The organism is Wenzhouxiangella psychrophila (assembly GCF_042310375.1).
Lineage (GTDB): Bacteria > Pseudomonadota > Gammaproteobacteria > Xanthomonadales > Wenzhouxiangellaceae > Wenzhouxiangella.
In genome coordinates this window covers 110,148-167,818 of record NZ_JBHJMQ010000006.1, presented here as the reverse complement: position 1 = coordinate 167,818, position 57,671 = coordinate 110,148, and the positions used below count along the sequence as shown (strand labels likewise).

The 57,671-nt window shown below is 62.9% G+C and carries 47 protein-coding genes and 2 pseudogenes (2 of these 49 cut by a window edge); 27 read left to right on the top strand and 22 right to left on the bottom strand.

Going from position 1 to position 57,671, the window contains the following annotated elements:
- The 4 genes from ACDC66_RS09815 to ACDC66_RS09800 form a co-directional block, all read right to left on the bottom strand.
- A protein-coding gene (locus ACDC66_RS09815; protein ID WP_376696530.1) for an SUMF1/EgtB/PvdO family nonheme iron enzyme crosses the window boundary here: on the bottom strand, positions 1–2,843 show its 5' portion. The gene continues 307 nt to the left of window position 1, outside the view; 2,843 of the gene's 3,150 nt are visible here — the first part of the coding sequence; it begins with the start codon at positions 2,841–2,843; its stop codon lies off the left edge, out of view.
- A gap of 317 nt (positions 2,844–3,160) precedes the next feature.
- Complete coding sequence (locus tag ACDC66_RS09810; RefSeq protein ID WP_376696529.1) at positions 3,161–6,298, bottom strand: SUMF1/EgtB/PvdO family nonheme iron enzyme; 3,138 nt, start codon at positions 6,296–6,298, stop codon at positions 3,161–3,163.
- Positions 6,299–6,433: 135 nt separating this feature from the next.
- Positions 6,434–6,991, bottom strand: coding sequence for a transglycosylase SLT domain-containing protein (locus ACDC66_RS09805; protein WP_376696528.1), 558 nt, complete (start codon positions 6,989–6,991; stop codon positions 6,434–6,436).
- A gap of 24 nt (positions 6,992–7,015) precedes the next feature.
- Positions 7,016–7,645 carry a helix-turn-helix transcriptional regulator gene (locus ACDC66_RS09800; RefSeq protein ID WP_376696527.1) on the bottom strand — a complete coding sequence of 210 codons (630 nt, stop codon included), beginning with the start codon at positions 7,643–7,645 and terminating at the stop codon, positions 7,016–7,018.
- 234 nt (positions 7,646–7,879) lie between these two features.
- On the opposite strand from ACDC66_RS09800, the pseudogene ACDC66_RS09795 reads away from it, so the two are divergent.
- Positions 7,880–8,577 (top strand): annotated as a pseudogene (locus ACDC66_RS09795) (vitamin B12 dependent-methionine synthase activation domain-containing protein).
- Positions 8,578–8,663: 86 nt separating this feature from the next.
- Here ACDC66_RS09795 and ACDC66_RS09790 read toward each other — a convergent pair.
- Complete coding sequence (locus ACDC66_RS09790; protein WP_376696526.1) at positions 8,664–9,248, bottom strand: DUF2058 domain-containing protein; 585 nt, start codon at positions 9,246–9,248, stop codon at positions 8,664–8,666.
- 20 nt (positions 9,249–9,268) lie between these two features.
- Positions 9,269–9,979 (bottom strand): FKBP-type peptidyl-prolyl cis-trans isomerase, encoded by a 711-nt coding sequence (locus tag ACDC66_RS09785; RefSeq protein ID WP_376696525.1) that lies wholly within the window; start codon positions 9,977–9,979, stop codon positions 9,269–9,271.
- 227 nt (positions 9,980–10,206) lie between these two features.
- Here ACDC66_RS09785 and ACDC66_RS09780 point away from each other — a divergent pair, with 227 nt between their 5' ends.
- The 7 genes from ACDC66_RS09780 (at position 10,207) to ACDC66_RS09750 (ending at position 15,883) form a co-directional block, all read left to right on the top strand.
- Positions 10,207–10,434 (top strand): hypothetical protein, encoded by a 228-nt coding sequence (locus ACDC66_RS09780; RefSeq protein WP_376696524.1) that lies wholly within the window; start codon positions 10,207–10,209, stop codon positions 10,432–10,434.
- Positions 10,431–10,805, top strand: a complete 375-nt coding sequence (locus ACDC66_RS09775; RefSeq protein WP_376696523.1) for a GntR family transcriptional regulator — start codon at positions 10,431–10,433, stop codon at positions 10,803–10,805. The genes ACDC66_RS09780 and ACDC66_RS09775 overlap by 4 nt, the downstream gene beginning before the upstream one ends.
- Positions 10,802–11,686, top strand: a complete 885-nt coding sequence (locus tag ACDC66_RS09770; RefSeq protein ID WP_376696522.1) for an ABC transporter ATP-binding protein — start codon at positions 10,802–10,804, stop codon at positions 11,684–11,686. The genes ACDC66_RS09775 and ACDC66_RS09770 overlap by 4 nt, the downstream gene beginning before the upstream one ends.
- Entirely contained in the window at positions 11,683–12,651 is a 969-nt protein-coding gene (locus ACDC66_RS09765; RefSeq protein WP_376696521.1) for a hypothetical protein, read from the top strand. Before ACDC66_RS09770 ends, ACDC66_RS09765 begins: the two co-directional genes overlap by 4 nt.
- Complete coding sequence (locus tag ACDC66_RS09760) at positions 12,648–12,986, top strand: hypothetical protein (protein WP_376696520.1); 339 nt, start codon at positions 12,648–12,650, stop codon at positions 12,984–12,986. The genes ACDC66_RS09765 and ACDC66_RS09760 overlap by 4 nt, the downstream gene beginning before the upstream one ends.
- Positions 12,987–13,247: 261 nt before the next feature.
- Positions 13,248–15,437 (top strand): TonB-dependent receptor family protein, encoded by a 2,190-nt coding sequence (locus ACDC66_RS09755; protein WP_376696519.1) that lies wholly within the window; start codon positions 13,248–13,250, stop codon positions 15,435–15,437.
- A 125-nt stretch (positions 15,438–15,562) separates the two neighbouring features.
- Positions 15,563–15,883 carry a DUF4156 domain-containing protein gene (locus ACDC66_RS09750; protein WP_376696518.1) on the top strand — a complete coding sequence of 107 codons (321 nt, stop codon included), beginning with the start codon at positions 15,563–15,565 and terminating at the stop codon, positions 15,881–15,883.
- A gap of 2 nt (positions 15,884–15,885) precedes the next feature.
- Here ACDC66_RS09750 and ACDC66_RS09745 read toward each other — a convergent pair.
- Both ACDC66_RS09745 and uvrB read right to left on the bottom strand, forming a co-directional pair.
- Positions 15,886–16,404: pseudogene (locus ACDC66_RS09745) on the bottom strand (type 1 glutamine amidotransferase domain-containing protein).
- A gap of 85 nt (positions 16,405–16,489) precedes the next feature.
- Positions 16,490–18,508, bottom strand: coding sequence for an excinuclease ABC subunit UvrB (uvrB, locus tag ACDC66_RS09740; RefSeq protein ID WP_376696517.1), 2,019 nt, complete (start codon positions 18,506–18,508; stop codon positions 16,490–16,492).
- A 101-nt stretch (positions 18,509–18,609) separates the two neighbouring features.
- On the opposite strand from uvrB, the gene ACDC66_RS09735 reads away from it, so the two are divergent.
- From ACDC66_RS09735 to ACDC66_RS09705, 7 genes are all read left to right on the top strand, one after another.
- Entirely contained in the window at positions 18,610–19,788 is a 1,179-nt protein-coding gene (locus ACDC66_RS09735) for a pyridoxal phosphate-dependent aminotransferase (protein WP_376696516.1), read from the top strand.
- Entirely contained in the window at positions 19,785–20,477 is a 693-nt protein-coding gene (locus tag ACDC66_RS09730) for a YceH family protein (protein WP_376696515.1), read from the top strand. The genes ACDC66_RS09735 and ACDC66_RS09730 overlap by 4 nt, the downstream gene beginning before the upstream one ends.
- A 165-nt stretch (positions 20,478–20,642) precedes the next feature.
- The gene (locus ACDC66_RS09725) at positions 20,643–21,173 is read left to right on the top strand and encodes a GspH/FimT family pseudopilin (RefSeq protein WP_376696514.1); all 531 of its coding nucleotides are present in this window, start codon (positions 20,643–20,645) and stop codon (positions 21,171–21,173) included.
- Between the two features lie 186 nt (positions 21,174–21,359).
- Positions 21,360–21,998 carry a TetR/AcrR family transcriptional regulator gene (locus ACDC66_RS09720; protein WP_376696513.1) on the top strand — a complete coding sequence of 213 codons (639 nt, stop codon included), beginning with the start codon at positions 21,360–21,362 and terminating at the stop codon, positions 21,996–21,998.
- Entirely contained in the window at positions 21,995–24,433 is a 2,439-nt protein-coding gene (locus ACDC66_RS09715; protein ID WP_376696512.1) for an acyl-CoA dehydrogenase, read from the top strand. Before ACDC66_RS09720 ends, ACDC66_RS09715 begins: the two co-directional genes overlap by 4 nt.
- Positions 24,434–24,556: 123 nt before the next feature.
- Positions 24,557–26,926, top strand: coding sequence for a 3-hydroxyacyl-CoA dehydrogenase/enoyl-CoA hydratase family protein (locus tag ACDC66_RS09710; RefSeq protein WP_376696511.1), 2,370 nt, complete (start codon positions 24,557–24,559; stop codon positions 26,924–26,926).
- Between the two features lie 126 nt (positions 26,927–27,052).
- Positions 27,053–28,231, top strand: a complete 1,179-nt coding sequence (locus ACDC66_RS09705) for an acetyl-CoA C-acyltransferase (protein ID WP_376696510.1) — start codon at positions 27,053–27,055, stop codon at positions 28,229–28,231.
- A 204-nt stretch (positions 28,232–28,435) separates the two neighbouring features.
- On the opposite strand, the gene ACDC66_RS09700 is transcribed toward ACDC66_RS09705, so the two are convergent.
- Positions 28,436–29,737 carry an NAD(P)/FAD-dependent oxidoreductase gene (locus ACDC66_RS09700; RefSeq protein WP_376696509.1) on the bottom strand — a complete coding sequence of 434 codons (1,302 nt, stop codon included), beginning with the start codon at positions 29,735–29,737 and terminating at the stop codon, positions 28,436–28,438.
- Positions 29,738–29,791: 54 nt separating this feature from the next.
- Here ACDC66_RS09700 and phhA point away from each other — a divergent pair, with 54 nt between their 5' ends.
- From phhA to ACDC66_RS09660, 8 genes are all read left to right on the top strand, one after another.
- On the top strand, positions 29,792–30,592 hold the full coding sequence (gene phhA / locus ACDC66_RS09695; protein ID WP_376696508.1) for a phenylalanine 4-monooxygenase: 801 nt from the start codon (positions 29,792–29,794) through the stop codon (positions 30,590–30,592).
- A 2-nt stretch (positions 30,593–30,594) separates the two neighbouring features.
- Positions 30,595–30,933: a 4a-hydroxytetrahydrobiopterin dehydratase gene (locus ACDC66_RS09690; protein WP_376696507.1), complete on the top strand. Its 339-nt coding sequence runs from the start codon at positions 30,595–30,597 to the stop codon at positions 30,931–30,933.
- On the top strand, positions 30,926–31,876 hold the full coding sequence (locus ACDC66_RS09685) for an AAA family ATPase (RefSeq protein ID WP_376696506.1): 951 nt from the start codon (positions 30,926–30,928) through the stop codon (positions 31,874–31,876). The genes ACDC66_RS09690 and ACDC66_RS09685 overlap by 8 nt, the downstream gene beginning before the upstream one ends.
- The gene (locus ACDC66_RS09680; RefSeq protein WP_376696505.1) at positions 31,876–32,841 is read left to right on the top strand and encodes a DUF58 domain-containing protein; all 966 of its coding nucleotides are present in this window, start codon (positions 31,876–31,878) and stop codon (positions 32,839–32,841) included. The genes ACDC66_RS09685 and ACDC66_RS09680 overlap by 1 nt, the downstream gene beginning before the upstream one ends.
- Positions 32,838–34,817, top strand: coding sequence for a transglutaminase TgpA family protein (locus ACDC66_RS09675; protein WP_376696504.1), 1,980 nt, complete (start codon positions 32,838–32,840; stop codon positions 34,815–34,817). Before ACDC66_RS09680 ends, ACDC66_RS09675 begins: the two co-directional genes overlap by 4 nt.
- Positions 34,818–34,858: 41 nt before the next feature.
- Positions 34,859–35,407, top strand: coding sequence for a Slp family lipoprotein (locus ACDC66_RS09670; RefSeq protein ID WP_376696503.1), 549 nt, complete (start codon positions 34,859–34,861; stop codon positions 35,405–35,407).
- A gap of 37 nt (positions 35,408–35,444) precedes the next feature.
- Positions 35,445–36,080, top strand: a complete 636-nt coding sequence (lexA, locus tag ACDC66_RS09665; RefSeq protein WP_376696502.1) for a transcriptional repressor LexA — start codon at positions 35,445–35,447, stop codon at positions 36,078–36,080.
- Positions 36,081–36,157: 77 nt separating this feature from the next.
- Positions 36,158–38,173, top strand: a complete 2,016-nt coding sequence (locus ACDC66_RS09660; protein WP_376696501.1) for an alpha/beta hydrolase family protein — start codon at positions 36,158–36,160, stop codon at positions 38,171–38,173.
- Positions 38,174–39,124: 951 nt separating this feature from the next.
- On the opposite strand, the gene ACDC66_RS09655 is transcribed toward ACDC66_RS09660, so the two are convergent.
- From ACDC66_RS09655 to icd, 3 genes are all read right to left on the bottom strand, one after another.
- Positions 39,125–42,106: a TonB-dependent receptor domain-containing protein gene (locus ACDC66_RS09655; RefSeq protein ID WP_376696500.1), complete on the bottom strand. Its 2,982-nt coding sequence runs from the start codon at positions 42,104–42,106 to the stop codon at positions 39,125–39,127.
- Positions 42,107–42,208: 102 nt separating this feature from the next.
- Positions 42,209–43,000 carry a nitrilase-related carbon-nitrogen hydrolase gene (locus ACDC66_RS09650; protein ID WP_376696499.1) on the bottom strand — a complete coding sequence of 264 codons (792 nt, stop codon included), beginning with the start codon at positions 42,998–43,000 and terminating at the stop codon, positions 42,209–42,211.
- 6 nt (positions 43,001–43,006) lie between these two features.
- The gene (gene icd, locus ACDC66_RS09645; protein ID WP_376696498.1) at positions 43,007–44,260 is read right to left on the bottom strand and encodes an isocitrate dehydrogenase (NADP(+)); all 1,254 of its coding nucleotides are present in this window, start codon (positions 44,258–44,260) and stop codon (positions 43,007–43,009) included.
- 64 nt (positions 44,261–44,324) lie between these two features.
- Here icd and ACDC66_RS09640 point away from each other — a divergent pair, with 64 nt between their 5' ends.
- Entirely contained in the window at positions 44,325–45,044 is a 720-nt protein-coding gene (locus tag ACDC66_RS09640; RefSeq protein ID WP_376696497.1) for a hypothetical protein, read from the top strand.
- A 140-nt stretch (positions 45,045–45,184) separates the two neighbouring features.
- Here the strand turns inward: ACDC66_RS09640 and ACDC66_RS09635 are convergent, their stop codons facing one another.
- Positions 45,185–47,449: a transketolase C-terminal domain-containing protein gene (locus tag ACDC66_RS09635; protein ID WP_376696496.1), complete on the bottom strand. Its 2,265-nt coding sequence runs from the start codon at positions 47,447–47,449 to the stop codon at positions 45,185–45,187.
- Positions 47,450–47,651: 202 nt separating this feature from the next.
- Entirely contained in the window at positions 47,652–48,815 is a 1,164-nt protein-coding gene (locus ACDC66_RS09630) for an acyl-CoA dehydrogenase family protein (RefSeq protein WP_376696495.1), read from the bottom strand.
- 239 nt (positions 48,816–49,054) lie between these two features.
- Here ACDC66_RS09630 and ACDC66_RS09625 point away from each other — a divergent pair, with 239 nt between their 5' ends.
- The 3 genes from ACDC66_RS09625 (at position 49,055) to ACDC66_RS09615 (ending at position 50,264) form a co-directional block, all read left to right on the top strand.
- Positions 49,055–49,450: a hypothetical protein gene (locus ACDC66_RS09625; protein ID WP_376696494.1), complete on the top strand. Its 396-nt coding sequence runs from the start codon at positions 49,055–49,057 to the stop codon at positions 49,448–49,450.
- 140 nt (positions 49,451–49,590) lie between these two features.
- Entirely contained in the window at positions 49,591–49,929 is a 339-nt protein-coding gene (locus ACDC66_RS09620) for a c-type cytochrome (protein ID WP_376696493.1), read from the top strand.
- Entirely contained in the window at positions 49,926–50,264 is a 339-nt protein-coding gene (locus tag ACDC66_RS09615) for a c-type cytochrome (protein ID WP_376696492.1), read from the top strand. Before ACDC66_RS09620 ends, ACDC66_RS09615 begins: the two co-directional genes overlap by 4 nt.
- A 917-nt stretch (positions 50,265–51,181) precedes the next feature.
- On the opposite strand, the gene ACDC66_RS09610 is transcribed toward ACDC66_RS09615, so the two are convergent.
- The 8 genes from ACDC66_RS09610 to rpsA all read right to left on the bottom strand — a co-directional run.
- Positions 51,182–51,757: a NifU family protein gene (locus ACDC66_RS09610; RefSeq protein WP_376696491.1), complete on the bottom strand. Its 576-nt coding sequence runs from the start codon at positions 51,755–51,757 to the stop codon at positions 51,182–51,184.
- A 44-nt stretch (positions 51,758–51,801) separates the two neighbouring features.
- The gene (locus ACDC66_RS09605; protein WP_376696490.1) at positions 51,802–52,833 is read right to left on the bottom strand and encodes an alpha/beta hydrolase; all 1,032 of its coding nucleotides are present in this window, start codon (positions 52,831–52,833) and stop codon (positions 51,802–51,804) included.
- 60 nt (positions 52,834–52,893) lie between these two features.
- The gene (locus tag ACDC66_RS09600; protein WP_376696489.1) at positions 52,894–54,780 is read right to left on the bottom strand and encodes a polysaccharide biosynthesis protein; all 1,887 of its coding nucleotides are present in this window, start codon (positions 54,778–54,780) and stop codon (positions 52,894–52,896) included.
- A 16-nt stretch (positions 54,781–54,796) separates the two neighbouring features.
- Positions 54,797–55,804: an MraY family glycosyltransferase gene (locus tag ACDC66_RS09595; RefSeq protein WP_376696488.1), complete on the bottom strand. Its 1,008-nt coding sequence runs from the start codon at positions 55,802–55,804 to the stop codon at positions 54,797–54,799.
- A complete protein-coding gene (gene lapB / locus ACDC66_RS09590) occupies positions 55,804–56,973 on the bottom strand; it encodes a lipopolysaccharide assembly protein LapB (RefSeq protein WP_376696487.1) in 1,170 nt (389 codons plus the stop codon). The genes ACDC66_RS09595 and lapB overlap by 1 nt, the downstream gene beginning before the upstream one ends.
- A complete protein-coding gene (locus ACDC66_RS09585) occupies positions 56,966–57,241 on the bottom strand; it encodes a lipopolysaccharide assembly protein LapA domain-containing protein (protein WP_376696486.1) in 276 nt (91 codons plus the stop codon). Before ACDC66_RS09585 ends, lapB begins: the two co-directional genes overlap by 8 nt.
- A gap of 7 nt (positions 57,242–57,248) precedes the next feature.
- Complete coding sequence (locus ACDC66_RS09580; RefSeq protein WP_376696485.1) at positions 57,249–57,542, bottom strand: integration host factor subunit beta; 294 nt, start codon at positions 57,540–57,542, stop codon at positions 57,249–57,251.
- 70 nt (positions 57,543–57,612) lie between these two features.
- Positions 57,613–57,671: the end of a 30S ribosomal protein S1 gene (gene rpsA, locus ACDC66_RS09575; protein WP_376696484.1), read on the bottom strand. 1,663 nt of this gene lie beyond the right edge of the window; only the last 59 of its 1,722 coding nucleotides appear in the window; its start codon lies beyond the right edge, outside the window; the stop codon is at positions 57,613–57,615.

The window sequence follows — 57,671 nt, the reverse complement described above, 5'->3', positions numbered from 1 at the left end:
GTTTTCAATCTCATTATGGTAGTCGTATAGCTACCGTCGGTCGACGCTTCAGTTGTCCGACTCGAAAAGCGATCGGCTACCGACTGATCAGCAACATTGCCATGGCTGCATGCGCCGTCGGTACTGCTGCCCCATGGAAAAGCCATCGTGCTGCGAGCCCGCCGTACATATTCCTGCTCGGTTTCGCTGGGCAGGCGATAGTCCTCGCCGGTTTGCTCGCTCATCCACCGTACATACGATTGGGCGTCGTTCCAACTGACACATACTACTGGGTGCTCATCGCCCTGGCGAAAGCCCATATCGCGCCAGCTTGTCCCCGCAATCCAGTCAAATTCCGTGCCGCCTTTGTAAGCTACACAGCCATCATTGCCGCCAGCGTTCTTCTCGGCATCGGTGCGGTAACCCGTCGCCTCGACAAACCGGCGGAATTCGCCTACGGTCACTTCGGTGGTCGCCAGCGCGAAGGCCGGGATCGATACGTTGTGCTGCGGGCCTTCATTGTCCTGCCGATCGGCTTCGCCCGAGGGACTGCCCATGCGGAAACTTCCCGCCGGAATCACCACCATCTCCGGGCAATCCGGGCACTCCTGGAAGGCCTCGCCGGGCTGCGGAGCCGGCCAGCGGTCGGTGGCTTCTATGGCAGCCAGAAGAGATTCACTCGGCTCACCGGACTCGGTTCTATCCGTGGCCCGTTCGAAGGCGCGGATCTGGACTGTGGTGCCCTGGCCGGCGACGCCATCGACCGTAACCTCGCGACCGAGACGCTTCAGTTCAGTCTGAATATTTGCGACCAGTTCGCGCCGACGCGCCTCGGCCTGGACCCGCGCAATGGCTCCTTCAACCTCGTCGATGAATTCGCCTTTCGGGAATGCTTCCGCGTACTGCCGATAGGCTGATTCCGTATCCACCTCCCGGGCCGCGGCCCAAGCCTCGCGGTCGCGGGTCGCGGCGATACGCTCATCGACCTGGTCGATGTAACGGCCGCTGGGGAAATCCTGCTGATATTGGCGGTAGGCCGACGCACTGTCTTGTTCGCCGGCTTGCGCCCAGGCTTCGTCGTCGCGGCGGTTGTATTCCTCCGTCAGACTCTCCAGCACTACTTCGTCGGCCGTGCCCGTGACTACCAGGCCCTGGGCCTGTTCGAAATCACGGATGGATTCGGTGGTGCGGGTATCGACTTCGCCGTGCTCGGGCACACGGTAGCCCAGGCGGTTGAGATAGTCCTGTACCCGGGCGACGGTGTTCTGGCCGCTCTCTTCCAGTTGCGCGATGCGCTCGTTGGCCGCTTGCTGATGTAATCCATCTGGCCACTGGCCCAGGAAGCTTTCGTAGGCGTCGATGGTGTCGGCCCCTCGAGCTTCACCCCAGGCCGCGTCCTCTTGCTGCTCGGTCAGTTGCCGCTGGCGTTCGGCTTCGGCCTCAGCCAGTTGACCCTGGCGCCAGTCGTAAACGCCGTAGCCGAGGCCGCCAAGGACGACCAGTGCGACAAGAGCCGCGGCGATGGATTTGAGTGGCAGGCGAAAGCGACTTTTCACGTTGGCGAAGGTGTCGCCTGGGGATGACGACGATGATCCGGGCTTGTCTTGTTGATTCAGCTCGGCCACCGCCTCATCCATCAATGCCTTAATCTTGTTGCGGTCCCAGCCTACGGCTTCGGCAGCCTCGGCAAAGCCTGCCTGAACGGTTTCGCTCAACGGTCCCTGACGGGCCTTGACACGGCTGCGGATGGCCAGCGCCAGGCGGCGTTTGGCCGACAATTCCTTGTCGTTCTTGACAATGTCCTCGATCAACCGCTCCAGGTCGGTCTCATCAAGCTCGGCAATGGCGGCCAGTGCCATCAAGGATTCCCGGGCCTCGTGGTCGAGTACGCCAGACTCCCCGACACGTTCGGCGATCTTGGCCCGGAGTGGCTTCAGTTCATCGCGAATGCCGGCTTCGCCTTCGCCCACCCAGGTGCCGGTATCGCTCTCACCGGGCTGTTCACCAACACCGCGCTTGGCAGCTTCGAAGCGTTGCAATAACTCGCCGGCATGCGCGGGGCGTTTTTCGCGATCCTCCTCAAGTGCCGCGAGGATGACGTCGTTCATCGCCTTGCCGATGGCGGGCACGGCCACATTGGGGTCGGCGAAGCGGCCCACCGGCAACCGACCGGTCAACATGCGGTAGGCCAGTCGTCCTATGGAATAGACGTCCGCTCGGGCATCGACATGCTTGGCCGACTCGCGCTGCTCCGGGGCCATGTAGTTGCGGCTGCCCAGGCCCAGATGCGAGACCGTCGAGTGCTGGCCATCGGGCGCTTTGGCGATGCCGAAGTCGACGATGCGAACGTCGTCGTCCTCGGTCAGCATGATATTCGAGGGCTTGATGTCGCGATGGATCAGCCCGCGGTCATGCGCAGCGGCCAGCCCGTGTAGCACCTGCTCCAGAATCTCCAGCGATAGGTCCATCGGCAGGGCGCGCGGTCGCTGTTGTTCAGGCAGTTCTTCCAGCGCCTTGACATCGAATACATCCCGACCCAGCTCATCGGACAGCGAACGGGGAAGATAGGGCATGACGTAGTACGGTGCGCCATCGTCCAGCTCGCCATATTCCAGTACTTCGACAATGTGGCGCACATTGTGAAGCGAAGCGAGAATCTTGGCCTCCGACAGGAATCGAGCTCGAAGAATCTCCAGCCCTTCCTCGTCCGACGAAGTCGCAAACGCGATCAGATTCTCGTCTTTGGGCTTGAACACCTTGATCGCAACCTGGCGTCCGATCGCAGGATCCTCACCGAGGAACACCTCCCCGAAACCGCCTCCGCCGAGGCGTTTGAGTATCTTGTAGCGACCGATCTGGTTCATATCATCAACATAAATCAACTTTATTCACAACCGCGTGCACTCTCGGCAATTTCATGCTTGCACCGGCTCCGGCCGAAAAGCATCGCGATTGCATTGGTGTAATTGATAGACGCGTGTTTGCCGGGCGCTGGTCGTGACGCCGGAGGCGCGTGCGGATACGACAGACTGACCAGGTTCGGCGCGTCGCGGCACGGTTGGCTTCATTGCTGTTTGTCATGACCTGCCCTCGCAATCACTGAAAACCGAAAAAACGTCGATGGGGGCTGCGCCCCCATACCCCCTTTGAAACCCAAAAACAAAGGGTAAAAGCATAAAGTTCAAAGCGCTACGGACCTGGCCGGCCGGAAGCCCGTGACGTCGTACCGGAAGACGCGGGTGACCCAGTTGCGTTTGGCCGAACGCAGGCCCAGGCCGCCGTTGCCCCAGGAACCACCGCGCAAAACCGCACGGCCGCAGTCGCCTGACATCCAGGCCGCGCCATCGCTCGGCGCGCCCCGATAACTTTCGTTCCAGCAATCCTGAGCCCACTCCAAAGCATTGCCCGTCATGTCGAACAGACCAAAACCGTTCTTGCGATAGCTCCCAACGGGGGCGGTCAACACCTGATTGTCGGTGCAAGACACCGCAATGGACGAGAAAGCAGACAACGTGCTGCTGGTGGCCGTCTGGTCCAGCACATTCCCATGGCTGCACGCCCCTCCGGCATTGCTGCCCCAGGGAAAGGCGGTCGTGCTGCTAGCGCGCAGGGCGTATTCCTGTTCGGCCTCGCTGGGCAGGCGATAGTCCTCGCCAGTCTGCTCGCTCAACCAGCGCACATATGCCTGCGCGTCGTTCCAGCTGATGCAAGTGACCGGATGATCGTTGCCCTGGCTGAATCCGGGATCGCGCCAGCTCGTCCCCGCTTTGTAGCCAGCCGTGTCGCCCTTGTAAGCAAAACAGCCATCATCGCCGCCAGCGCTCTTCTCGGCATCGGTTCGGTAGTCCGTCACCTCAACAAATCGGCGGAACTCGCCTACGGTCACTTCGGTGGTCGCCAGTGCGAAAGCCGGGATCGATACGTTGTGCTGCGGGCCTTCATCGTTGTCCCGATCCGCTTCGCCCGAGGGACTGCCCATGCGAAAACTTCCCGCCGGAATCACCACCATTTCCGGGCAATCCGTGCAGTCCTGGAAGGTCTCACCGGCCTCCAGTCCCGGCCAGCGGTCGGTAACTTCCAGCGCCGCCAGCAGGGATTGACTGGGCTCGCCGGACTCGGTTCGATCCGTGGCGCGCTCGAAGGCGCGGATCTGGTCTGTGGTGCCCTGGCCGGCGACACCATCGACGGTGACATCACGCCCTAGCCGCTTCAGCTCGGTCTGGATGCCAGTGATCAGCTCGCGCCGGTGCTCGGCTGCCTCGACTTCTTCGCGCTGGCGATGGGCCTCAACCTGGACCCGTGCAATTTCGCCTTCAACCTCGTCGATGAATTCGCCTTGCGGGAAGGCTTCGGCGTACTGTCGATAAGCCTGTTCGGTATCCGCGCCCCGCGCCGTGGCCCAGGCTTCGCGGTCGCGCGCGGCGGCAATGCGGTCATCGACCTGATCGATGTAACGGCCGCTGGGGAAATCCTGCTGGTATTGCTCGTAGGCCGATGCACTGTCTTGTTCGCCGGCTTGCGTCCAGGCTGCGTCGTCGCGGCGGTTGTATTCTTCGGTCAGACTCTTCAGCACCACCTCGTCGGCCGTACCCGTCACGACAAGGCCCTGGGCCTGTTCAAAGTCGCGGATGGATTCGGTGGTGCGGGTATCGACTTCGCCGTCATTGGGCACGCGGTAGCCCAAGCGGTTGAGGTAATCCTGCACTCGCGCCACGGTGTTCTGGCCCTTTGTTTCCAGTTGCGCGATGCGTTCGCTCGCTGCCTGTTGGTGAAGACCGTCAGGCCACTGGTTGAGGAACTCCTCGTAAGCTTCGAAAGTGTCGGCGCTGCGGGCCTCTTCCCAAGCCGCGTCCTCTTGCTGCTCGGTCAGTTGCCGCTGGCGTTCGGCTTCGGCCTTGGCCAGTTGACCCTGGCGCCAATCGTAAACGCCGTAGCCGCTGCCAGCCAGAACGACCAAGGCGACGAGAACCGCAGCAATGGGTTTGAGCGGCAGGCGAAAGCGGCTTTTCAGGTTGGCGAAGGTGTCGCCCGAGGTTGATGTCGATGATCCGGGCGTGTCTTTTTGATTCAGCTCGGCGACAGCTTCGCCTATCAGCGCCTTGATCTTTTTGCGATCCCAGCCGACAGCTTCGGCAGCGGTGTCCAGGGTTTCCAGTGCACGCTGGTCCAGCGGGCCGCCGACGGCCCGTACGCGGGTGGCGATGCTGCGGGCCAGTCGCTGCTTGGCCGCCAGCGTCTTGTCTTCCTTGGCGACCTGCTCGATCAAGTTGTCCAGATCGCTCTCGTCAAGATCGGCAATGGCAGCCAGGGCGACCAGGCCTTCCTTTTCATGTGGCGGAATGCGGCCGTTGGCGGCGATGACTTCGACAATCTTCGTCCTGAGCGGCTTCAGCTCGTCGCGACTACCGGCCTCACCTTCCCCCACCCAAGTGCCGGTATCACTTTCACCGGTTTCCTGGCCGACCGCCTGACGTGCCTTGCGAAAGCGCTCCAGGGCCTCGGCGGCATCTTTCGGGCGCTCGTCCTTATCAACATCCATCATCGCCAGCAGCAGATCGTTCATCGGCTTGCCCAGAGCCGGCACGGCCACATTCGGGTCAGCGAAGCGGCCGATGGGCAGTTTGCCGGTCAGCATTCGGTAGGCGAGCACGCCGAGGGAGTAAACATCAGCTCTTGCATCAACGTGTTTGGCGCTCTCGCGCTGTTCCGGCGCCATGTAGTTGCGGCTACCGAGGCCCAGGTGAGATACCGTCGAGTGCTGGCCGTCCGGCGCCTTGGCAATGCCAAAATCCACAATCCGGATCTGGCCGGACTCGGAAAACATCAGGTTAGACGGCTTGATGTCGCGGTGGATCAGGCCCTTGCCGTGGGCGGCCGCCAGGCCGGTCAGAATCTGCTCGAGGATTTCGAGACTGCGCTCCAGTGACAAGGCGCGAGGGCGCTGGTCATCAGGCAGTTCTTCGAGCGCGTTGACGTCGAACACATCCTTGCCCAGTTCGTCGGCCAGCGCGTTGGGCAGGTACGGCATGACGTAATACGGCGAGCCATCATCGAGCTCGCCGTATTCATGGACGGTCACAATGTTGATCTCGTCTTCGAGGGAAGCCAGAATCTTCGCCTCGGACAGGAAGCGCGCCCGCAGGATCTCCAGGCCTTCCTCGTCCGAACTGGTCGCAAACGCGATCAGGTTCTCGTCCTTCGGCTTGAACACCTTGATCGCGACCTGGCGTCCGATCGCCGGGTCCTCTCCGAGAAAGACCTCCCCGAAACCGCCGCCGCCGAGGCGCTTGCGAATCGTGTAGCGGCCAATCCGGTTCATCGGTTTCCCCTCTTGATGTCCAAACGATCCCTCTCCGATTTACAAACTAGCACCAGGGATACAAGGTTTCCAATAGTCGACCCGCCCAGCCCGGGTACAAGTGGTGATGGAGCCTTGCAGTCAGCCATACTCAACTCATCGCCAGTCAGCAATCGGACGCCAGGCACCGACCGGCCCGCAGGCGCCCTGCCGGGGCGACCTGCAGCGCGGACCAAAATCGTCCAGGTCAGGATAGCTGTGTCGCCAGGGTCGCAATTCGCGAGGACAACAATGACGGTGGGCGTCGCGAAAGACCGCCTGTACCCAGCGTTGCGTGCGCCGGTTCGGACGCTCTGTACCTGCGTAGTAGACGCTCAGAGTCGTTTCCCAATCGCCGTGTCGTTCGAACAAATCTTGAATCAGATCCAGCCCGATTCGGAGATTGGCTCGAGGATCGAGCAATCGACAATGGATGCAATCCTCCGATAACGCGGCGATTTCTGGGCGCACGCCCAAAACGCCAACCCGCCCTGCCCAGTCGCGATAGTCAGCACGGCAAGCCGACATCGTCCGAGCAATCGCCACGGCATAGGCCGGTTCAAGTCCACGCGCGCTGGCTTCCTCCTCGATGACAGCAACCCGCTGAGGCGTGCACTGCCCCCAGGCTGCCGGCGCGAAAAAGGCCAGAAAAAAGACAGCAAGCATCCGGTTCATGATCAACTCCTGCATTGTGTTCACTTACCGTATGGGAGGATCAGAATTGAAATTTCTCCGACCTGAATCAGAAAAACCGTTTCGCGACGATGAAAATTCCACTACAGGGCACAGTCGGCTGAGGATTTGTACGATCATTTGTCCCTGCCGCTGCCATCCGTTTTTCTTCATGGCATTTTTCAAGTGCGTTCGGGTAGTTTCATAGGAGATTTCGTGCTTATCGGCATACTCACGCAGGCTTTGTCCGGTCAGCATCAAATTGACCAGATCCGCTTCCGTGGCAGTCATCTGGTAGCACTTTTGCAGGGTGGCGGTGAAATCGTGATTGGCTCGCGCTGGATCGCTGATAATCAGGGCCAGACGATCGTCAGCGATGCGGAACAGCGTGGCCAGCGTGCTACCAGCATGGGCGCCCGCCTCTGATGTCAGGCTGAATATTTCATATTGGTGGTCAACAATAGCCTTGGTTGCTGATTTCAGCAGAGTGTTCAGTTTTTGCTGCACCGAAATCAGGTGCCGATACCCAAGCCGGATCTGGGTTAGATCGGGCTGGATATCGCGCAGCACATGCAGTCCCCGGTCGCTGAACTCAGGCGCGTCGTACAGAGCCCATACGACCTTCTCGCGCCCCCGTTTGTTGATCCCGCTCTTCATCCCACCCCCTCCGGGTGGTCCTGTAGTAGTGCCGCCTCCGACGGGTGCAGCCCGCTACTGCCTGCCAACCGCTCTTTGGCTTGGTGCTGATCAAAGGCTAGCAGGCCGATTAGCCGCTGACATCACCCAAATGGGGTAGTTGTGCCCTCCCTCCGGCCGGCACAAAGCCTGCTTCTCTTTATGCCTGAAAGCCGGCTGACTTTCAAATAGGGCCCTTGGCATCTCAAAGGTTGGCTGCAATCCGACTGGCTGACCGCACGCGCCATCTGCGCGCTGTGGCCTGCCGCGCGTGACGGCGACGATGTGCTTTTCTATACCGACGAATCGCGCAGTGAAGTCATGGAGCGCATGGTCATGCTGCGCCAGCAGGCCGAAAAACCCTCGGCCAACCTGTGCCTGTCCGATTACGTGGCCGAGGCCGACAGCGGCGTCGACGACTGGGCCGGACTGTTCGCGGTGACCACGGGCATCGGCCTCGAAGATGCACTGGAGCAGTTCCCGGAGACCGATGACTACAGCCGCATCCTCCTGCAGTCCATGGCCGACCGCCTCTGGCCGAGGCGCTGCACCAGAAGGTCCGGACCGAGCTCTGGGGCTATGCCCCCGACGAGACACTCGACAGTCGGGGACTGATCCGGGAGAAGTATCGCGGCATCCGCCCGGCGCCCGGCTATCCGGCCTGCCCCGACCACAGCGAAAAGGCAAAGCTGTTCCGGCTGATGGAGGTAACCGACAACATCGGCATTGAGCTGACCGAGGGCTTCGCCATGAAACCGATGGCGGCGGTCAGCGGCTACTACTTCGGACATCCCGACAGCAAGTACTTCGTCGTCGGCAAGCTGGGAAAGGATCAGGTGGAAGATTACGCGGAGCGCAAGGGCGTCAGCGTCGAGCAGGCAGAGAAGTTCCTGCGGCCGAACCTGGATTACTGAAAGAAGGTTTCAGGGTTCAGGTTTCAGGAAAAAACCGATCAAAGCCCACCCCTGAAACCTGAAACCTGAACCCTTAAACCTTACTTCTACCAAACCAGGTCGTCGGGCACCGGGGGGTAGTGGCTGCCGTCGTCTTCGGGTTCGTCGCGGCCTTCCAGACTGGGGACCAGGTCCGGTGCAACTTCGCGGTACTTTTCCAGGGTCTCGAGCGAGACCAGGAGGTAGGAGCCGCGCAGGTTGACCACGCCAATCTCGCCATTGTTGAGCTGATCGCGCTGTTCGGGCGTGCACAGGACGCGCCGGATGCGCCCCATGTGCTCGAAGTAGCGCGGGACCTCAGCTTCCTTGCGGTTGAGGGTATTGCCCTTGAGAATTTCGTCGAGCTGTAGATTGCGCTTGCGGCGCTCCTCCTGCTCGGCGACTCGGCGCTTTTTCTCGGCCTCCTTTTCCTGCACCTCGGCCTTGCGCCGGGCAGCGTAGGCGCGGGCCAGGTCCGAATCGGCAGGCTTCTTCTTGCCGGCGCTGCGCTTTTTCTTCCTGACCGGGCCGCTTCCGCGAGCCTTTGCCGGACCGGGAGCACCGGCGCCAGGCTTGCCCCGGCGCCGGCTCTTTTCGGCCTGCTTTTCGTCGGTCAGCCCTGCCTTGAGCAGGGCATCCTGCAATGTCCCCATGGCGATCGATTCGTCGGCTCTTATTCCTGGGACTCGCTGTCGGCCACTTCGAGCAGCTCGACTTCGAAAATCAGGGTCGAATTCGGACCGATCGGCCCGGGCCGACCCTGCTCGCCGTAAGCCAGGTCGGAGGGAATGAAGAACTCGTACTTGCCGCCCTCGGACATCAGCTGCAGGCCTTCGGTCCAGCCGGGGATGACCGCATCAACCTCGATGGCGATCGGCTCGCCACGATCATAGGAGCTGTCAAACACGGTACCGTCGATCAGGGTGCCCTTGTAGTGGACGGTCACCTGGTCCTCGGCGGCCGGGCTGGCGCCGTCGCCTTCTTCGATCACGCGATACTGCAGGCCGGAATCGGTCACCATGACATCATCACGCTCTGCATTTTCTGCCAGGAAGGCCTCGCCGGCTTCGCGATTGGCAGTGCCCTCTTCCTCGCGCTGTGCTTCCATCTGTTGCTGGCGGCGCTGCATGAACGCCTCGCGCTCAGCCAGGGCTTCCTCTTCCGTCAGGAGCGTTTCCTCGCCGTTATAGCTGGCGCGCAAGGCCTCGATCAACAGATCGAGATCAAGGTCCATGTCCTGTTCGGCCAGAGATCCGCCGATATCCATGCCAATGGTGTAGCTCAAGCGATCTTCGGGTGTCTCGAGGGCTTCGTCCTGGGCCAGGGCCGCTGTCGAAGCACTTGCGACCAGCACGGAGCCGGCCAGAATTCGGGCAATCTTCATGAAATAGAACTCCTTGGGAAAATGGGCTTTTCGAGTTTGCCTGTGACCAGCACAATGGCGGTCAGTTCCGTCGCGGAAGTTTACCAGATCACTCAGTGCGCCTGAATCCGCCTCAAGGACTTGACTCTGTGGTGGTGTTGTACTAGAGTAGTACACCAACACGACAGCCGAAGGAGCTGACCATGTTGCCGATTTCAAAACGCCGGACATTCGTCATACCCCACAGAATGGCGCTAGTTGCAGCCGCTGTGTGCCTGGCGTTGTCCTTCACCGTCGATCGCTCGGGTATCGAAGAACAGCTCCAGGCCGAACGGACCGAAACCATGGAGCGGACCGAGGCGGTCAATCCCGAATCGGCCCCGGTAACGCAGCGCGAGCAGGCCGGAAGGTCAAGCTCGGGCGGCGACTCCAATCTCCGCCTGCTGCCCTGGTTTTCAGGCCTGTCGCGCCCATGATGGAAGCGCGCTGGGACGACAACCAGCCGATTTACTGGCAGCTGCGCGAAAAGACCGTGGCCGCCATTCTCGACGGCACCCTCCAGGAAGGCCAACCGTTGCCCTCCGTCCGACAGGTGGCGGTCGACTTCCAGATCAATCCGCTCACGGTTTCCAAGGCCTATCAGTCACTGGTTGACGACGAACTGGTGGAAAAGCGTCGGGGTGTCGGTATGTTCGTGCGCGAGGGTGCGCGTCGCATGCTGCTGGCGAGCGAACGCAAGCGGTTTCTCAACGAAGAATGGCCGCGGCTGGCGCAACGGATCGAGGGACTCGGTCTGTCGATCGAGGATCTGCTGGCCGCACGCAATAACGAGGAGAGCAATTCATGAGTCTGACCATTCACGCCCGGGACCTGAAGCGGTACTACGGCAGTAACCGGGCTGTCGACGGTATCGACCTGGAAATTCCGCCTGGACGCATCGTTGGCCTGATCGGCCCCAACGGCGCCGGCAAAACCACGGCGCTCAAAGCCATACTCGGCCTGACCGGCTACAGCGGTGAGCTCGAAGTACTCGGCCGGAAGCCCGACAAGGACCGCGACGAACTGATGGAGGATGTTTGCTTCATCGCCGACGTCGCCGTGCTGCCCCGCTGGGCGCGCGTCTGGCAGGTCATCGAAATGACCGAAAGGCTGCACCCACGGTTTTCGCGCGAGCGCTGCATGCATTACCTCAAGAACACCAAGGTCAAGCCGAAGACCAAGGTCAAGGCCCTGTCCAAGGGCATGGTCGTGCAGCTTCACCTGGCCCTGGTGATGGCCATCGATGCCAAGCTACTGGTGCTCGACGAGCCCACCCTGGGCCTCGACATCCTGTTTCGCAAGCGCTTCTATTCCAACCTGCTGAACGAATACTTCGACGAGGAACGCACGATCCTCATCACCACCCACCAGGTCGAGGAAGTCGAACACATCCTGACCGACCTGCTGTTCATCAAGGACGGCAAGCTGGTGGTCAACGCCACCATGGATGCCGTCCACGAGCGCTACCGCGAGGTCATGGTCAAACCGGATCGCGTCGAGGAGGCGCGCGCGATGCAGCCCTTGCATGAGCGTGTGCTCTTCGGCCGCCACATCTTTCTTTTCGACAGCGGTGATATCGATCGCCTCAAGGAAATCGGCGAACTGCATCGACCCAGCGTGGCCGACCTGTTCGTTGCCCTGATGGGCGAGGAATACGAAGACAACGCCGGCGCGGAGGAAGCAGCATGAGCACACGCGCGATTTCGAACCTGTGGACATTGATGCGTCGCGAACTCTGGGAAAGCCCCGGCGCGTTCAAGTGGGCGCCCATCATCATCCTGGGCCTGATCCTTTTCTTTATCGTCTTTGGACTCATTCTGGGTTCGCGCTTCGACAACGAGATGGCTTTCACCCTTGACGCCATCCGGCAGTTCGCCGACGTCCCGGCCGACCAGAAGCGACTGTTCGTGACGGGTGCCCTGTTCGCGGTTTCGGGGCTTTTTCTGCAGCTGCTCATTCTGATACTGCTCTTCTACCTTTCCAGCTGCCTCTACGACGAGCGCAAGGACCGCTCCATCCTGTTCTGGAAGTCTCTGCCGATCTCCGACAGCATGACCGTGGCCTCGAAGGTACTCACCGCCTGGCTGCTCGCCCCGGCTATCTACCTGCTGGCGGCCATCGTCACCCAGCTACTGGTGCTGCTTATCGCGTCGGGCTATGGGCTGATGGCGGGCATCAATCCCATCACGGAATTCTGGCTGCCGGCGAGCCTGCCCAAGCTGTGGTTCGTCATGGCGCTCGGCCTGCTGGTGCAGGGACTTTGGCTGATGCCCATTTACGCCTGGCTGGTGTTCTGTTCTTCCTGGGCCCCGCGCGTACCCATCCTGGTCGCGGTCGCCGTACCGGTCGCGATCTCGTTGTTGCAACACGCCTGGAGCATGCTTTCGAGCTTCAGCCTGCCGCAGATGAATGTCGGCAAGATCGTACTCGAACGCCTCGGCAGCGGCCTCATTCCGAGCAACATCGGCTGGCAAGTGCAATCCAGTGGGGGGCAGGTCGACATGAGCGACGTCGAGTTCAGCGAGGACGTATTCATGAGCTTTTCCAACAGCCTGGACTTCCTGCTGCGCCCCGGCATGTGGGTCGGCCTGGTCATCGCCCTGGCCCTGCTCGCCGGTGCAGTGTGGTTCCGGCGCCGCGCCACTGACACTTGATTTCGACGCCATTCACTCTCGTCGCCCTGGCCGCCCTGATGGCCGGGGCGATCGGGGCCCTTTGGCAGGGGGCGGCCTGGCCTTTCGTCATCGGCCCGGGCCTCGCCGCCGGCGCACCCCTGGCTTTTGTCGCGTTGCATCTGCGCACTCACAGGCCGCTGGATCATCACCCGATAACGATTTCCGTGCTCAGCGGTCTGGGCTGCGTCATCGCCATGATCGGCAGTCAGCGCTTCGGTGACGAATATGCCTGGACGCTCTATACGGCGCTGGCGGCGCTGGTTGTCTGGATGCTGTGGCAACGCGAGCAACGGCGGCGCCCGCCATCACCCTAGTGGGCCAGTCCTGCGCCCGCCCATCCGCACAGGCTTGTCAATTTGGCTCCATGCCCGTTTCCGTCATTAAATATTCGATCATTCGAATTTGTTTGATATTTGGTGCTTGAGATTTGGAATTTTTCAAGCTCGATCCATCGCTTCAAGACGAGCTGTTTGCGGCACCCCTATCGGAACTCTAAGTGAAATACCCTTATTGCGCCTGAGAATGATTTGCGTTTAGAATACCGGCCTTCAATTTCAACCAAGGATTGACGACCGATGAAACACCTCTCGCTCGCGGCAATCGCGCTCGCATTCGCCGCAACCGCCGCCGCAAATCAGTCCACGGAACCGGACCGGGAAAAGCAGAAAGAAGAAGAAAACGCCGCCCGGACAACGCAGCAAAACCTGCAGGCCAGCCTCGATCGCATGCGCATCATCGGCACCAGCGAGGACGCACGCCGCCTTTCGGGCACCAACGCTGTTGTCGACCCGCAACAGATGGAAGTCGAGCAGCAGACCGATATCAACCAACTGCTCAAGACCGTGCCGGGCGTCTACATCCGCGAGGAAGACGGCGAGGGGCTTCGCCCCAACATCGGCATTCGCGCCGCCGCCGGCGGCCGATCGAGCAAGGTGACCCTGCTCGAAGACGGGGTAATGATCGCCCCCGCGCCCTACTCGAACCCGGCCGCCTATTACTTCCCGCAGGCCTTCCAGATGCATGCCGTGGAAGTGCTCAAGGGCGCCCCCCTGCTCCGCTACGGTCCGCAGACCACTGGCGGGGTCATCAATCTCGTCACAACACCGATTCCTTTGGAAAACAGCGGCCGCATCGTTACCACCCTGGGCGAGAACAGCGAACACAACACGCACGCCTGGGTCGGCGGTCGCGAGGGCGACTTCGGCTGGCTGGTCGATACCGTCTATCGCAACAGCGACGGCTTCAAGGACATCGACCGCAGCAACCGCGACGCCGGTTTCGATATCCAGAGCTACATGCTCAAGTTCGGCTGGACCGGAGAGCGCCAGAGCCTAATGGCCAAGGCGCAATATTCCGAAGAAACCTCCAACGAAACCTATCTGGGACTGACCGATGCCGACTTCGAGCGCGATCCGAACCGGCGCTACGGCTTGTCCGAAATCGACCAGATGAACAACGACCACCAGGGCTTCTCTCTGGCCTGGGACCTCGATCTGAGCAACCAGGTCACCCTCTCGGCCCTGGCCTACTACAACGAATTCGCCCGCGACTGGTTCAAGGGCAGCTTCGGCTCGCTGATCGACGCCGCCAATGCCGGTGACGAACAGGCTCTCGCCATCCTGCACGGAGAGCTCGATGCTGCCGGGCTCGACTACAAGCACAACAACCGCGAGTACGAGTCCTACGGACTGGAACTGGGGATCGACGCCAGTTTGGGCGATCACCGCCTGCAGCTCGGCGCGCGCGACCACAGCGACCGCATGGACCGCTTCCAGCCGGTCGAAGTCTACGACCAGGTCAACGGCAGCCTGGTGTTCCAGGACACCATCGCCCCGACCGGCAGCAACAACCGCCTCGAAGGCGCCGACGCCTTTTCCTTCTGGGCCCTGGATCAGTGGCAGGTCACCCCGGACGTCAAGCTCGACCTGGCGCTGCGCTACGAAGATGCAGACACCTTCCGCCGCCAGTTCGGCACGACTGACCGCAGCACCGATCCCGCGCGCCGGAGCAGCAGCGCCAGCGAGTGGCTGCCCGGCGCATCCATGACCTGGGATTTCACCGACCATTACCAACTCCTGGCCGGCGTGCATCGCGGCTTTGCCCCGCTCAGCGGCGGCGCGACCGAAAACGACGAGCCGGAAACCAGCGTCAATTACGAGCTGGGCCTGCGTCATTTCCGTGACGACCTCTTTGTCGAGCTCGTGGGCTTCCTCAGCGACTTCGAAAACCAGGCCGAAGTCTGCTCGAACGCCAACCCGTGTAGCAATGGCGCCACCAGCGGCAGCTTCGTCACCGGCGAAGCCGTCGTCAAGGGCGTCGAGTTCCAACTCGGCAACGAGTGGCGCGCCGGCGGCCTGACCATTCCGCTGAGTTTCAACTACACCTATTCCAATGCCGAGATCAGCGAGAACAACCCCGTCACCGGCGTGTCCGACGGCGACGAGCTGGCCGACATCCCCGAACATCTCTTCAGCCTGCGCCTTGGCCTGGAGCACGTCAGCGGTTGGGACAACCACTTCGTGGCCAAGTACATGGACGAGACCTGCATCCAGGTTGGCTGCAATAACGCCGACGAGCCCTTCGACCGCACCGAGTCGCTGTTTGTGGTCGACTGGATCTCGCGCTATGCGGTCACCGATGCCATGACCGCCTTCGTGAAGGTCACCAACCTGCTCGATCGCCAGGTGATCATCTCGCGCCTGCCCGACGGCGCCCGGCCCAACAAGCCGCGCACCGGCATGGTCGGCGTCGACTACAAGTTCTGATCCGTCCCGCAGTCCGGGCCTGTCGGCAGGCCCGGGCTCTTCTCCCCTGCCCCGCGGCAAGAGCGTTGACGCTCGGCCTGCCTCGCCCTATCGTGATGCCCTCGGACTTCGATAGGTAACCCGGAATGAGAAAAGCACTGATCGCCGGCGCCGTAGCTGCGGCCCTGACTGCCGGCTGCAGCTGGGTCAAGCTCGAGCGTGGCGCCGAAGGCGTGCGCCTGGTCGAACCCTCGATGGCCACCAACTGCGAACGCCTGGGCACGACCACGACTTCCGTGCGCGAGCGCGTTGCCGGCGTGGAGCGCAGCCCGGGCAAGGTCGAGGCCGAACTGGCCGACCTGGCGCGCAACAGCGCCTGGGATCTCAACGGCGACACCATCGTGGCCGACGGCCCCGTTCAGGACGGCGAGCGGCGGTTTATCATCTACCGTTGCCGCTCAAGGTAGGATCAATCCTCCAGCGCGGCGAGGATGGCCTTGCAGAAGGCCGGCAGGTCGTCGGGCACGCGGCTGCTGATCAGGTTGCTGTCGACCACCACTTCCTCGTCGACCCAGTCGGCGCCGGCGTTGACCATGTCGTCGCGGATCGATGGAAAGGACGTGACTCGCCGGCCGCGGACGATATCGGCCGATACCGGCACCCAGCCGGCGTGACAGATCCAGGCCACCGGCTTGCCGGCATCGTGAAGCGCCCGAACCAGGTCAACCATTGCCTTGTGACGGCGCATCTTGTCGGGCGCCATGCCGCCCGGAATCACGACGCCATCGAAGTCTTAGGCTTTGACGTCGGCGGCGTTCGCGTCAACGGTAACGGCATAGCCCTTGCCGCTGTGATATTCATCCTTGCCCGCACCAAGCACTGACACCCGCGCGCCAGCCTCGATCAGCCTCAACCGCGGGTAGTGCAGTTCCAGCTCCTGGTAAGCGTCTTCGGCGAGAATTGCGATGTGCTTGTCACTGATGGCCATTCTTTACTTCGGCTATTGACGATGACATAAACAGTACTGCACTCGCTTGAAGAACTATTCAAGAGAGGCCGGGTAAAGGCAGGAATCAGGTCGCGATCTTGAAGCCCTGTTCGCGGATTTTGTGAATACGATCGCGGATCTCGGCCGCCTTCTCGAACTCGAGGTCTTCCGCTGCCTGGAACATCTCCTTCTCCAGCTTTGCGATTTCCTTCGCGGCATCCGCCGGTGAGACCGGCTCGACCGCGTAGTCGGATTCACGTTCTTCGGCCACCTTGCGCGCCGGTTTTTTCTTGCCCGGCATCTGCTGGGCGTCAGCCATGATGTCTTCGATGTTCTTGACGATGGTCTGCGGTGTGATGCCGTGGGCCTCATTGTGGGCGATCTGCCTGGCGCGCCTGCGCTCGGTTTCCTCGATGGCGCGCTGCATCGAATTGGTGATCTTCTCGGCATAGAGAATCGCCTTGCCGCGCACGTTGCGCGCCGCCCGGCCGATGGTCTGGATGAGCGAGCCTTCCGAGCGCAGGAAACCCTCCTTGTCGGCGTCCAGTATCGCCACCAGCGAGACCTCGGGCATGTCCAGGCCCTCACGCAGCAGGTTGATGCCGACCAGCACATCGAAGGCGCCCAGCCGGAGATCACGAATAATTTCGACGCGCTCGACCGTGTCGATGTCCGAATGCAGATAGCGCACGCGCACATCGTGCTCGGCCAGGTACTCGGTCAGGTTCTCGGCCATGCGCTTGGTCAGCGTCGTGACCAGAACCCGGTCCCCCTCACCTACCCGCAAGCGAATCTCCGACAGCAGGTCGTCGACCTGGCTAGACACCGGGCGAACTTCCACTTCCGGGTCGACCAGGCCGGTGGGCCGCACGACCTGCTCGGCAACGGTCTGGGAGTGATCGAACTCCCACTGCCGAGGCGTGGCCGAAACCAGGACCATCTGCGGGGCGCGTTCCTCGAACTCCTCGAAGGTGAGCGGCCGGTTGTCCATCGCCGAGGGCAGCCGAAATCCGTACTCGACCAGGGTTTCCTTGCGGGCGCGGTCGCCGCGGTACATGCCGCCGATCTGCGGGATGGTCACGTGCGACTCGTCGACGATCAGCATCGCGTCCTTGGGCAGGTAATCGAACAGGGTCGGCGGCGGGTCGCCGGGCTGGCGGCCGGTGAGATGGCGCGAGTAGTTCTCGATGCCCTGGCAGTAGCCCAGTTCGAGCATCATCTCGATGTCGAACTCGGTGCGCTGCCGCAGACGCTGCGCTTCGAGTAGCTTGCCGGCCTGTTCGAGCTGTTCGAGCCGTTCCTTGAGCTCGGCCTTGATCGCCTCGATGGCGTCGAGCACCACCTGCCGGGGCGTGACGTAATGGGTCTTGGGGAAGATCGTCAGTTCGTCGGTCTTCTCGTGCACCTCGCCGGTGAGCGGATCGAAGAAGCTGACGCGTTCGATCTCGTCATCGAACAACTCGACACGCACGGCCTCCATTTCAGAATCGCCCGGGAACATGTCGATGACCTCGCCGCGAACGCGGTAGGTGCCGCGCCGCAGCTCGAAGTCGTTGCGCGAGTACTGCATTTCGGCCAGGCGCCGGAGGATCTCGCGCTGGGGCATGCGCTCGCCCACTTTCAGCGGCAGCGTCATCTTCAGGAAAGAGCTGGGATCGCCCAGGCCGTAGATCGACGAGACGGTGGCGACGATCAGCGAATCGGGCCGCTCGAGCAGTGCCTTGGTCGCCGACAGGCGCATCTGCTCGATGTGCTCGTTGATCGAGGCGTCCTTCTCGATGAAGGTGTCCGACGAGGGCACGTAGGCCTCGGGCTGGTAATAGTCGTAATAGCTGACGAAATACTCGACGGCATTGTCGGGGAAGAAAGCCTTGAACTCGCCGTAGAGCTGGGCGGCCAGGGTCTTGTTGGGCGCCATCACCAGGGCCGGGCGCTGGACGCGCTCGATCACGTTGGCCATGGTGAATGTCTTGCCCGACCCGGTCACCCCGAGCAGCGTCTGGTGCGACTGCCCGGCCCCGAGCCCCTTGACCAGGGCATCGATGGCGGCCGGCTGGTCGCCGGCCGGCTCATAGCTCGACGCCATGCGAAAACGCTTGCTCATTGCCCCGTTTCACTCCTCAAGATTGTTTGTCCGATTATAATCGTGACTACAGTTATGGCTGTTTAATGCCATTCACTCTGAATCCAGTAGGGAGTTCTATCGTGACTTTCCGATTTGCATCACGCGTCAGCCAGGTCAAGCCCTCGGCCACCATCGCGATGGCGGCCAAGGCTGCCGAACTCAAGGCCGCCGGCAAGGACGTGATTTCGCTGAGCATGGGTGAGCCCGATTTCGACACGCCGGCGCACATCCGCAAGGCGGCGGCCGAGGCCATCGAGGCGGGCCAGACCCGCTATACGCCGGTCGACGGCACGCCCGAACTCAAGCAGGCGGTCATCTCGAAGTTCCAACGCGACAACGAACTGAGCTACGGGCCGAACCAGATCCTCGCTTCCACCGGCGCCAAGCAGAGCCTGTACAACCTGATGCAGGCCCTGATCGGCGAGGGCGACGAAGTACTGATCCCCGCGCCCTACTGGGTGTCCTACCCGGACATGGCCCGCCTGGCCGGCGGCGCCCCGGTGACCCTCAACACCTCAGCCAAGAACAACTACCTGGTCACGCCGTCCCAGCTGGAGGCCTCGATCACCGATCAGACCCGGCTGTTGATCCTCAATTCGCCCAGCAACCCCAGCGGCCGGGCCTACACGCGGGACCAGCTGGCCGCCATCGGTGAGATCCTTCTCAATCACCCGAAGATCGTCGTTTGCACCGACGACATCTACGAACACATCTGGTGGGCGAACGAGCCGTTTTCCACGCTCGCACAGGTCGTCCCGGCCCTGCAGGATCGCACCCTGGTGGTCAACGGCGTCAGCAAGGCGTATGCGATGACCGGCTGGCGCATCGGCTATACCGCCGGCCCGGCCGAGATCATCAAGGAAATGAAGAAGATCCAGGGCCAGAGCACCTCCAACCCGAGCTCGGTCAGCCAGGCCGCGGCGGTAGCCGCACTCAACGGCGACCAGAGTTGCGTGGGCGAGATGTGCAAGGCCTTCAAGGAACGCCACGACTGGCTGGTGCCCGCGCTCAACGAGCTGCCGGGGGTGAGCTGCGAGCCCGGCGAGGGCGCGTTCTACGCCTTTGCCGACTTCAGCGGCGCAATCGAAAAGCTGGGACTGGGCGACGACATCGAACTGGCCGAACACCTGCTCGAGAAAGCCCTCGTGGCTTCGGTACCCGGCACAGCGTTCGGCACGGTCGGTCACCTGCGCCTGTCGTTCGCCTGCGGCCTGGACACGCTCAAGACCGCGGTCGAGCGCATCGGAGACGCGCTTTGAGCGACGGGAACGAAAACACAGGCTATGACTCGGGGCCGGAAGCGCCTGACAGGGAAGCCGAAGGCGTCCGGCTGAGTGCCGTCGAAGCACGCGTACTCGGTTGCCTGGTCGAAAAAGAGTCCACAACGCCCGACGCCTATCCACTGACGCTCAACGCCACGACCACGGCCTGCAACCAGAAGACCAGCCGCGACCCCGTCATGAAGCTCGATCCGGGCCGGGTCGGCCAGGCCCTGCGCGAGCTCGAGCGCAAGGGCCTGGTACGCCACGATTTTTCCTCGCGCGCCGAACGCTACCGGCACACCGCCGAAAAGGGCCTGGAATTGACCCGGGCCCAGCTCGCCCTCGTCGCCCTGCTGATGCTGCGCGGCCCGCAGACCGTCAATGAGCTGTTGACGCGCTGCGAGCGCATCCACCGCTTTGAAGACGCCGAAGACGTTGCCTATACCCTGGAACGGCTGGGCCAGAAATCACCGCCCCTTGTGGTACGCCTGCCCCGCCAGTCCGGGCAACGCGAAGACCGCTACATGCATCTGCTCTGCGGGCCTGTCGACATGGATGCACCTTCCGCTGCGCCACGCGTGGCTGCGCCGGAGAACTCGCCGGACGTGGACGAACTGATCGAGCGCATCGAAGCGCTGGAGCGGCGGGTGAAGGATCTCGAGGAGGGAACTTCCTCCGGCGATTGATACAGGGAGCTTCTGAGCAACTCAGCGCAGAGTTATTCAGAGGATCCCAGTACTACGCAGCACCACGAAAAATTCCTACACCGCCCATGGTGTCTTCGCGATTTCCCCGACCCCGGCCGATGGCCGAAGCTGTGCCACACGGCTCGCAATCTGACGGGGAAACACATGACTTGGGAACGACACACCGGCCTCACGCTCATCGAGATGCTGATCGCGGTGTCCGTGATGGCCGTAATCCTCACCGCCGCCGTACCGGCCTTCGGGACCTTCATGGCCCAGCAACGGCTGACGGCAGCAGCCAATCAGCTGGTCAGCCATCTCAATTACGCGCGGCATGAAGCCGTCTTTCGCAACCAGCCGGTTGCCGCCTGCCCGAGTTCCGACGGCCACGCCTGCACCGGCGGCAATCGCTGGGACATCGGCTGGATCGTCTATCTCGATCCCGAAAAGAAGGGGCAGCCGGCCGAGCCCGAGGACGTGCTGCGCGTCGTCGAGCCTCGGGAGGCGCTCCGCATGCACTCTGCGGGGCGTTACCGCGTGCGATTCCAGGGCCACGGCGGCGCCTACGGCACCAACCTGACCATCCGCGTGTGCGACACGCAGGATTCGGAGCTGGCGCGCGCGGTAGTCGTCTCCAATCCAGGGCGAATCCGCAGCACCCGCGACGTTGATCCGGCGGAGTGCGGGGGCGATTGAGGACTTCGGGGAATCGGCATAAAAACCTTTGGAAACGCAAAGACGCTAAGACGCAAAGAAAGGGCAGGATCTTAGTATTCCTTGCCGTCTTGGCGTCTTAGCGTTTCAAGAATTTTGCTTCTCGAAGCTTGAACAACGCTCCCCGAAAGCGTAGGATTAAAACGGTTGTTTTAATCGAGCGTTTTAATGTCCGTTTCGACCCGTGATCGCATCCTGGACGCCGCAGAGCGCCTGTTCGCTGAACAGGGCTTTCACCTGACCACGCTGCGGCAGATCACCCAGGCAGCCGAGGCCAACCTGGCCGCGGTCAACTATTACTTCGGGTCCAAGCAGGAACTCATTCGAGCGATCTTTCGGCGCCGGCTCGACGCTCTCAACGCGGCACGACTCGAACGCCTGGACGCCATCGAAAGCGATTCCGACCGCCCCGATCTCGAGGCCGTGCTCGAGGCTTTCGTGGAGCCCGCGTTGGAATTCACCCGCGGCGGCGACGCGGAAGGGCAGAGGTTCATGCAGCTTTTGCTGCGCGCTTTTGCCGACCGCGACACCGCGCTGCACGAAGCGATGCGCACCGAATACGCGCACGTCATGCGCCGTTTCGCAGATGCCGTTTCCGAATCGTTGCCAGACGCCGATCCGACTCGCCTGCGGCACCAGCTCGATTTCATTGTCGGCGCCTTGACGCTGACCATGGCCGAATCGGCCCTCAAGGACACCCGCATCATCGCCGCCGAGCTGGTGCAGTTCGCCGCCGCCGGCCTGCGCGGCAGTCTGAAAAACCGTATCCCTGACAGTGCCCGACGCACCCTGGAGGCAACATCATGACCTGGTTGTTGATCATCGCTCTCATCATCGGCCTGCTCGCGCTGGCCTGGTTCCGCGCCCCGTCCTGGCTGGCCGCGCTGCTCGCGGTCGCCGCCGTGGTGGGCACGGTCTGGCTGGCCGCCTCCTGGCTGGTTATCACTCTGTACGCAGGCACCGCGATGGCACTGACGGTCGTCGCCATCCGCCCGCTTCGCCGGGTTCTGGTTTCCGATCGGCTGTTCGGCTGGTTCAAGTCGGTACTGCCGCCGATATCGGATACCGAGCGCGAGGCACTCGACGCCGGTACCGTCTGGTGGGACGCCGAGCTCTTCTCCGGCCGGCCCCGCTGGAAGAAGCTGTTCGGCATCGACAAGCCGGCGCTTTCTGCCGAGGAACAGGCTTTCCTCGACGGCGAGGTCGAAGAACTGTGCGGCATGCTCGACGAATGGCAGATCAACAACGAACTCAAGGACCTGCCGCCCGAAACCTGGCAGTTCATCCGCGAGAAGCGTTTCCTGAGCATGATCATCCCCAGGGAATACGGCGGCCTTGGCTTCTCGTCACAAGGCAACGGCGCGGTCGTCACCAAGATCGCCTCGCGCAGCCTGTCGGCGGCGGTTTCAGTCATGGTGCCGAACTCGCTCGGCCCGGGTGAACTGCTGATGCATTTCGGTACCGACGAGCAGAAGAACCACTACCTGCCGCGTCTGGCGAAAGGCAAGGACATTCCCTGCTTCGCGCTGACCTCGCCGCTGGCCGGATCCGACGCCGCTTCCATGCCCGACGAAGGCATCGTCTGCAAGGGAACCTACAAGGGCGAGGAGGTGCTGGGCCTGCGCGTAAGCTGGGACAAGCGCTACATCACCCTGGCCCCGGTCGCCACCGTTCTGGGCCTGGCTTTCAAGGCGAAGGACCCCGACAGACTGCTCGGCGACCAAAAGAACCTGGGCATCACCTGCGCCCTGATTCCGACCGACACGCCCGGCGTGGAGATCGGCGATCGCCATATTCCCGGCGGGAGCGTCTTCCTCAACGGACCGACCCGCGGCAAGGACGTGTTCATCCCGATGGACTGGATCATCGGCGGACAGGAGCGCATCGGCCAGGGCTGGCGCATGCTGATGCATTGTCTGGCAGCCGGCCGCGCCATCTCGCTGCCAGCCCAGAGCGTGGCCAACGGCAAGCTCACCAGTCTGACAACCGGCGCGTACGCGCGCGTTCGTTACCAGTTCAAGCAGCCGATCGGCCACTTCGAAGGCATCGAGGAACCACTGGCGCGCATCGCCGGCGAGACCTACCGCATGGAGGCCGCGCACAAGCTCACGCTCAGCGCGCTCGACCATGGCGAGAAACCGGTGGTGCTCTCGGCCATCCTGAAGGCCTATCTCACCGAAGCCAACCGCCGCGTGCTCAACGACGCCATGGACGTCCATGGCGGCAAGGCGGTCGTGGAAGGACCCAACAACTATCTATCCATCCCCTGGCAATCGATTCCTGTGGCCATCACCGTCGAGGGTGCCAATATCCTCACGCGCTCGATGATCGTCTTCGGCCAGGGCGCGATTCGCTGCCACCCCTACCTGCTCAGGGAAATGGAGTCGGCGGCGGATGACGACGCCAAGGCGTTCGACAGCGCCCTGTTCGGTCATATCGGCTTTGTCATCTCCAACTTCGTGCGGGCACCCCTGCTGGGGCTGACCGGCGGACTGCTCAGCCGTTCTCCGGTATCCGGGCCGACCGCAGGCTTCTACCGCAAGATAAACCGACTCAGCGCCGCCTTCACCCTGGTCGCCGACCTGTGCCTGCTCATCCTGGGCGGCCAGTTCAAGTTCAAGGAGAAACTGTCCGGCCGCCTGGCCGATGCGCTGGCCCATCTCTACATGGCCTCGACCGCGCTGCGGCGCTTCGAGGACGACGGGCGGCCGGAAGAAGACCTGCCGCTGGTGCAGTGGGCCGTGGCCGACAGCCTGAACCAGGCAGAGAACGCGATCTTCGGCGTGCTGCAGAACTTTCCGGTCGCCGGCCTGGGCGGCATACTTCGCCCGCTGCTGTTCCCGTGGGGTCGCCGGCATCATCCGGTCGACGACCGCACGACGCACAAGATGGCGCGCCTCATGATGGAAGCCTCGCCGAGCCGCGAGCGCCTGATTGCAGGCGCCTACCAGTCGAAGGGCGACGACGGCGCCGGACTGCTGGCGCAGGCATTCGAAGCGGTGCTCGAAGCAGCACCTGCGGAAATGGCCGTGCGCAACGCGCTCAAGGTCGTGCCCACGCCGGTCAACGTCGACAAGTTGGTCAGCAAGGCCGTCGCCGCCGGCGTGATCACCGAGGAACAGGGTACCGGCCTCAAGCGGGCGCAGGAACTGACCGCGAAAGTCATCGCCGTGGACGAGTTCACGCCCGATGAAATCGGCGGCACGCAGGCCATGCAGCCGCCGGTTGCCAAGGCCAGCTAAACACAGCGCATCCACGGAAAGCACGGAATACACGGAAGACAGGTAAAACGATCTCCGTGAATTCCGTGTCTTCCGTGGTTCCAGAGAATTATTGACATTCAATCCGGATTAGAAGGAACACATATGACGGACCACAAGCTCAAGGTAAGACGTGCCGCGGTGCTGGGCGCCGGGGTGATGGGCGCGCAGATTGCCGCGCACCTGACCGCAGCCGGTATTCCGGTCGACCTCTACGACCTGCCCTCCGACGAGGGCGGCCGCAACCAGCTGGCCGAGAAAGGTCAGCAGGGCCTGCTCAAGCTCAAGCCCGCGCCGCTGGCCAGCAAGGACCTGGTCGAGTTCATCCGGCCGCTGAACTTCGCCGACGATCTCGACAAGCTCGCCGACTGCGACTTCATCATCGAGGCCGTGGCCGAGCGCATGGACATCAAGCGCGACCTCTACGGCAAGCTCGCTCCGCACGTTCGCGACGACGCGATCTTCGCTTCCAACACCTCGGGCCTCTCCATTACCGAACTATCGAAGGAACTGCCCGAGAAGCTGCGCGGCCGGTTCTGCGGCGTGCACTTTTTCAATCCTCCGCGCTACATGCACCTGGTCGAGTTGATTCCGCATGCCGGCACCGACGACAGGGTCATGGACCTGCTCGAGGATTTCCTGACCCGCAACCTGGGCAAGGGCGTCGTCCGCTGCCGCGACACAGCCAACTTCATCGGCAACCGCGTGGGCATGTTCACCATGCTGTCCGTGATGCACCACGCTGATCGCCTCGGCCTGGGCTTCGACACCGTCGACGCCATGACCGGCCCGGCGATCGGCCGCCCCAAGAGCGCCACCTTCCGACTGGCCGACGTGGTCGGACTGGACACCATGGGCAATGTCATCAACACCATGCAGGCCCAGCTCGAAGACGACCCCTGGCACGCCTGGTTCAAGCAGCCCGAGTGGCTGCAGAAATTGATAGAAGCCGGCGCCCTGGGCCAGAAGGCCGGCGCGGGCGTGTTCCGCAAGGAAGGCAAGACCATCCGCGTGCTCGATCCGGAATCGGGCGAGTACCGCGACACCGACTACGGCCTGCCCGACGACGTCCAGAAGATCCTGTCGATCAAGGACCCCGGCGAGAAACTTGCCGAGCTGGCCAAGTGCGAAAACGAATACACCGAGTTCCTGTGGTCGATCCACCGCGACCTCTTCCACTACTGCGCCTACCACCTGGCCGAAATTGCAGATAGCGCGCGCGAGGTCGACCTCGCCATCCGCTGGGGCTACGGCTGGAAAGTCGGCCCGTTCGAAGTCTGGCAGTCTGCCGGCTGGAACAGGATGGCCGAGCTTGTCAACAAGGACATCACCGAGGGCAAGACCGGCGTCGATGCCGGCCTGCCCGAATGGGTCAACCAGATCGATGCCGTGCACACGCCCGAGGGCTCCTGGGCTGGCGACCAGGCGCGTTACCTGCCGCGTCCGGATCTGCCGGTGTTCCAGCGCCAGTACCAGCCGGTGCGGCTGTTGGGCGAAAACACCGAGTCGGGCACAACGGTGCACGAAAGCGACTCGATTCGCCTTTGGACCCTGCACGATGACGTACTGATCGCCAGCCTAAAGAGCAAGATGGCAGTGATCGACAACGGCGTGGTCGAGGGGCTCAACCAGGCTGTCGACCGGGCCGAGTCGGACTTCGAAGGCCTGGTGATCTGGCAGCCCAAGGGACCCTTCTCGGCCGGCGCCAACCTCAAGGCTGCCGCCGAAGCGATTCAGAAGGGCGATTACGACAGCGTGCGCGAACTGGTGGCCGGGTTCCAGGCCGCCAACCTGCGCCTGCGCTATTCCTCGGTGCCGACGGTCGCCGCCGTGCGCGGTCTGGCGCTGGGCGGCGGGTTGGAGCTGGCCATGCACACCGCGACGCGCGTGGCGCACCTGGAAAGCTACATGGGCCTGGTCGAGGCGGGGGTCGGACTGGTGCCGGCCGGCGGCGGACTGGGCACACTGGCCATGCAGATCGTCGACGACACCAAGGCCGGAGACACCCATCCCCTGCTGGAGAAGCGCTACAAGCAGGTCGCCATGGGGCAGGTCGCCGGCTCGGCCATGGAAGCGAAGGAGATGGGCTACCTGCGCGAGCACGACCGCATCGTGCTGCACGAGCACGAGCTGTTGCACGCCGCCCACCACGAGATCCGCGCCATGGCCGCCGCCGGCTACCGGCCGCCGCTGTCCGGCCGAAAATTTCCGGCCGCCGGCGACGTCGGCATCGCCACGCTCAAGATGCTGCTGGTCAACATGCTCGAGGGCCACTTCATCTCCGAGCACGACTACGAGATCGGCTCGCGCATCGCCACAGTGCTCTGCGGCGGCGAGATCGACCGCGGCGGACAAGTCGACGAGGAATGGATCCACCGCCTCGAGCGCGAGCACTTCCTCGAGCTGGCCACCATGGACAAGACCCAGGAACGCGTAGCCCACATGCTCAAGACCGGCAAGCCGCTGCGCAATTGATCCAAACAATCAAACAAGAGGAACCACGGAAATCACTGAACACACGGAAAAATGCATCAGGCATTTCCGTGACTTCCGTGCCTTCCGTGGTTCCAGTTGAATGAATACGGCAAAGGAATTTCAATCATGAGTGATGCATACGTAGTTGCCGCCGTCAGGACGCCCGTCGCCCGGGCGTTCAAGGGCGCTTTCAGAAATTATCGTCCCGACGACATGCTGGCCCACGTGATTCGCGAATCGCTGGCCGAGGTCCCCGAACTGGACCCGGCCCGCGTCGAGGACGTGATCGTCGGCTGTGCCATGCCGGAAGCCGAACAAGGCATGAACGTCGCCCGCATCGGCGCCCTGCTCGCCGGCCTGCCGGACAACGTGCCCGGCGTGACCGTCAACCGCTTCTGCTCGTCGGGCCTGCAGACCGTGGCCATGGCCGCCGACCGCATTCGCCTCGGCGAGGCCGACGTGATGATCGCCGGGGGCACCGAAACCATGACCATGGTCCCGATGATGGGCCACAAGGTGGCCATGAACCCGAAGGTCTTCGAAGACGACAACGTCGCAATCGCCTACGGCATGGGCATCACCGCCGAGAAGGTGGCGAAGAAATGGGATGTCTCGCGCGAGGACCAGGACGAATTCGGCTACCAATCTCACCAGAAGGCCATCAAGGCGATCGACGGCGGCGAATTCACCGAGATCCGTCCGGTCACGGTCACCAACCGCGTGCCCGGCCCCGACGGCACGGTTCGCGAGACTGAAACCGTGGTCGACACCGACGAGGGGCCGCGCCGCGACACGACGCCCGAAGCGCTGGGCAAGCTGCGCACGGTCTTCGATACAAAGGGGAGCGTGACCGCCGGCACCAGCTCGCAGATGTCCGACGGCGCGGGTGCACTGATCCTGGTCTCCGAGCGCGTGGTCAAGGAGCTCAACCTCAAGCCCCTGGCCGTCTTTCGTGGTTTCTCGGTCGCCGGCGTGCCGCCGGAAATCATGGGCATCGGCCCGATCGAGGCCATTCCGAAGGTGCTCAAGCAGACCGGCATCGGTAAGAACGACCTCGACTGGATCGAGCTCAACGAAGCCTTCGCCGCCCAGGCACTGGCAGTGATCCGAAACACCGGGCTCGATCCCGACAAGGTCAACCCGCTCGGCGGCGCCATTGCCCTGGGTCACCCCCTGGGCGCGACCGGCGCCGTGCTCTCGGCCAAGCTGATCCACGGCCTGCACCGGCGAGACCAGCGCTACGGCATGGTCACCATGTGCGTTGGCACCGGCATGGGCGCGGCCGGGATTTTCGAAAGAGTCTGAAATAAAAAAAGGCGACGCAGGGGATGCGCCGCCTTAACCCCCCAGCAGGTCCCTAAAGGGACCTCTGGGTGCGCCCGTACCAGCAAACGGGCTGACCTGCCAAAGCTGTTACGACATAGTGTGCCAAGCCGCGCCCGATTAGCATAGAAGCAAATCAACCCGAATTCAGGTAGGAAATCCACCCGTGGCGTTGTAGGAAATTTCCTACAAGTGCCGCCTGCGATCCCGCCAGAAGTCGCGCAACTGGGCCCGCCAGTAGATGCCCTGCCCCACGGCGCGACCCAGCAGACCGCCGGCCCAGACGGGCCGCCAGCGTTCGAACTCGGCCAGGCGCTGACCGTCTCCGCAAAGCGCCTCGGCCAGCACTTCCCCCGCCAGGGTGGTCGTGGCCATGCCATGCCCGCCGAAAGCCAGCGCGTGCCACACCCCGTCACCGGTGCGCCCCAGCAGCGGCATCTCATGCCGCGCGTAGCTCATCCAGCCGCCCCAGGCGTAATCGAGCCGGACATCGGAGAGGCCCGGAAAGACGCGGGCGAGGTCACGCCGCATCAGGCGGCGAATGGCGGCGGGGGAGCGGCCGGCCATGGAAATGCGCCCACCCCAGAGCAGTCGGGTATCGGGCAGCGGCCGATAGTAGTCGAAGGCAAAACGCGTGTCGTAGACCGCCACCGGCCGCGGCAGATAATCCCGAAGCCTTTCTCCCAGGGGCTCCGTCACGGCGATATAGGTGGCCACCGGCTGGAGCGCACGCTGAACCGACGGCACGAGCCGGCGATCGTAGCCGCCGGTCGCCAGTAAGACCTGTTCGGCATCCAGTCGCCCCTGTTCGGTCTCAAGACGCCAGCCGGAACCATTGCGGCGTATCGAGCGCACGCCCGAGTTTCCGAAAACACGCCCACCCCCTGACTCGATCACCGCCGAGAGGCCGCGAATGTGCCGCAGCGGATGAAAATGAAAACTACCGGGCTCGAACAAACCACCACCGTAGCGCGACGAGGCGACCCAACCCCCCATTTCCGCAGCCGGAATCCATTCCAGTTCGAAGCCGAGCCGTGCACGCATCCTTTCAGCCGTTGCCTGCAGGGTCTCCGGCTCGTCGAACCAGTCCGCCAGCACGACGCCGGCATCATTGACCTGGCAATCGATACGGTATTGCTCGATGCGTCGGCGGATCAGCGCGACAGACGCGCGCGTGTGGCCGTGCAAACGCGCCGCGACGTCCTCGCCGACCTGGTCGATGAGATCGTCATTGCCGAGCGAATAGCCGGCGAACACGAAGCCGCCGTTGCGCCCCGAGGCACCGGCGCCCGGCTCCCCGGCTTCGAGCACGACGACATCCGGCATGCCGCGCTCGACCAGGCCGACCGCCGTGGCGATGCCGGCCAGGCCACCGCCCACGACCGCCACCCGGCAGCGTTGCGCGCCTTCGAGAGCGGCCCAGTTTCGCGCGCCGGCTTCGGACTGGTACCAGCTCTCGCCGGGCCACTGATCAGCCCCCGAATTCATGGCAGTGTGCCGCTCGGGTGATAACATGGATGGATAAAACTCAAGGAGGTGCTCATGGGCAAGTCAACCAAGTACGAAGCCAAGGTGCCGGATGAACACGGCATCATCCCGTACACCGACGAAGAGCATAGCGTCTGGCGCGACCTGTATGCACGCCAGATCGAGGTCATTCAGGGTCGCGTGTGCCAGGAATTCCTCGACGGCCTCGAGATCCTGGACCTGCCGACCGATCGCATTCCCCAGCCCACGGAAGTCTCCGAAGTGCTGCGCGAGCGTACCGGCTGGGAAGTGGCGCCGGTGCCGGCCCTGATCAACTTCGACAAGTTCTTCAAGCTGCTGTCGGAAAAGAGATTCCCGGCCGCCTCGTTCATTCGCACGCGCGAATCGATGGACTATCTGCAGGAACCGGATATCTTCCACGAGATCTTCGGCCACACCACCATGCTCACCCACCAGGCCTTCGCCGACTTCACGCACGCCTACGGCCTGGCCGGCGTGAAGGCGACCAAGAAAGAACGCGTCTTCCTGGCGCGACTGTACTGGTTCACCGTCGAGTTCGGCCTGATCCAGAACGGCAGCCAGTTGAGCATCTACGGCGGCGGCATCGCTTCCTCCCCTGGCGAGACGATCTACTCGCTCGAAAGCGACGAGCCGATTCGCCGGCCGTTCGACCCGATCGACGCGCTGCGCACGCCGTACCGCATCGACATCTACCAGACGGTCTACTACGTGCTGGATCAAATGGACGACCTGTTCGAGCTGGCCAATGCCGACCTGCTCGCCCTGATCCGCAAGGCCCGCGCACTGGGCGAGTTCGAGCCCACTTATCCACCCAAGAACAAGGAAGCAGCCTGATCATGTCCGATACCCTGACCGACAAGAAGTGCGCCCCCTGCGAAGGCGGCACCGATCCGCTCGGTGGCGATCGCGTTGAGGAATTGCTGGCCCAGATTCCGGGCTGGCAGGTCGACGACGACGGCAAGAAGATCTACCGTCGCTTCGAGTTCAAGGGCTTTTACAAGACCATGGCCTTTGTCAACGCCATGGCCTGGATCGCCAATCAGGAAGGGCACCATCCCGACTTCGAGGCGGGCTACAACTTCTGCCTGATCCATTTCACCACCCATGCCATCGACGGGCTGAGCGAGAACGATTTCATCTGCGCAGCCAAGGTCAACGCGCTGCTGGATGAATAGCCGGTCTCCCGCCCGCTCGGGGGTCTCACTGGCCGACGACCTGGCACGCGCCCGGTCGACGGTCAACGACATCATCGTCGACAAGGAAACGGTCGTCGATCTCGCTTTTGCCGCTCTGCTGGCCGGCGGCCACCTCCTGATCGAGGATCTGCCGGGTGTGGGCAAGACGACGCTCGCCCATGCCCTGTCGTTGGCCGTGGGCGGCAGCTGGCAACGCATCCAGTTCACCAGTGACATGCTGCCGGCGGACATCCTGGGCGTGTCGATCTTCCGCCGGGAAGACGAACAATTCGAGTTCCGCCCCGGGCCCGTATTCGCCAATGTCGTGCTCGCCGACGAGATCAACCGCGCCACGCCCCGAACGCAGTCCGCCCTGCTCGAAGCCATGGCGGAAGGCCAGGTCACCGTGGACGGACACACGCACCGCCTGCCGCAGCCGTTCTACGTGATCGCCACGCAGAATCCGCTCGACCTGACCGGCACCTATCCATTGCCCGACTCGCAGCTCGATCGTTTTCTCCTGCGGACCCGCATCGGTTATCCCTCGGCCGCCGAGGAACGGCGGCTTCTGACCGAACCGGATCGCCGCGAACTCCTGCAGGGGATGAAGCCCGTACTCGACCCGGCACAGGTGCTCGAATTGATGGACATGGCCGCCAGGCTGCACACCTCCGAGCCGGTCCTGGACTACATCCAGTCGCTGGTGGCGGCCACGCGCTCGCATCCGGGGGTCAGGGCCGGCCTGTCGCCGCGCGCCGCTCTGGCGCTGACTCAGTGCGCACGCGCGCACGCGCTGGTCATGCAGCAGGATTTCTGCCTGCCCGACAACGTGCGCACCGTGTTTCCGGCCCTGGCAGGTCACCGCCTTCAGCCAACCGCCGACTCGCACACGGACGGCGACGCCGTTGCGGCGGAAATCCTGGAGTCCACTCCCGTTCCCTGATGGCGACCGCCACCGGATCACCGGCCGAATCCCGCCGCCCGAAACTGCTCGACCGCTGGCTGAAGAGGCGCACCCGCCTCGACCTGCCGCTGACCCTGGCCTACCGGCGGATTTTCATTCTTCCCACGCGTTTCGGCTGGATGCTGGGCTTGCTCATGGGCGCGATGCTCATCGGCAGCCTCAACTTCAACAACAACCTCGGCCTGTTCACGACCTTCGTCATCGCCGCGACGGCGGTCAACTCCATGCTGCTGGCATTCCGCAATCTCGATGGACTGCATCTGCGCCACGGTAGCGCCCGGCCCGTGCACGCCGGCGACCCCGTCACCTGGCGTCTGGCGGCCGTCAATCACGGTGAGCGCGACCGGCACGGCCTGCGTCTCAAGGGGCCCGGCTCCGATACTGTTTTCGCCGTTCCTTCCAGTGAAACCCGCGAGATCACGATCGAGCTCGACGCCCGTCGGCGCGGCTGGCACCGGCCCGGACGGCTGCGAGTCGAGACCACGCAGCCGCTCGGGCTTTTCCGCGCCTGGTCCTGGATCGAGCCGAGCACGCCTTTCCTGGTCTGGCCGCAGCCCGCCGCCCACGCGCCACCCCTGCCCGGGGGCGGTAACGCACAAAGCGCCCACCACAAGCAAGCTCGCGAGGAAGGTGAGGACTTTCACAGCCTGAGACGCTGGCGCGAAGGCGACCCGCTGCACCGCATCGCCTGGAAGGCCAGCCAGCGTCACCAGACTCTGCTTTCGCGCGAGTTCCAGCGCGAACAGTCGCGCGAAGTAGTCCTCAGCCTGGAGCGCGCGCCCGGTCGCGACCGGGAAGAGCGCATTCGCATCGTCACTGCCTGGATCCTGCGCGCCGAGGAAGAGAACCGACCGTGGGCGCTCGACCTGGGCGACGAGCGCTTCGGACCCGATCGCAGCGAAAGCCATAAACATGCCTGTATGCGGGCACTGGCGGAGTTGTGAAACAAGCCGACCCGCCGCTACCACTCGGTCCGGTCGCCTGGACGATCGCCGCCTTTCTTGTCGCGGCCGCACCCCACCTGCTGGCCATGCCTCCGCTGCTAGGCGCCGTGGTCGTATTGCTGTGCGGATGGCGATTGCTTGCAGCCGGAAAGGGCTGGCGGCCGCCGCCGGGCTGGCTGCGGCTGCTGCTCACCGTAGGCGCCATCGCGCTGCTCGCTGTCGGCTTCGGCGGTCTCTGGGGTCGACGCGCGGCAACCGGCCTTTTATGCCTCATGCTGGCGGCCAAGATGCTGGAACTCTATCGCCTGCGCGATTTGCGCATGGTGGCCTCGGTCTCGCTGTTCCTGATCGCCACGCAGTTCCTGTTCGACGAAAGCCTGGTCTACATCGCCTACCTGTTCGGCGGCGTACTGATCGCGATCGGCGCCCTGCTGCGGATCCAGCTGCTGGAACTGGGCGAGGCGATACCCCGTTCCGGAAACCGCAGGATCATCCGGGACGCGGCGCTCATGCTTCTGGCCGCCCTTCCGGTCGCCTTGATCCTGTTCGTGAGTTTTCCGCGCCTGGCCGAACCGCTGTGGGGGCTGCCCGACGAGGTGATGGACGGCAAGACGGGACTGTCGGACACCATGTCGCCGGGCTCGATTGCCGATCTCTACATCGACGACTCGGCCGCATTCCGGGCCGAGTTCAACGCGACGCCGCCTCCGCCGGAGCGGCGCTACTGGCGCGGACCGGTTCTCTGGCGTTTCGATGGTGACACCTGGGAGCGGGCCTTTCTGGCCTCGCGTACACCCGCTACCAAGGTGCCTCCCGGACCCGACGATTTCCTCTACACCGTCCAGCTCGAGCCGCACGAACGTCGCTGGCTGTTTGCCCTGGACTATCCGGTTACAACACCGAACGAAGCGCGTATCTCGCTGGATTTCCAGGTGACTCGCCGCGATCCGGTCACCGCGCTGACCGAATACCGTATGCGCAGCAATCCCGGCTTCACCGACATGCCGCAGTTGCCGGAGAGTTTGAGACGCCTGGCGTTGAGCCTGCCGGAAGACCGCAACCCGCGCACCCTGGAGATGGCTCGACAATTGCGCGAACGATTCGAAGACGACCGGGCCCTCATCGATCACGTGCTCGACTGGCTGCGCGAGGAACCCTTCTATTACAGCCTGGAAACCGCACCACTCGGCCGCCACGGCGCCGACGAATTTCTATTCGATCTGCGCAGGGGCTATTGCGAGTACTACGCTTCCGCATTCGCAGTGCTGATGCGTGCCGCCGGCATACCGACGCGCGTCGTCACCGGCTACCAGGGCGGGTACTGGCAGGAAGGCGGCCAATACCTGCTGGTTCGACAATCCGACGCACATGCATGGGTCGAAGTCTGGCTCGCAGAGAGCGGCTGGACCCGGGTCGATCCAACGGCTGCGGTGTCACCGGCGCGCATTCAAAGCGGTGCCCGCGTCGCCACCGGCGACGCCACCGGACTGGACTGGATAAGCAGCCTGCGATACCGCTATGACCGGCTGCAGCACCTGTGGAACGCCTGGGTACTGGGGTTCGATGCCGACCAGCAACAAAGCATGATGCGCTTCCTCGGGCTGCCGCGGCTCTCCAGCACGGGGATGGCGCTGCTCATGGTCGGCCTGCTCGGCCTGACCATTCTCCTGCTGGCCTGGGCCTGGCTGAAGCGTCCCGCGGGTTCACGCGATCCGGTCCTGCGCGCCTGGCTCAGCTTCATACACCGGATGCGCCGCCGCGGTCTCGGGCCGGCAATCGGTGAGACACCGCTGGCCTGGGCGAAACGAGTCGCGCCGGAACTCGCCGAGGGTGAAAAACTTCACGAACTCGCCGAAAGCTACTGCCTGATCCGCTACGGTGATCATGAGGACGAGAAGCTGCACGAGCGCTTTATCGACCAAAGCCGGAGGCTGCCCACCGACAGGGTTGAACCGCCGAGCACGGCCAGCGTCTAAGCTGGCAGCAGATGATGCTGCCCACATTAAGGATCCCGATCATGAAAGCCTTGATTACCCTACCCGGCCTGGTTGTATCGGCCTTGCTCGCAGCGGGCTGCGCCACGGTTCCGCCTGAACCGCTCGGCGGTGAATTCGGGAACCTGACGCCCGAGCAGTCCGGCGACCGAAACGTTGGTGAACGGGTCCGCTGGGGCGGCAGTATCGTCGATACTCGCCCGGGCGAGTCGGAAACCTGTATCGAGGTTCTCGCCCGCACTCTCGATGCGCGCGCCCGACCCCGCTCCGGTGATGCCGACGAAGGTCGTTTCCTCGCCTGCCGTGATGGCTTCGAAGACCCGGCCGTGTTCGAGGGCGGACGCGACATCACCGTTGTCGGAACGCTGACCGGTTTTGTGGAAGGCAACATCGGAGACTTCCGTTATGTCTACCCGCGGGTCGAGGCGGACACCCTGTTCCTCTGGAGCGAGGAAGTTCCGGCCCGCTACTACCATGACCCCTGGTACTACCGCGATCCGTGGTGGCCTTACGCGCGTTTCCCATGGTCGCGCTCTCGCTGGTACTTCTCGAGCCACATCATCATTCGCTGACTGACCGGCGGAACTGTTTTTTGATACAGTTTCGGTCATGCAACTCACACCGCGCCAGCAGCAGATTCTGGAGTTCATCGAACAGCGTGTGCTGTCGGACGGGCTGCCGCCGACGCGCGCGGAGATCGTGACGCACTTCGGCTTCGCCTCCCCCAATGCGGCACAGTGCCATCTCCGGGCGCTGGCCCAGCGCGGCGCCATCGAACTGCGCCCGGGCCGGGCCCGGGGTATCGTTCCGACCGGCAACCTCCCTGCCCCGGAAACCGCGGATCAGCCCCTGCGCAAACTGCCGGTCATCGGGCGGGTCGCCGCGGGGTCGCCGCTGCTGGCGATCGAAAACCTGGAAGACGAGTTGCAGGTCGATCCCCATCTTTTCCGGCCGCAACCCGACTACGTGCTCAAGGTCCGCGGCGACAGCATGACCGGCGCCGGTATCGACGACGGCGACCTGCTGCTGGTGCACCGAACGCCGGAGGCGCACACGGGACAGATCGTGGTCGCGCGCATCGACGACGAAGTCACCGTCAAGCGCCTGCGACGACAGGGCCGGGGCATCTTTCTGGACAGCGAGAACCCCGCCTACACCAGTATCCATGTCAAGCCGGGCCGCGATTTCGCAATCGAGGGACTGGCCGTGGGAACCATTCGCTCGTTTAACGCAAACGCAGGCTGACAACACCGCCGTGCCGGATTCAGTAAACTGATCGGATACAACCAATCCCCGTACCCCAGCAATAAAGGATCTACAGCATGATCGCCAGGATATTTACCGCGGCCCTATTGTCCAGTGCCGTTCTGATTTCTGGAACCGCTCACAGCGAGCCGATTCCAGCCGAGGCTCTGGCCAAGGTACCCAATATTCAGTCGGTTTCGATGAGCGCTGACGGCCAGCAGCTGGTCGCCATCATTGCAGTACCCGGCTCGGAGAACAGCGAAACAGCGCTGGCCACCTGGGATCTCGAGAACATGGACCAGCCGCCGCAGATTACCCCCAGCGGCAAGATGAAGTTCATCGCCGCCAGCGCCCTCAAGGCCGACCGATTGCTGGTCCTGGGCCGGCAGGAATGGACCGGACGGCTGAGCGGCTGCGGTGAAGGCAAATTTTCCGGCGCCACCAGGACGTTCGTCACCAAAGCCTACCTGACCGATGCCGAGCACGAGGATTTCGAGGAGGCCTTCGCCAAGAACGTACGCCGAATCGGCATCAGCAAGGACACCCAGCTCTGCCTGGAGCTCAGCGGCGAAGCCTCGCTGGTCAGCAACCTGCCGCTGGACCCGCACAAGGTCATCATCCAGCAGCTCAACGGCCTGACGCTTCAGGGCAATTACTATCTCTACGACCTGCGCGACGGCAGCACCGAATTGCTGGTCCGATCGAGCGCCGGCAGTACACCCAGCCTGTTTCACCCGCGAACGGGTGAAGTGCTGGCCCGCAGCGAACTGGAGTCGGTCGACGGCGAGTACCTCCAGCGAGTACTGCTGCGCAACGACGAAGGCGAATTCGACGTTCACGACAAGCTGACTACGAAACTGAGCGACCGTCATTCGGTCAGCGTTGCCGGAATCGACGAGGACAGCGGCAAGTTATACATCCTGACCGACCAGTTCTCGGACCAGGTCCAGGCCTGGATGTACGATCCGGCTAAGAAGGACTTCGACGACGAGCCCCTGGTCGCGCACGAGGAATATTCCATTGGTGGGTTGGTATTCGGCAATCAGCCGTCGAACTTCAACCAACTCCTTGGATTCCGCATTTCCGGCCCGAAAATGCAGACCGTCTACGTCGATCCGGACATGCGCAGTATCCAGAAAGGACTGGAACAGGCGTTTCCAGATCAGGCTGTTTCAATAAACGCCTACACCGACGACCTGGATACTGTTCTGTTCACGACCAGCAGCAATCGCCACTCACCGACCTACCACCTGCTGCGCAATCGCAAGCAGGTCGAATCCCTCGGCAGCCAGCGCCCCTGGATCGATCCGGAGGAAATCGGCGAGCAGCAATGGGTAAATTACGAAGCCCGCGACGGGATGGAGATTCCGGCCATACTCGACCTGCCGGCCGGTTGGGAAAAGGGCGACGAACCGCTCGCGACCATCATCCACCCTCACGGCGGCCCGTGGGCCCGCGACGCCATGGGCTGGGATGGCTCCGGATGGGTGCCGTTCCTCACCTCACGCGGCTACGCCGTGCTGCGGCCACAGTACCGCGGCTCCGCGGGCCTGGGCCGAGAACTCTGGCTGGCCGGTGACAAGGAGTGGGGCGAGAAAATGCAGGACGACAAGGACGATGGTGCCCGCTGGCTGGTCGAGGAAGGCATTGCCGACGAAGATCGCATTGCCATATTCGGCTATTCCTATGGCGGATTTGCCGCCGTGGCCGCTACGGTGCGGCAGAACGGACCATACCAATGCGCCATTGCCGGCGCACCCGTCAGCGACCTGGGCCGCCTGGGCGTGACCTGGAGCGATAACCGCCTCCAGCGCATTCTTCAGGGTCAGACGGTGACCGGCATGGATCCCATGCGCAACACCGACAAGGCCGATATCCCGATCCTGCTCTACGTCGGCGACCGCGACGTCCGCACACCCGCCTGGCATGCCGAGAACTTCTACGATGCCGTCAAGGAACACGTACCGGCCCGCTTCGAACTGATCCCGGACATGCCGCACAGCATGCCGTGGTATCCGCGGCACCAAACGAAGACGTTGGGGCTGATCGAGGACTTCCTAGAGAACCAGTGCGGGATGGCGCCCAGCGCCTGATCCTTCGGCGTCAGTGCTGACGATGGCCCGCCGTGTCTTCGGATACGGCGGGTTTTTTATGCCTGCTCCGCAGGCTCTAGATGGCACACTTCTAGCTAGCGGCATATCGGACGATGGACGCCACCGATCGCATTGGCAGCCTCGACACTTCAAAAGAGGTTTCGCCCGGCTTGCTTCGCAAGCTCTTGCGGTGGCTCCTTCAATGCCTTGTCGGCCAGCAGCTCATTGCCCCGAGGCCGCGGTGAGGGCTTCGACACGTCAAAGGCTGTTCCGCCCGCCTGCTTCGCAGGCTGATGGCGGGTAACTTTTCTCTTGCGCGAGAAAAGTCACCAAAAGCGCGCTTAAAACATGGCGGATGCGTCTCAAGAGTATTCCGGGGGAGTGGCTTCACAGGATTACGGCTGGGGCCTTGCTCTAGCCCGGCCGCATTCATTGAGGCTTCGATTCAATGCTTGGCGTGGCCTGACCGACTGCCACGACCTCGATCAATGCCAACAGCGGCGCTGAAGCGCCCACACTGGAGGCACAGATGTCACATCTCCAGCTTTGCCCATGGCGACTGGAAGTTGGCCGTATCGAAGTCATACCGTTCAGGTGCGGGCTACGCCCAAACTCTACCGAAGACGCCACCCAATTCGACCGAGCAGGAGCGAAGATGTAAGCAAAATACTGAAGCCCGCACACCAGTTTGGTCCTGCGGCGCTTCCGCAATCTTTTCAGCGCGCTTTTGATTCCTTTTGCCGCGCGAGGCAAAAGGAATTCGCCGCAAGAGCGCGCAATGCGCGCCGGGCGAAACAGAAGTTGACTTGTCGAGGCCACCGAAGCGACCGGTGGCACCAACTGGCCCAGCGACAGGTAAGTTGATGACCCCCATCATCCCCCTGCGGAGCAGGCACAAAAAAGGGGCGGCGCTCGCGCGCCGCCCCAAGGTCTTCAGAAGCGTCTGATTGCTTAGAAGTAGTAGTTGAACCGAACGAATCCGGTCCGTCCACGCATGTCGTACTGGGTCGCATTGAGCGGCATATTGCCGCGACGGGTTACAACACCACTCGATACGAGAGGAGGCGTCTCGTTGAACAGGTTGCGAACCCCAGCCAGCACCGACCACTTGTTCTGCTCGTAGAGCACCGAAACGCTGTTGATCAGGCCACGCTCGGCCGTGATGTCTCGGTAAGCCGGGTCGAAACCGAAGTACGTCGTTTCTTCATCCAGATCACGCTTTTCATCCGTACGGCGGATGTACTCGGTGTACCAGGTGAAGGTCCAGTCGTCGCGATTGAGTGCCAGGCGCAGGTTGCTGACCAGCTTCGGACGACCGATGGTGCCGTTACGGTTGTTGTCGTCAAAGCCCTGGGCCAGGCTCGGATCGAACAGCTGCTCGAGATCCTCGAATACCCAGGTGCTCTGGTTCTCGACCACCAGGCGACCGAAGGAGAACAGGCCGTCGTAGCGGAAGTTGACGTCGACACCGCGCGTCTTCTGACGATCCACGTTCAGGAAGGAATCACGAACTTCGGTGATGGCGAACGGCGCCGTCGGGTTGTCCCCCGCGTTGCGGTCGAACAGATCGCAGAAGGCGTTCGGGAAGTTGGGCGAGCCGTAGCAACCACCCAGGATGGCCCCGCCGCCGAGGCGAGCAACCTGGTCTTCGACCTCGATCTCGAAGTAGTCGACCGCGACGCTGAAGTCCGCGAAGGACGGCGTGAGGATCAGGCCGGCAGTAAACGCGTCGGAGGTCTCGGGCTCGAGAAGGCCCAGGCCGCCGCCGGAGACCACGGTCGCCGAAGAGGCGCCGCCGGCGAAATCGTCTGGAATATTGGCCGCCGCACAGTTGGCACGGATGAAATCGTTCGTGCTTTCACCCCATTCGATACACGGATCGATGGCCAGCTGGCCGACGAATGCCGTCTGGTCGCCCAGGAACAGTTCGTACAGTGCCGGCGAACGATAGGACGTGCCGTAGGTGCTGCGCAGGCGAATCGTCGGGTTGATCTGCCAGTTCAGACCTGCTTTCCAGACCGAGTCCGAACCGGTGGAGTCGTAATCGAACACGCGGCCCGATGCATTGACGGTCAGCGACTCGAAGAACGGCTTGCCGGCAAGCAGCGGAACCTCGATCTCGGCGAACGCTTCGACCACCGAGTCGTCGCCCTTGGTGACCTGTGCCGAGGATTCGCCCCAGAGATCGCCATTCTGGGCCAGCTGACTCGGCTGATCGTCGATGCTGAAATCGCGATATTCGGCACCGAAGGCCACGCCAACCGGACCGGCCGGCATGTTGAACAGGTCGCCGGTGATGATGCCGGTGGTCACGAACTGGTCGTAGACGGTATTGCCGGTCTGGTTCACACCGACGGCATCAATCAGCGCCTGCATGTTCTCGCCGCTGAGGATACCCGGGCTGAAGTAGTCGACATCCGGGCCGTCCGGGTCGAAGTCGATATCACCCGAGCGCGAGGCCACGATGGAGTTGCGGGTGTAGTCGCCGTCCGAGTAGGAGTACGAAGCGTCCATCGACCAGGTCCACAGGCTGTTGCCGAAGGTGCCTTCCAGGCCGGTGGCGAAGTAGTAGAAATCGACGTCGACACCCGTATTCGACGGATAGGGCATCACGGGCTGCGCGATACCGGATTCGACCGGAACGGTGAAGTTCGGGTTCTCCGGGTAGCCGAATCCGAAGGCCGAGCAGGGCGGCTGGCCTTCCATGCCGCAGGCGCCGGGGATAACCGCATTGGCGCCGGCCATCAGCGGGAAGAACTGGCGCCAGCCGCGCGCTTCGGTTTCACGATTGTTGTACAGCCATTCCGTGTCCCAGGTAACCCCACCGGCGACATCGAGATCGAACTCCGAGGCGCCGTACAGGCTCATGCGTTCCTGGCGGTTGATGGCCGTACCGGAACCGACGAACGGAAAGTTGAGGACGTCCTCGTAGAATGCCTGGTCGACCTGGTCGTAGCCGGCGTTTTCGCGCGGGCGATAGCCGGGAATGAAATTGCCGCCGCGGCCATCCGGTGACGGGATGAAGCGAGTACCGAAAATCGCGTCGATAACGGTGTTGGCGTAAAGGTTGTTGCAACCCGACAAGTCCGTGCCCGCGATAATCGAGCGGTCTTCGCGATCAATGCGATTGCCGTCGGCGTCCGAGAAACGATCTTCGGGGCAGCTCAGGAAATCACGATCACCAATTTCGAGTTCTTCCTGCAGGTGATATTCACCGGCGACGACGATACTGCCGTTGCGGAAGTTCCAGCCGTAGGCGCCGGAAGCGTCGTAGACCGCACCACCCGATTCCTCCGGCACGTTGGCCTGGAGGGAAATTTCACCGCCGTCGAGATTCTTGCGGGTAATGACGTTGACCACACCGGCCACGGCGTCGGAACCGTAGATCGAGGAAGCGCCGTCCTTGAGAATCTCGACGCGCTGGACGATCACCGACGGAATGACGTTGAGGTCAAAGGCGCCGACCTGACCGCGCGTTCCGGCCGGACCGGGCCGACGGTTATTGAGGACAACCAGCGTACGCTGGGCGCCCAGGCCACGCAGGGACAACGAGTTCACGCCCGTTCCACCCTCGATGACGAAGCCACTGAAGGTGTTGTTGAGCTGGGTCGCACCCGCCGCCACGCTCGAGCGCTGTAGGTACTCGGTCGTATCGACCTGACCAACCTGCGCCTGAGTTTCGGCCGAGATCACCTGGACCGGCGACGTGGAGCTGTACTCCTCGCGACGAATCAGCGAGCCGGTTACCTGAACGCGACCAAGATCGGCAGCTTCATCCTCGTCATCGGCTTCGTCCGTCGTCTCCTCGGCGACGTCCTCTTCCGACTCGGCGTCCTGGTCCTGCGCCATGACCGGCGACCACACCAGCCCCAGCAAAGCGAATAAAATCAACAGGCTGGCCAGGTCCAGCCGCTTTCTAATGAGGGTCAACATCCCTACGTTCTCCCTATGAAGTTACGGAATCGTTAAAAAAGTATAACGGTTCGAAACTCGAGGGGCAATTACCTGAAGTCAATTTTTTGGGAAATTCGATATTCAGGGGTGCAGAGAGAATCGATCTCGATCGGCGAGAAATGGCAGCTGCTCGCGAAAATCGTCGAGCGCGGCACGATCCAGCCGAACGCGCCCGCAACTTTCGACATTGCCGATCTCAAGCATCCGGGCGCCGTCGAAGCGTCGGAGAACCGTATCGCCGACATAATCGAGGTCATTGCCGTCCCGGCCGCAGCGATTGACACCGATAACGTAGGCCTGGTTCTCGATCGCGCGGGCCTTGAGCAGACTGCGCCAGTGGTCGGCGCGCGGCGCCGGCCAGTTGGCGACGAAAAGCTGGATATCGAAGTTTCGGTCGTTGCGGCACCAGACCGGAAAACGCAGATCAAAGCAGACCTGCAGATCGATACGCCAGCCGCGCCACTCGACGACCACCTGCTGGTCGCCAGCGGTGTAACGCTCGTTCTCACCGCCAAACTCGAAGCGATGGCACTTGTCGTAACTGGTCAGCTCACCCTCGGGCGGCATGAACACCATCCGGTTGAATCGTCGACCGCTGCCGTCGTCGATAACCAGGCTTCCGGCCACGACTGCGGCACGCGCGCGGGCCTGCTCGCGCATCCAGGCCACGCTGGGCCCTTCCATCGTCTCGGCTTCCAGCCCGGCATCACCGAGAAAACCGGTGGAGAAGGTTTCGGGGATGACGTAGAGATCGCAGCCCGGCTGGGTGTCCATCAATGCCGCCAGGCGGCGGCGGTTGGCTTCCGGATCCTGCCAGACGAGGTCGGCCTGGACCAGGCCGACCTCGAGATTTTCGGCAACGCGTGTTGCCATGACCGATCAGGCCTTCTGGATGGCCTCGACCAGCGCGTCGGCGAAGCCGGAGGTCTTGACCTCGGTAGCGTCGTCACGCTGACGGGCGAAGTCGTAGGTGACCGTGCCGCCGACGACCACCTTCTCGAAGGCGTTCTCGATCAGGCGACCGACTTCCGGCCAGCCGATGTAGTCGAACATCATCACGCCCGAGAACAGCAGCGAGGACGGGTTGACCTTGTCCTGGCCGGCGTACTTCGGCGCGGTGCCGTGGGTGGCCTCGAACACCGCCACGTGGTCGGCCATATTGGCGCCCGGGGCGATGCCAATGCCGCCGACCGAGGCGGCCGCCGCGTCGGAGAGATAATCACCATTGAGGTTCATGGTCGCCAGCACGTCGAATTCGGCCGGGCGCAGCTGCAGCAGCTGGAACATGATGTCGGCGATACGATCCTTGATGACGATCTTGCCCTCGGGGCGCTTGCCGTCATGCTTTTCCCACAGCTCGTCCTCTGTGATGGTCACGTCGCCGAACTCCTCGGCGGCCAGCTCGTAGCCCCACTTGCGGAAGGCGCCTTCGGTGAACTTCATGATGTTGCCCTTGTGCACCAGGGTGACCGACTCACGGTCGTTCTCGATGGCGTACTCGATCGCCTTGCGCACCAGGCGCTTGGTGCCGAACTCGGAAATCGGCTTCACACCCAGGCCGGCGCCCTCGAAGAACTTCGCGCCCATTTCCTCGCGCAGGAATTTCGCCAGCTTCTCGTTGTCGGCCGTGCCGGACTCGAACTCGATGCCGGAGTAGACGTCCTCGGTGTTCTCGCGAAAGATCACCACGTCGAAGTCGTCGGGATTTTTCATCGGCGAGGGCACGCCCTGGTAGTACTTGACCGGGCGCACGCAGGCGTAGAGATCGAGCGTCTGGCGCAGGGAAACGTTGAGGGAGCGGAAGCCCTCGCCCACCGGCGTGGTCAGCGGGCCCTTGATGGCCACGTTGAGCTCCTTGATCGCGTCCAGGGTTTCGTCGGGGAAATAGTCACCGTCGTAGATGCCCGCGGCCTTCTCGCCGAGATAGAGCTCTGCCCAGTGCACCTTGCGCTTGCCGCCGTAGGCCTTCTCGACCGCGGCGTCCCAGACCTTCAGGCAGGCCGGAGTGATGTCGACACCGATTCCGTCACCTTCGATGTAGCCGAGAACCGGCTCGTCGGCGACAACCAGCTTGCCGTCTTCGACGCGAATCTTTTCGCCCGATTCGGGCAGTGAGACGTGCTTGAAACCCATCTTGCATCCTCTTAACGGTAAAGACGTTAGTTTAGCATCGCTGTGTCACTGCTCGCTGCCGACCATGGACTCGAAAAGGAGGGAAAATCACGCCTGGCCGACGGCTGCCATGCTGTCCCTCTCGCTACTGCTGCACGCGGCGCTGCTCTTGCTGCCGCTGACGGGACCCAATAACAAAATCCCGCGGCGAGGCGCCCCGATGATCGTCCTCGACCTTCTACCCCCAAAAACCGAACCCTCACCCGAAAGCAAGGATCAGCGCCCGAAACCGGAGCGATCGCCGCCGAAGGAAGGGCAGCAACCGGGCGAGCCGAATGAGCCCGAAGCCCGGGCAAAGCCACAGGACACAGCGGAGCAATCCATCACTCGGGAAACACCATCCGCGCCCGACCCAGCCACTCCGAGCGCCTCGACCGAACGGGTTCAAGCCCGGATCCTGACCGCTGCACGTGCGCTCGGCCGGGAAACCGAACGAACTGGAGAAGATAAAGGGCTGCAGTACGACTCGGTTCCCGACTTGCCCTCGGGGGTGGGCTGGCTCAACCAGTACACCGGTCGCGTCCGACCCTCGCTCGACCGCTGGCGGAGCAACGATGGAAGCATGAACAGTCGCATCGTGACGGCCTCCGGCCAGGTGTACTGCACGCGCACGCCGATGCCGACGATGGAGCAGATATTCAACCCTTCGATGGGGGGCGCGGCGACGATGATCTGGCGCTGTGGCCGGGAACGACCGGAGCCGCTCGACGAGGCGGATCCGTGGGTGCGGCGGCCGAGTAGATAGGATTGGGAATTCGGGATTCGGTGTCCTTGGGGATTGGGTTGCACGGCGCAAGGCCTGTCGACGCTATGTGCTCCGCCTCCGAGAGCGATCCCGAACCCGGAACGCCGAACCCCTTCTTTCCCCGAAACCTGAACCCTCGATCAGCCAGAGCGATCGACCTGCTTCGTGACCCGGGCGGCCACGTCCAGGCAGGCTGCCAGCAGCTCTTCCTCGGTTGCGAGGATCAGGTTGGCCGCATCGCCCAGCGGAATGTAGCAATCGGCACCGGTGAGCCGCTTAATCGGACGGTCTGCCACGCCGGCCTCGACCAGTGCCGTGACGACCGCCTCCCCGATGCCGCCATCGGGCCGCCCCTCGTCGAAAACGACTACGCTGCCGCATTCGGACGCATGGCGGGCGATGGCCTCGACGTCCAGGGGCTTGATCCAGCGAAGGTCGAGCACGCGAACGCGCGCGTTCCGCTGCTCGGCCAGCGAGCGCGCAGTGCGCAGCGCCATGGGCACGCCATTGCCGAAGGTGATGACCAGAAGATCGCTCGCTTCCTCGTTGTAAACCCGTGCCGTGTAGGGTTCGAGGTATTCACCCGGCGCCGGATAGGGAAAGCACCACTCGCCGTCGTCCTTGGCGTGCAGATCCTTGGTCATGTACAGCGCGATCGGTTCGAGAAATGCCGACACACGGCCGTCGACCTTCGCCAGCGCCGTCAATGTGCGCAGCATTCGAGCGGCATCGTCACCGCGTGACGGGCAGCCGATGACCAGCCCGGGAATATCACGCAGGGCGGCGATCGAGTTGTCGTTATGGAAATGCCCGCCGAACCCCTTCTGGTAACCCAGGCTGGCGATTCGCATCACCATCGGGTTGCGGAAGCGGTTGTTGGAGAAATACTGCAGCGAGCAGGCCTCGCCGCGAATCTGGTCGCAGGCGTTGTGGAAATAGGCCAGGTACTGGATTTCGGGGATAGGCAGGTAGCCCATGGCGCCGTAGCCCTGCGCCAGGCCGAGGATGGTGGTTTCGTCGAGGAGCGTATTGAAGACCCGGCGCGGCCCGAAACGCCAGGCCAGTCCCTTGGTAACGGTGTAGACGCCGCCCTTGCGCGCCACGTCCTCGCCGAAGGCCAGCGCTTCGGGATACTTGACCATCAGGTCGGTCAGCGCGCGGTTGATTTGCACCGCCAGGTGCTTGGCCGGCTGATTCTCCGGCAGCAGGCGTTCGTTGCCGAATACCCGCGTGCGCTCCTCTTTCTGCGGCATGCGAGCGGCTTCTTCGGCCACCGCATCGGGGCTGAACGGCGCCAGAGACTTCATGACCTCGTCGCGGGTGGTGATACGCCCCGCCCCGTCGGCGCGGTCGGCTTCGGCCAGGCAGCGTTCGGCGAGCGTTCGATAACGTTCCCGGATCTGGGACGGCGTCATCACGCCGCGTCCGACCAGCACTTCTGCCGAGATCTTGAGCGGATCGCGTGCCTCTGCGGATTCGAGCTCGGCGCCGGGACGGTACTCGATTTCGAAGTCGGTGCCGGCATGCCCCATTAGACGCGTGGTCTTCAGATGCAGGAAAACCGGTCGGCGACGCGTGCGGCACTCGTCCACGGCACGCTTGACCGCGTCATGACCCTCGATCAGGTCCAGGCCATTGGCATAGTGATAGCTGATGCCATGACGATTGCGCATGCTGTCGGCCACCCAGTTGGTCGGGGTGGGCACGGAAATGCCGATGTCGTTGTCCTCGCAGACCAGCAGCACGGGTACCGGCAGGCTCTGGTGTCGCGACCAGGCGCAGGAGTTGATCGCCGTCTGGGCCGCGGCATGGTTGAGGCTGGCATCCCCGAAGCTGCATACGACGATCGAGTCCGAGGGCACCGGCAACTCGTGCCGGCCACCGCTGCCGTGGGCGATCGCCAGGGCCGTACCGACCGCCTTGGGCAGGTGGCTGGCGATGGTCGACGTCTGTGGCAGCACCCAGAGGTCGCGATGACCCCAGACCTTGTGCCGCCCGCCCGAGGCGACGTCCTCGCGTGCGGCCGCAAAGCTCAGGCAGGTATCGCGAACAAAATTCAGCCCTTCACGCTTGCGATAGCGCTCGGCCATGAAGCCACCGGAGCGATAGTGCAGGAAGGCGGGGTCGGTGGCACGGGTCAACCGCCCAACCAGCGAATTGCCCTCGTGCCCCGACGAGCCGATGGTGTAGAAAACCTTGTTCTCCAGCCGCTTGATACGCGCCATCAAATCGAGCTGACGCGAGACCATCTGGCTATCGAACAATTCGAGCAGGTCGGAATTGGGCACTCCGGGCCGGTCAAAGACCGCCACGCGACCTTCCTCGATCGCAGCGAGATGATCGAGGAAGTTCTGGTCGACGACTTCCGCTCTATTAATCTGCCGGGAAGAAGATGAGCTGGCCATGCAGAAAGGATCTTTTATTTATTGGTCCACAGATGAACACTGATAAACACAAATTTGACTGAACATCTTTCTCGGGGCCGTTCGTTGCGCGGAGAGATCATGCATTCAATGCCGGCTCCAGAAAGACAACCTCGGTTTCATACAGGGTTTTGCTGTTCTTTATCTGTGTGTATCTGTGTTCATCTGTGGACAAAATTTTCATTCAAAAGGCATTGTGGCCGGTGAGCTCTCGGCCGATGATCAGCTGGTGCACGGTCTCGGTACCTTCGTAGGTAATCACCGACTCGAGGTTCAGCGCGTGGCGGATGGCCGAGTACTCGAGCGTGATGCCGGAGCCGCCGAGCAGGTCGCGACATTCGCGGGCGATGTCGATCGCCATGCGCACGTTGTTCCACTTGGCCAGCGAGACCTGGCTGGGATGCAGCCTGCCCTCGTCCTTGAGCCGGCCCAGACGCCATGACAGCAGCTTGGCGCTGGTGATGCGGCGCGCCATGTCGGCGAGCTTGAGCTGGGCGCTCTGCGTGGCCGATACCGGGCGGCCGAACAATTCTCGCTCCTCGCAATAGTCGAGCGCCTCTTTCAGGCAGGCCGTGGCCGCGCCGATCGGCCCCCAGGTAATGCCGTAACGCGCCTGGTTGAGGCACGAAAGCGGGCCCTTCAAGCCCTTTACGTTGGGCAGTCGGTTGGCGTCGGGCACGCGCACGTTGTCGAAGTAGAGCTCGGAAGTGATCGAGGCCCGCAGCGACATCTTGGCGTGAATATCGCGCGTCGAATAGCCGTCGAAGTCCTTTTCGACGATGAATCCCTGCACACCGTCTTCGGTCTGCGCCCAGACGATGGCGATGTCGGCAATACCGCCGTTGGTGATCCACATCTTGGAACCGTTGAGGATCCAGTCGTCGCCGTCACGCTTCGCCCGCGTCTTCATGTTGGACGGATCGGAACCGCCCTGCGGCTCGGTCAGGCCAAAGCAGCCGATGACGCGACCCGCCGCCATTTCCGGCAGCCAGCGCTCTTTCTGAGCCTCGGAACCGAAGGCATGGATGGGATACATGCACAGCGAGGATTGCACGGACACGAAGCTGCGAAGCCCCGAATCACCACGCTCGAGCTCCTGGCAGATCAGGCCGTAGCTGACGCCGTTCAGACCGGCGCAGCCGTAGCCCTCCAGGCTCGAGCCAAGCAGGCCGAGGTCGGCAATATCCGGGATCAGTTCGTCGGGGAAACGAGCTTCGTCGAAGCATTTCGGAATCAGGGGCAGAGCCTTCTCATCGACGAAACGCGCGACCGAGTCACGGATCATCCGTTCCTCGTCGGTCAGCAGGTCGTCGACATCAAAGAGATCGAGCGGATCGAGTGAGCGCATTGACTATCTGGCAGTGGATTGGACCAAGCCTCCTATTGTACGTGATCGGGCTGAAACCGGTACTGCGGAACCGGACAAGAAAGCCCTGCGCGGGCGCGGGGTTTTGACCGGCTCGCCCACCGGTGGTAAAAAAACACGAAGGCTCGGGCGTTGGCGTCCGGCAGACAGGCGGCCTGAAAAGTCAATCCGCCTTCCATCCCCTGCCGCGCTCCGGCCTTCACCCGAAACGGAGGTGGAACATGAAACGTTGCATTGTCGCTCCCCTGGCCGCCATCATGCTGGCCGCATTCTTCCAATTGGCATTGGCCGACAACCAGGCGCCTGCGAAAGCGCGCGTGGTGGGCGGCCCGCCCAATCCGGTCCAATATCTTTACGAAGTCGAGCTGACCGCGATCAATGGCGAGCGCATTATTCCGCGCGATATGCTCACGCTCGAGCCGGGTGAATACATCCTGACCGCCCGGGTGCCCGCCCAGGTCACGGAAGCCGCGGTCGGCCAGCGCAAGCGCCGTTGGGCTGAGGACGTGAATTTCGACATCACGCTCGAGCCCGGCCGCGACTACAGCGTTCGGGTCAAGTGGAATCGAGGCAACCTGCAGAAGCCTTACGAGTTGGTCATCGACGAAATCCGCTGACAAGGGCCTTCTCGCGAGTGCCGCCCGAGGCCAGTTGCCGCTCAGAAACCGGCGGTGGGATTCAATTGCCGCAGGTTGTTCCCTCCGCCGGAACCGGCTGGGTATAATAGGCCCTTCGATTTTCCCACTGGCGAGATTTCATGCTAAAGCGAATTCTTGTCGTCGCGTTTGCGGTAATGCTGAGCCACGGTGCGACGGCGCAGGACCAGAACGAGGGCGACCCCGAGCACGGTCGCGTAATTGCCTACACCTGTTTCGGCTGTCACGGCGTGCCGTACCAGAAGAACATCTACCCGACCTACCCCGTTCCGAAGATCGGCGGCCAGACCTACGGCTACCTGGTTTCGGCATTGAAAGCCTACCGTGAGGGCGACCGTCAGCACCCCACGATGAAGGCACAGGCCAATACCCTGAGCGATGAAGACATTCGCGACATTGCCGCCTATTTCGTCAGCCTGAACGAAGGAGACGAATCATGAAGCCGTTCTTCCTGACCCTGACCGCTTCCCTGCTCCTGGTCGCCGGCAGCGACGCGCTGGCCGCCGGCAATGCCAGTCGCGGACTCGAGAAGTCCCAGTCCTGCCAGGCCTGCCATGGCAAGGACGGCAACCAGGCGGCCACGCCCGACACGCCCGTTCTCGCCGGACAGCACGCCGGCTACCTGGAATACGCACTCAAGCAATATCGTTCCGGCGAACGCCAGAACGCCCAGATGAACGGTTTTGCCAGCGGCCTCAGCGACCAGGACATCGCCGACCTGGCGGCCTGGTACGCCAGCCAGGAAGGGCTGGTGACGCCGAAGGTCGACGAGTAGCAACCGGGTTTCGGCCGGCCTCCGGCCCGATCGAGAAAAGGCCGCCGGCGTCGCGCTGGCGGCCTTTTTTGTTGCCGGGTGCATCCTGGGCGCTTTTCGCTCGCCTGCTCCGCAGGGTGATGGTTAGTGGTTCATGAGCTCCGCTGCCGCTGGGCTGACTGATGCCGCCGTAAGCGGTGCGAGTCTCGACAAGTCAAAGGCTGTTTCGCCCGGCCTGCTTCGCAGGCTCTTGCGGCGAGTTACTTTTTTCTCGCGCGAAAAAAGTAACCAAAAGCGCGCTGAAAAGATTGCGGAAACGCCGCAGGACCAAGCGGGTGTGCGGGCTTCAGTATTTTGCCTCCGTCTTCGCTTCAGCTCCGTCTAGACACAGGGCGTCTTCGGCGTGCCCAGGGCGTAATCTGCATTCTGATGGCCCGACCTCGATCACTCCCGGCTTCGGCTAGGCCATTGCAGGTCACTTCGGATGAATGCGCCCTGGCTCTGGATCCAGGGCACCGACCTCGAACGCTCGCTTTCGAAGTCGTGAGGCTACGTGCAGGCCTGTCAAAACGGACGTCGAAAGCCCGCCTGCGTCTCAGAGAGTCAGAACGAAACCCCAGACAAAATACTGAAGCCGCGCCGCAAGAAGGTTCGTGAGAGGAATCCGTCAATCTTTTAAGCGCGTTTTTCGTGCCTTTTTTCGCGCATGAAAAAAGGTACCCGCCATCAGCCTGCGAAGCAGGCGGGCGGAACTGCCTTTGAAGTGTCGAAGCCCGCACCGCGGCCGGGGGCAACAAACTGTTTGCCGATGAGGCATTGAAGGAGCCAAGGCAAGAGCGCGCGAAGCACGCCGGGCGAAACAGCCTTTGAAGTGTCGAGGCCACCGAAGCACCCGGTGGTGCCAACCGGCCCAGCACCCCCGGACTTAAAGCGCCCCTTTAATAGTAGGGATTCTCGCCACTGGCGTGATCAGTGGCATCAACCACCTGTCGCACCTCGGGCACAGCTTGGCGCAGCGTCGTCTCGATGCCCTGTTTGAGGGTCACGTCGACCATGCCGCAACCATGGCAACCGCCGCCGAACTGCAGCACCACGTCCTTGTCCTCGGTGACTTCCACCAGGCCGACCTGGCCGCCGTGGGAGGCAACCATGGGATTGACTTTCGTTTCCAGCACCCAGGCCACCCGCTCTTCCAGCGGAGCGTCGTCGGACGGCGCCTGGCCCTTCAGGCCGGGCGCACGAATGCACAGCTCGCCGCCCATACGGGTGGTCTCGAAATCGATCATGGCCCCGTCGAGGGTTTCAGCCGAGGTTTGCTCGACGAACAGCTGGAACGCCTGGCAGTCCACGGCTTCGTCACTGTCGGCGTTCTCGCCAGGGCCGCAATAAGTCAGCTCCACGTCGGCCGAGGGCGTGCCCGGGTTGGTCACCCGCAGACGCAGGTTGGTACCGTCGGGCTGCTGGCCGAGGAGGTCGGAGAAATAGTCGCGGGCCGAAGGAGTGACGGTCAGCATGCTGCGATCCCGTAGTGAGGGTGTGACAAGTATGTGCCGTCGGCTCAGGCCGCTTTCAAGCGTGCCGTCAACCACGGCAATGAATGATCGTAGCGCCAGTCGATGCCTGAATGGGTGCCGTCGAACTCCTCGAAATGATGCTCGACGCCTTGATCGACCAGAGTTTGATGCATCTGTCGCGTCCCGTACTGGATGAAATACTGATCGCGACTGCCCACGTCGATCCACAGACCCGCCAGGTCGCCCAGCCGACCCGATTCGGTCGCCGCGCGCCGGGCTGGATCGAAATCCAGCCAACGCTGCCACACGGACTCGTCGAGCTGACAGGTGTGCAGGTCAAATGGCAGACGCAGGCCCAGCGGGCAGGAATGATCCGGCGAGTAGCTCGCCGCCAGGCACAGCGTCATCATGGTGTGGAAAGCTGCCCCACCCGGCCGCTTGTCGCGCCAGAAGGTTCGCACGAAGTGCTCGATATCGCCGTCGTGTCGGGCCAGCACGCTGGCCGCCTGTGGAAAGTCGCCCAGGTAGGCGCGGTCGAATCCGGCATCGCCGGCATGGCTGGCCGCCGCTGCCCAGTGGCCCGGATGCGACAGGCTCAGATGCAGCGCCCCGAACCCCCCCGAGGACTTGCCGAAGACCGCTCGGGCAGCAGGCTCCGGAATGGTCCGAAAGGCGCCGTCGATGGCGGGGATGAGCTCCTGGGTCAGATAATCCGCATAGGCGCCCATGGCCGGCGAATTGACGTACTGGTTACCGCCGAGACTCGTGTAGCAGTCCGGAAACACGACGATGACCGGCGCCATCTCACCGGCTTCGATCAGGCGATCCAGCCGTTCGGGCAGATTTTCGCCGTGGTTACGCCAGTTCACCTGTCCGGGACCGGCATTGGTGTAGGCAGCCAGGCACCAGAGCACTGGATATCGTTGATCACTGTCGGCATAGCCGGCCGGCAGGTAGACCGGATGCCGACGATGTGCCGGATCACCCAGAGGATTGCCCTCGAGCAGGCGGGACTCATGATCGAAAGAGACTACCTGCCCGCGATGAGCGGCGGAATCGGGTCGAAATCTCGACATGACTGTTGCTCCGAGATCGGAAGTTCGCGGTGGATGAATGGAGACGCGCCGGTGCCGGGATCAGCCGCTTAGTGGAATCACCTTTCGGTCGCGTCGGGGCACCTTGCCCAGCTCCGGCACGAGCTCGAGCAGGATGGTCCTGAGCTCACTGTTGTCGTAACGCATGACGGCGGCCTCGGCCCGGCGCAGCCTCTCGTCGATGCCGTCCAGGCCCTGACTCGCTCCGCGCGAGAGGAAAATCTTCTCATGCGCGGTCGTGGCGTACGACTCGTCTTCATGGAACAGTTCTTCGAACAGCTTTTCACCCGGGCGCAGGCCTGTATAGACGATCTCGACATCGCGGCCGGGTTCCTTTCCGGCGAGACGAATAAGCTGCTCGGCCAGGAAACTGATCCGCACCGGCTCGCCCATGTCGAGAACGAATACCTCGCCGCCACGACCGAGTACGCCCGCCTGCAGGATGAGCTGGCCGGCCTCGGCGATTGTCATGAAGTAGCGGGTGATTTCGGGATGCGTGACGGTCACGGGCCCGCCGCGCCGGATCTGCTCATTGAACAGGGGCACGACCGAACCGGTGGAATTGAGGACGTTGCCGAAGCGCACGGTGATGAACTTCGTGTCCGAAGACTGATTGAGATGCTGTGCGTAAAGCTCGGCAATACGCTTGGTCGCGCCCATGACGTTGCACGGGTTGACCGCCTTGTCGGTGGAAATCAGCACGAACGTGCCGACACCGTAGCGGACCGCCGCATCGGCCACGCGGCGCGTTCCGACCACGTTGTTGCGGAACGCTTCGCGCACCTGATTCTGCAGCATCGGCAGGTGCTTGTAGGCCGCGGCGTGGAAGATCACCTCGGGACGTGCCCGCTTGATCACCGTTTCCACCGTGGCCGAATCGCACACGTCACCGAGCACGGCCTCGACCATCAGATCGGGAAACTCCGCCCTGAGCCGATAATCGATGCTATAGAGATTGAATTCGCTGTTGTCGAGAACCACCAAACCGGCCGGATCCAGTCGAGCGATTTGTCGACAAAGCTCGGCACCGATCGATCCGCCGCCGCCGGTCACCAGTACGCGCTTTCCGGCCAGGCCGGCGCGAATCGATTCCCAGTCCAGCGACACCGGCTCACGGCCAAGCAGGTCATCGATGGCAACCGGCTTGAGATCGTCGAAGCGCGTCAGCGTCGCGCCCAGTTCCTTGAGCGTCGGCACGGTTCGGAATTCCACGCCGGCGCGTTCGCAGATCTCGACCACTCGCTGCATCTGCGCATTGGTCGCCGACGGGATCGCAATCGCCGCCATGTCGAGGTCGGCTTCGCGGGCAATGCGCGGCAACCCGACGATGTCGCCCAGCACCGGCACGCCGTCGATTTCCGTGTGGCGCAGGCTGGGGTCGTCGTCCAGAAATCCGACGATGTCGAAACCGCCCCGACGGCGCAACTCCGGAAGCAGCAAACGGCCCGAGCGCCCGGCACCGAGAATGACCGTGCGATGGGTCTGGCGCCGACGGTGGACTTCCAGGCGCATGTCCTTGAAAACTCGGTACATCAACCGGGGCACACCCAGGTTGAACAGCAGCAAGGCCGGAAACAGCCAGACCATCAGCACCATGAGCTCAAGCGGCGCGTCCAGGACCAGGAGAACGGCCGCTCCCGAAACGGCGGCCAGCACGGCGGCACGAACCAGGTTGCCCAGATCCGGCAGGCTGGCAAAACGCCAGACGCCTCGATAGAGGCCGGCACGCCAGTGCAGGAAACCCTGGAGAATGATGATCAGGTTGGCCTCGATGACCACCTGTTGCCAGTCCATGGACGGGCTGCCCAACAACCAGAGCGATGCCAGCCGTGCCAGCAGCCACGCCGCGACGACCATGATCAGGTCATGAGCGACAACCAGTGCACGCAAATTGAGAAACGACCCTCGCTTTTCCGGCTGTTCGATCACAATCACGCCTTAGTAGTTATTCACTAGTCGCAGCCGACTGGACGACCCGCCACCCCACGGCAAGAATTACCGCCAGACCGGCAGCCAGAACGGTGTCCAGATGCGGCCAGCGAACGACGGCCGCGATGATCGGCAACACCAAGAGCACATTGATCAACTGGTAAAGCCCGAACACCCGGGCATGACTCCAGCCCAAATCGAGCAACCGCTGATACGCATGCTGCCGATGCGCAGTATACCACTGCTCCCCCCGACGGACGCGCGAGGCCAGGGTCGCGGTCGTGTCGACTACGAACAGCGATGAAATCATGAAACTCACCCAGATGCTGATGGCCCCGGTCGTCGCCCCAAGAACGGCGCAGCTGGCCACCATGGCACCCAAGGAAAGGGAGCCGACATCCCCCATGAAAATCCGAGCCGGCGGCCGATTCCAGAGTAGAAAACCGCCCCAGGCTGCCGCAGCAGCGAGCGCAAAGGCCGACAGATCCGAGTGACCACCCAACTCGAAGAGCACTGCGCTAACTGCGCCTGCCCAGAGTCCCTGCCCCGCCGCCATGCCGTCGGAGCCATCCATGAAATTGTAGAGATTGATCAGCCAGATCACAGCCACGACACCGAGACCGCTCCAGAGCCAGGTAGCGCCAATCGGCACACCGAATACCGACACGGTGTGTAATCCGCCCACGGAATAAAGCAGGAACACAGCTACCGCGAACTGCGATAGAAAACGCCAACGCGCGAGCAGTTCATGACGGTCTTCCAGCCAACCGACTACGGCCATGAAAACCACCACAGTCATGGGCTGCCACCAGCCGGCCAGCGCCCCTGGCCAGGCTACCCAGATCAGCACCAGTGCGGCGACGATCGCCAACCCGCCGCCGCGCGGTGTCGGCTCGGCGTGGCTGCGGCGCGCACCGGGCAGATCCAGCAATCGATCGCGCAACAGGCGCCGGCGCAGCGGCCACGTAAGAACGGCCGAGATCATCGCGCCGGCAAGAAAGAGCCAGCCCGTCGGCTCGACCATCACTCGCCAAGCACGCCCGTGATCGCGCGCGTCGTGTTCCAGCGCCGACAGCCCGGGCAAAGCCAATGCCAGGAACTGCCGCTGAAACCGCAGTGCTCGCAACGGTATCTCGGCTGGTCTTCGAGCAGGCGCTGCAGAATATCCTGGATCAGTTCCGGGCCTACCTCATCCAGGCTGGCGCCCTGCCGGTAGACGAGATCGATGAGGTAGTCCAGCCCGCGGACAGTGGGGCGCTTCGAAAGATGGGTGAGCAAAAACGCAACGGCGGAACGCGGATCCCGTGCCGCCTTCATGCGCGCCAGAGCCAGAATCGCCGTCGTCATGGGGCTGCGTTCAACCAGGGCTTCGAGCCATGATTCGAATTCCGCCAGACGATCGGCCCGCTGGTGACTCTCCAGTACGGCATCGAACGCAAAACTCAGGCAGTCCGGATCGATTTCGCAGGCCAGCCGGTGATGCTCGGCAGCATCCTCCCATTCTTCGTCACGCGCGGCGAGTTCAGCCTGGATCAGGTGCGCGCGGACGCTGTTCGGGTCATAGCGCCGAGCCTGTCTCAGCGAGCGGCGCGCGGCCTCGATATCGCCTCCATCGAGCGCCTGGCGTGCCAGCTCGCAGTGGAAACTGGCAATCAGGGACGTTGATCTTTCACCGTCGACCTGGCGAAGTCGACGAGCTTGCACGATCGCATTCTCCCAGTCTTTTTCCTGCTGGTAGATTTCGAGCAGCTGACGCACCGGCCGAATATGAGAATCATCATGATCGAGCAGATCGGAGAAAAGATACTCGGCACGGTCCAGCAGACCTGCCTGCATATAGTCTTCGCCGAGCTCCATCAGCGCCTGCGCGCGTTGCTCATCGGTCAGACCCGGGCGGGTGATGATGTGCTTGTGAAAGCGAATGGCCTTGTCCATTTCGCCTCGCCGCCGAAAAAGGCTGCCCAGGGCCAGATGAGTCTCGACCGTGTCGGGATTGACCTCGACGAGCTTGAGGAAGACCTCGATGGCTTTGTCGGGCTGCTCGTTGAGCAGGTAGTTGAGTCCGCGAAAGTAGTTACTGGAGAATGCGCTCGCACGCTTGCGGTTGCGGCTCGCGCTCTGGCGCCGTGCCAGGTACCAGCCACTGGCGGCGGCAATCGGCAGGAGAAGAAAGAGTACGACCAGTTCAGCCATTGGGCCGATCAGTCAGTTCTGTCCCCTTGTCTTTACTGCGGGAGCGATTCGAGCGCTGCAGGCGGCCGGGAAGATAGAACAGCAACCAGGCCAGCACCAGGCCAGTCACAAGGCCAACGGCCAGCGCCAGCAGCACCAGCGCTCCGAGCGGCAGGGAGACCTGGAAAACGAGCAGGTCCAGGCTGACCGCATCGGCATTCAGCACGCCGACCACTAGCCCGGTTACGGCAGCGGCAAGAACGAGAAGAATCAGGAGCCAGCGGAACATGCGCTCATCAGTCCGACGATGTCCCGTCGTTGACTCGCTCGCGCAGCGCCTTGCCCGGCTTGAAATGCGGCACGTACTTGCCCGGCAGGGCTACTGATTCGCCGGTGCGGGGGTTGCGCCCCATCCGGGGTGGGCGATAGTGAAGCGAAAAACTGCCAAACCCGCGAATTTCGATTCGTTCCCCTTCCGACAGGGCCCGGCTCATCTGCTCGAGAAGACAGCGAACCGCCAGTTCGACGTCGGCCTGGCTGAGGTGGTTCTGCTCCCCGGCCATGCATTCGATCAATTCGGATTTGGTCATAGCCCCTCCCCGCGCGGGACCGATGCGGCGCCATCACCGTGCGATGGCGCCTTGATCGGCAGCGTCGGTCTCAGTCGTCCTTGTTTTCGAGCTGCTCCTTGAGCAGGTCGCCCAGCGTCGTGCTGCCAC

Excerpts from the sequence above, each read along its gene's own strand:
- ACDC66_RS09790 (WP_376696526.1), bottom strand. The coding sequence starts at position 9,248 with ATGGGGACATTGCAGGATGCCCTGCTCAAGGCAGGGCTGACCGACGAA.
- ACDC66_RS09615 (WP_376696492.1), top strand. The coding sequence starts at position 49,926 with ATGAAGCCGTTCTTCCTGACCCTGACCGCTTCCCTGCTCCTGGTCGCC.
- ACDC66_RS09805 (WP_376696528.1), bottom strand. The coding sequence starts at position 6,991 with ATGAACCGGATGCTTGCTGTCTTTTTTCTGGCCTTTTTCGCGCCGGCA.
- ACDC66_RS09710 (WP_376696511.1), top strand. The coding sequence starts at position 24,557 with ATGACGGACCACAAGCTCAAGGTAAGACGTGCCGCGGTGCTGGGCGCC.
- ACDC66_RS09630 (WP_376696495.1), bottom strand. The coding sequence starts at position 48,815 with ATGCGCTCACTCGATCCGCTCGATCTCTTTGATGTCGACGACCTGCTG.
- ACDC66_RS09720 (WP_376696513.1), top strand. The coding sequence starts at position 21,360 with ATGTCCGTTTCGACCCGTGATCGCATCCTGGACGCCGCAGAGCGCCTG.
- ACDC66_RS09585 (WP_376696486.1), bottom strand. The coding sequence starts at position 57,241 with ATGTTCCGCTGGCTCCTGATTCTTCTCGTTCTTGCCGCTGCCGTAACC.
- ACDC66_RS09640 (WP_376696497.1), top strand. The coding sequence starts at position 44,325 with ATGGACTCGAAAAGGAGGGAAAATCACGCCTGGCCGACGGCTGCCATG.
- ACDC66_RS09690 (WP_376696507.1), top strand. The coding sequence starts at position 30,595 with ATGTCCGATACCCTGACCGACAAGAAGTGCGCCCCCTGCGAAGGCGGC.
- ACDC66_RS09620 (WP_376696493.1), top strand. The coding sequence starts at position 49,591 with ATGCTAAAGCGAATTCTTGTCGTCGCGTTTGCGGTAATGCTGAGCCAC.
- ACDC66_RS09785 (WP_376696525.1), bottom strand. The coding sequence starts at position 9,979 with ATGAAGATTGCCCGAATTCTGGCCGGCTCCGTGCTGGTCGCAAGTGCT.
- ACDC66_RS09715 (WP_376696512.1), top strand. The coding sequence starts at position 21,995 with ATGACCTGGTTGTTGATCATCGCTCTCATCATCGGCCTGCTCGCGCTG.
- lexA (WP_376696502.1), top strand. The coding sequence starts at position 35,445 with ATGCAACTCACACCGCGCCAGCAGCAGATTCTGGAGTTCATCGAACAG.
- ACDC66_RS09650 (WP_376696499.1), bottom strand. The coding sequence starts at position 43,000 with ATGGCAACACGCGTTGCCGAAAATCTCGAGGTCGGCCTGGTCCAGGCC.
- ACDC66_RS09580 (WP_376696485.1), bottom strand. The coding sequence starts at position 57,542 with ATGACCAAATCCGAATTGATCGAATGCATGGCCGGGGAGCAGAACCAC.
- ACDC66_RS09635 (WP_376696496.1), bottom strand. The coding sequence starts at position 47,449 with ATGGCCAGCTCATCTTCTTCCCGGCAGATTAATAGAGCGGAAGTCGTC.
- ACDC66_RS09775 (WP_376696523.1), top strand. The coding sequence starts at position 10,431 with ATGATGGAAGCGCGCTGGGACGACAACCAGCCGATTTACTGGCAGCTG.
- ACDC66_RS09755 (WP_376696519.1), top strand. The coding sequence starts at position 13,248 with ATGAAACACCTCTCGCTCGCGGCAATCGCGCTCGCATTCGCCGCAACC.
- lapB (WP_376696487.1), bottom strand. The coding sequence starts at position 56,973 with ATGGCTGAACTGGTCGTACTCTTTCTTCTCCTGCCGATTGCCGCCGCC.
- ACDC66_RS09770 (WP_376696522.1), top strand. The coding sequence starts at position 10,802 with ATGAGTCTGACCATTCACGCCCGGGACCTGAAGCGGTACTACGGCAGT.
- ACDC66_RS09800 (WP_376696527.1), bottom strand. The coding sequence starts at position 7,645 with ATGAAGAGCGGGATCAACAAACGGGGGCGCGAGAAGGTCGTATGGGCT.
- ACDC66_RS09680 (WP_376696505.1), top strand. The coding sequence starts at position 31,876 with ATGGCGACCGCCACCGGATCACCGGCCGAATCCCGCCGCCCGAAACTG.
- uvrB (WP_376696517.1), bottom strand. The coding sequence starts at position 18,508 with ATGAGCAAGCGTTTTCGCATGGCGTCGAGCTATGAGCCGGCCGGCGAC.
- ACDC66_RS09610 (WP_376696491.1), bottom strand. The coding sequence starts at position 51,757 with ATGCTGACCGTCACTCCTTCGGCCCGCGACTATTTCTCCGACCTCCTC.
- ACDC66_RS09810 (WP_376696529.1), bottom strand. The coding sequence starts at position 6,298 with ATGAACCGGATTGGCCGCTACACGATTCGCAAGCGCCTCGGCGGCGGC.
- ACDC66_RS09685 (WP_376696506.1), top strand. The coding sequence starts at position 30,926 with ATGAATAGCCGGTCTCCCGCCCGCTCGGGGGTCTCACTGGCCGACGAC.
- icd (WP_376696498.1), bottom strand. The coding sequence starts at position 44,260 with ATGGGTTTCAAGCACGTCTCACTGCCCGAATCGGGCGAAAAGATTCGC.
- ACDC66_RS09750 (WP_376696518.1), top strand. The coding sequence starts at position 15,563 with ATGAGAAAAGCACTGATCGCCGGCGCCGTAGCTGCGGCCCTGACTGCC.
- ACDC66_RS09655 (WP_376696500.1), bottom strand. The coding sequence starts at position 42,106 with ATGTTGACCCTCATTAGAAAGCGGCTGGACCTGGCCAGCCTGTTGATT.
- ACDC66_RS09765 (WP_376696521.1), top strand. The coding sequence starts at position 11,683 with ATGAGCACACGCGCGATTTCGAACCTGTGGACATTGATGCGTCGCGAA.
- ACDC66_RS09725 (WP_376696514.1), top strand. The coding sequence starts at position 20,643 with ATGACTTGGGAACGACACACCGGCCTCACGCTCATCGAGATGCTGATC.
- ACDC66_RS09705 (WP_376696510.1), top strand. The coding sequence starts at position 27,053 with ATGAGTGATGCATACGTAGTTGCCGCCGTCAGGACGCCCGTCGCCCGG.
- ACDC66_RS09670 (WP_376696503.1), top strand. The coding sequence starts at position 34,859 with ATGAAAGCCTTGATTACCCTACCCGGCCTGGTTGTATCGGCCTTGCTC.
- phhA (WP_376696508.1), top strand. The coding sequence starts at position 29,792 with ATGGGCAAGTCAACCAAGTACGAAGCCAAGGTGCCGGATGAACACGGC.
- ACDC66_RS09660 (WP_376696501.1), top strand. The coding sequence starts at position 36,158 with ATGATCGCCAGGATATTTACCGCGGCCCTATTGTCCAGTGCCGTTCTG.
- ACDC66_RS09625 (WP_376696494.1), top strand. The coding sequence starts at position 49,055 with ATGAAACGTTGCATTGTCGCTCCCCTGGCCGCCATCATGCTGGCCGCA.
- ACDC66_RS09595 (WP_376696488.1), bottom strand. The coding sequence starts at position 55,804 with ATGGTCGAGCCGACGGGCTGGCTCTTTCTTGCCGGCGCGATGATCTCG.
- ACDC66_RS09605 (WP_376696490.1), bottom strand. The coding sequence starts at position 52,833 with ATGTCGAGATTTCGACCCGATTCCGCCGCTCATCGCGGGCAGGTAGTC.
- ACDC66_RS09780 (WP_376696524.1), top strand. The coding sequence starts at position 10,207 with ATGGCGCTAGTTGCAGCCGCTGTGTGCCTGGCGTTGTCCTTCACCGTC.
- ACDC66_RS09700 (WP_376696509.1), bottom strand. The coding sequence starts at position 29,737 with ATGAATTCGGGGGCTGATCAGTGGCCCGGCGAGAGCTGGTACCAGTCC.